The organism is Ruegeria conchae (assembly GCF_000192475.1).
Lineage (GTDB): Bacteria > Pseudomonadota > Alphaproteobacteria > Rhodobacterales > Rhodobacteraceae > Ruegeria > Ruegeria conchae.
Genome location: NZ_AEYW01000006.1, coordinates 283,164 through 340,834, shown reverse-complemented (window position 1 = coordinate 340,834; position 57,671 = coordinate 283,164). Strand labels below are relative to the sequence as shown.

The 57,671-nt window shown below is 56.5% G+C and carries 52 protein-coding genes (2 of these 52 cut by a window edge); 38 read left to right on the top strand and 14 right to left on the bottom strand.

All coding sequences use genetic code 11. The annotated features are described in order from the left end of the window. A protein-coding gene (locus tag G7G_RS0106150; RefSeq protein WP_010439601.1) for a shikimate kinase crosses the window boundary here: on the bottom strand, window positions 1–560 show its 5' portion. The gene continues 28 nt to the left of window position 1, outside the view; the window shows 560 of its 588 coding nt (coding positions 1–560); it begins with the start codon at window positions 558–560; the stop codon falls past the left edge of the window. A 79-nt stretch (window positions 561–639) separates the two neighbouring features. On the opposite strand from G7G_RS0106150, the gene G7G_RS24505 reads away from it, so the two are divergent. The 9 genes from G7G_RS24505 (at window position 640) to G7G_RS0106105 (ending at window position 12,196) form a co-directional block, all read left to right on the top strand. Then, the gene (locus G7G_RS24505) at window positions 640–789 is read left to right on the top strand and encodes a hypothetical protein (RefSeq protein ID WP_010439599.1); all 150 of its coding nucleotides are present in this window, start codon (window positions 640–642) and stop codon (window positions 787–789) included. Beyond that, window positions 779–2,305 (top strand): hypothetical protein, encoded by a 1,527-nt coding sequence (locus G7G_RS0106140; protein ID WP_010439598.1) that lies wholly within the window; start codon window positions 779–781, stop codon window positions 2,303–2,305. Before G7G_RS24505 ends, G7G_RS0106140 begins: the two co-directional genes overlap by 11 nt. A 2-nt stretch (window positions 2,306–2,307) precedes the next feature. Beyond that, window positions 2,308–3,264, top strand: a complete 957-nt coding sequence (locus tag G7G_RS0106135) for a tyrosine recombinase (RefSeq protein ID WP_010439597.1) — start codon at window positions 2,308–2,310, stop codon at window positions 3,262–3,264. A gap of 63 nt (window positions 3,265–3,327) precedes the next feature. Further along, window positions 3,328–4,635, top strand: coding sequence for an HlyC/CorC family transporter (locus tag G7G_RS0106130; protein ID WP_010439596.1), 1,308 nt, complete (start codon window positions 3,328–3,330; stop codon window positions 4,633–4,635). Window positions 4,636–4,740: 105 nt separating this feature from the next. Then, complete coding sequence (locus tag G7G_RS0106125; RefSeq protein WP_010439595.1) at window positions 4,741–7,158, top strand: GcvT family protein; 2,418 nt, start codon at window positions 4,741–4,743, stop codon at window positions 7,156–7,158. A 31-nt stretch (window positions 7,159–7,189) separates the two neighbouring features. Next, window positions 7,190–7,804 (top strand): nucleotidyltransferase family protein, encoded by a 615-nt coding sequence (locus G7G_RS0106120; protein WP_010439593.1) that lies wholly within the window; start codon window positions 7,190–7,192, stop codon window positions 7,802–7,804. Window positions 7,805–8,551: 747 nt separating this feature from the next. Continuing rightward, window positions 8,552–9,988 (top strand): Do family serine endopeptidase, encoded by a 1,437-nt coding sequence (locus G7G_RS0106115; RefSeq protein ID WP_010439591.1) that lies wholly within the window; start codon window positions 8,552–8,554, stop codon window positions 9,986–9,988. 164 nt (window positions 9,989–10,152) lie between these two features. Then, complete coding sequence (locus G7G_RS0106110) at window positions 10,153–10,833, top strand: response regulator transcription factor (RefSeq protein ID WP_010439589.1); 681 nt, start codon at window positions 10,153–10,155, stop codon at window positions 10,831–10,833. Further along, window positions 10,826–12,196 (top strand): sensor histidine kinase, encoded by a 1,371-nt coding sequence (locus tag G7G_RS0106105; protein ID WP_010439588.1) that lies wholly within the window; start codon window positions 10,826–10,828, stop codon window positions 12,194–12,196. The genes G7G_RS0106110 and G7G_RS0106105 overlap by 8 nt, the downstream gene beginning before the upstream one ends. 36 nt (window positions 12,197–12,232) lie before the next feature. Here G7G_RS0106105 and G7G_RS0106100 read toward each other — a convergent pair whose 3' ends face one another. Further along, window positions 12,233–13,456 (bottom strand): cytochrome P450, encoded by a 1,224-nt coding sequence (locus G7G_RS0106100; RefSeq protein ID WP_010439585.1) that lies wholly within the window; start codon window positions 13,454–13,456, stop codon window positions 12,233–12,235. A 91-nt stretch (window positions 13,457–13,547) separates the two neighbouring features. On the opposite strand from G7G_RS0106100, the gene G7G_RS0106095 reads away from it, so the two are divergent. Beyond that, on the top strand, window positions 13,548–13,895 hold the full coding sequence (locus G7G_RS0106095) for a TfoX/Sxy family protein (protein ID WP_010439582.1): 348 nt from the start codon (window positions 13,548–13,550) through the stop codon (window positions 13,893–13,895). A 59-nt stretch (window positions 13,896–13,954) separates the two neighbouring features. Here G7G_RS0106095 and ndk read toward each other — a convergent pair whose 3' ends face one another. Then, window positions 13,955–14,377, bottom strand: a complete 423-nt coding sequence (ndk, locus tag G7G_RS0106090; RefSeq protein WP_010439579.1) for a nucleoside-diphosphate kinase — start codon at window positions 14,375–14,377, stop codon at window positions 13,955–13,957. A gap of 104 nt (window positions 14,378–14,481) precedes the next feature. Further along, window positions 14,482–15,684, bottom strand: coding sequence for a multidrug effflux MFS transporter (locus tag G7G_RS0106085; RefSeq protein ID WP_010439577.1), 1,203 nt, complete (start codon window positions 15,682–15,684; stop codon window positions 14,482–14,484). 105 nt (window positions 15,685–15,789) lie between these two features. On the opposite strand from G7G_RS0106085, the gene G7G_RS0106080 reads away from it, so the two are divergent. The 10 genes from G7G_RS0106080 (at window position 15,790) to G7G_RS0106035 (ending at window position 29,148) form a co-directional block, all read left to right on the top strand. Beyond that, window positions 15,790–17,643 (top strand): ABC-F family ATP-binding cassette domain-containing protein, encoded by a 1,854-nt coding sequence (locus G7G_RS0106080; RefSeq protein WP_010439575.1) that lies wholly within the window; start codon window positions 15,790–15,792, stop codon window positions 17,641–17,643. After that, window positions 17,640–18,260 carry a MarC family protein gene (locus G7G_RS0106075; protein WP_010439573.1) on the top strand — a complete coding sequence of 207 codons (621 nt, stop codon included), beginning with the start codon at window positions 17,640–17,642 and terminating at the stop codon, window positions 18,258–18,260. Before G7G_RS0106080 ends, G7G_RS0106075 begins: the two co-directional genes overlap by 4 nt. Before the next feature lie 41 nt (window positions 18,261–18,301). Then, window positions 18,302–18,883, top strand: coding sequence for a retropepsin-like aspartic protease family protein (locus G7G_RS0106070; RefSeq protein ID WP_010439569.1), 582 nt, complete (start codon window positions 18,302–18,304; stop codon window positions 18,881–18,883). A 49-nt stretch (window positions 18,884–18,932) separates the two neighbouring features. After that, a complete protein-coding gene (locus G7G_RS0106065) occupies window positions 18,933–19,559 on the top strand; it encodes an ImuA family protein (RefSeq protein WP_037320815.1) in 627 nt (208 codons plus the stop codon). Between the two features lie 43 nt (window positions 19,560–19,602). After that, window positions 19,603–20,817, top strand: coding sequence for an MFS transporter (locus tag G7G_RS0106060; protein WP_010439563.1), 1,215 nt, complete (start codon window positions 19,603–19,605; stop codon window positions 20,815–20,817). Beyond that, complete coding sequence (locus G7G_RS0106055; RefSeq protein WP_010439561.1) at window positions 20,814–21,410, top strand: YceI family protein; 597 nt, start codon at window positions 20,814–20,816, stop codon at window positions 21,408–21,410. The genes G7G_RS0106060 and G7G_RS0106055 overlap by 4 nt, the downstream gene beginning before the upstream one ends. An 80-nt stretch (window positions 21,411–21,490) precedes the next feature. Beyond that, window positions 21,491–22,714 (top strand): MFS transporter, encoded by a 1,224-nt coding sequence (locus G7G_RS0106050; protein WP_010439558.1) that lies wholly within the window; start codon window positions 21,491–21,493, stop codon window positions 22,712–22,714. A gap of 102 nt (window positions 22,715–22,816) precedes the next feature. Then, complete coding sequence (gene metG, locus G7G_RS0106045; RefSeq protein WP_010439554.1) at window positions 22,817–24,535, top strand: methionine--tRNA ligase; 1,719 nt, start codon at window positions 22,817–22,819, stop codon at window positions 24,533–24,535. A 293-nt stretch (window positions 24,536–24,828) separates the two neighbouring features. After that, the gene (locus G7G_RS0106040; protein WP_010439551.1) at window positions 24,829–26,007 is read left to right on the top strand and encodes an efflux RND transporter periplasmic adaptor subunit; all 1,179 of its coding nucleotides are present in this window, start codon (window positions 24,829–24,831) and stop codon (window positions 26,005–26,007) included. A gap of 3 nt (window positions 26,008–26,010) precedes the next feature. Continuing rightward, entirely contained in the window at window positions 26,011–29,148 is a 3,138-nt protein-coding gene (locus G7G_RS0106035; protein ID WP_010439549.1) for an efflux RND transporter permease subunit, read from the top strand. Window positions 29,149–29,221: 73 nt separating this feature from the next. Here G7G_RS0106035 and glpD read toward each other — a convergent pair whose 3' ends face one another. Beyond that, window positions 29,222–30,790, bottom strand: coding sequence for a glycerol-3-phosphate dehydrogenase (gene glpD / locus G7G_RS0106030; protein WP_029621772.1), 1,569 nt, complete (start codon window positions 30,788–30,790; stop codon window positions 29,222–29,224). 192 nt (window positions 30,791–30,982) lie between these two features. Here glpD and G7G_RS0106025 point away from each other — a divergent pair, with 192 nt between their 5' ends. The 6 genes from G7G_RS0106025 (at window position 30,983) to G7G_RS0106000 (ending at window position 35,708) form a co-directional block, all read left to right on the top strand. Next, window positions 30,983–31,744, top strand: coding sequence for a DeoR/GlpR family DNA-binding transcription regulator (locus tag G7G_RS0106025; protein WP_010439544.1), 762 nt, complete (start codon window positions 30,983–30,985; stop codon window positions 31,742–31,744). A gap of 101 nt (window positions 31,745–31,845) precedes the next feature. Next, window positions 31,846–32,001, top strand: a complete 156-nt coding sequence (locus G7G_RS24140) for a DUF5993 family protein (RefSeq protein WP_010439542.1) — start codon at window positions 31,846–31,848, stop codon at window positions 31,999–32,001. Window positions 32,002–32,012: 11 nt separating this feature from the next. Next, window positions 32,013–32,582 (top strand): disulfide bond formation protein B, encoded by a 570-nt coding sequence (locus tag G7G_RS0106015; RefSeq protein WP_010439540.1) that lies wholly within the window; start codon window positions 32,013–32,015, stop codon window positions 32,580–32,582. A gap of 34 nt (window positions 32,583–32,616) precedes the next feature. Beyond that, complete coding sequence (locus tag G7G_RS0106010; protein WP_010439538.1) at window positions 32,617–32,979, top strand: DUF3302 domain-containing protein; 363 nt, start codon at window positions 32,617–32,619, stop codon at window positions 32,977–32,979. 21 nt (window positions 32,980–33,000) lie between these two features. After that, window positions 33,001–34,146 carry an HlyD family secretion protein gene (locus G7G_RS0106005; protein WP_010439535.1) on the top strand — a complete coding sequence of 382 codons (1,146 nt, stop codon included), beginning with the start codon at window positions 33,001–33,003 and terminating at the stop codon, window positions 34,144–34,146. Window positions 34,147–34,157: 11 nt separating this feature from the next. Then, on the top strand, window positions 34,158–35,708 hold the full coding sequence (locus G7G_RS0106000) for an efflux transporter outer membrane subunit (protein ID WP_010439533.1): 1,551 nt from the start codon (window positions 34,158–34,160) through the stop codon (window positions 35,706–35,708). Between the two features lie 3 nt (window positions 35,709–35,711). On the opposite strand, the gene mprF is transcribed toward G7G_RS0106000, so the two are convergent. Together mprF and G7G_RS0105990 are read right to left on the bottom strand one after the other, a co-directional pair. Then, window positions 35,712–38,318, bottom strand: a complete 2,607-nt coding sequence (gene mprF, locus G7G_RS0105995; protein ID WP_010439532.1) for a bifunctional lysylphosphatidylglycerol flippase/synthetase MprF — start codon at window positions 38,316–38,318, stop codon at window positions 35,712–35,714. Window positions 38,319–38,409: 91 nt separating this feature from the next. Further along, window positions 38,410–38,838 carry an Lrp/AsnC family transcriptional regulator gene (locus G7G_RS0105990; protein ID WP_010439529.1) on the bottom strand — a complete coding sequence of 143 codons (429 nt, stop codon included), beginning with the start codon at window positions 38,836–38,838 and terminating at the stop codon, window positions 38,410–38,412. An 86-nt stretch (window positions 38,839–38,924) separates the two neighbouring features. Between G7G_RS0105990 and rocF the strand changes: the two genes are divergently transcribed. From rocF to G7G_RS0105975, 3 genes are read left to right on the top strand one after another with little or no spacing between them, the layout of a single operon-like run. Next, window positions 38,925–39,845, top strand: coding sequence for an arginase (gene rocF / locus G7G_RS0105985; RefSeq protein WP_010439528.1), 921 nt, complete (start codon window positions 38,925–38,927; stop codon window positions 39,843–39,845). Further along, window positions 39,845–40,765, top strand: coding sequence for a citrulline utilization hydrolase CtlX (ctlX, locus tag G7G_RS0105980; protein ID WP_010439525.1), 921 nt, complete (start codon window positions 39,845–39,847; stop codon window positions 40,763–40,765). The genes rocF and ctlX overlap by 1 nt, the downstream gene beginning before the upstream one ends. A gap of 6 nt (window positions 40,766–40,771) precedes the next feature. Beyond that, on the top strand, window positions 40,772–41,815 hold the full coding sequence (locus G7G_RS0105975) for an ornithine cyclodeaminase (protein ID WP_029621767.1): 1,044 nt from the start codon (window positions 40,772–40,774) through the stop codon (window positions 41,813–41,815). 50 nt (window positions 41,816–41,865) lie between these two features. Here the strand turns inward: G7G_RS0105975 and G7G_RS0105970 are convergent, their stop codons facing one another. From G7G_RS0105970 to G7G_RS0105960, 3 genes are read right to left on the bottom strand one after another with little or no spacing between them, the layout of a single operon-like run. Beyond that, window positions 41,866–43,269 (bottom strand): TRAP transporter large permease, encoded by a 1,404-nt coding sequence (locus tag G7G_RS0105970; RefSeq protein ID WP_010439523.1) that lies wholly within the window; start codon window positions 43,267–43,269, stop codon window positions 41,866–41,868. A 3-nt stretch (window positions 43,270–43,272) separates the two neighbouring features. After that, window positions 43,273–43,902 carry a TRAP transporter small permease subunit gene (locus G7G_RS0105965; protein ID WP_010439520.1) on the bottom strand — a complete coding sequence of 210 codons (630 nt, stop codon included), beginning with the start codon at window positions 43,900–43,902 and terminating at the stop codon, window positions 43,273–43,275. Window positions 43,903–43,962: 60 nt separating this feature from the next. Further along, window positions 43,963–44,979, bottom strand: coding sequence for a C4-dicarboxylate TRAP transporter substrate-binding protein (locus G7G_RS0105960; RefSeq protein WP_010439518.1), 1,017 nt, complete (start codon window positions 44,977–44,979; stop codon window positions 43,963–43,965). A 408-nt stretch (window positions 44,980–45,387) separates the two neighbouring features. Here G7G_RS0105960 and acs point away from each other — a divergent pair, with 408 nt between their 5' ends. The 8 genes from acs to G7G_RS0105920 all read left to right on the top strand — a co-directional run bounded on the left by acs (window position 45,388) and on the right by G7G_RS0105920 (window position 54,780). Then, window positions 45,388–47,352: an acetate--CoA ligase gene (gene acs, locus G7G_RS0105955; protein ID WP_010439516.1), complete on the top strand. Its 1,965-nt coding sequence runs from the start codon at window positions 45,388–45,390 to the stop codon at window positions 47,350–47,352. Between the two features lie 7 nt (window positions 47,353–47,359). Continuing rightward, window positions 47,360–48,043: an adenylate kinase gene (locus G7G_RS0105950; RefSeq protein WP_010439514.1), complete on the top strand. Its 684-nt coding sequence runs from the start codon at window positions 47,360–47,362 to the stop codon at window positions 48,041–48,043. A gap of 182 nt (window positions 48,044–48,225) precedes the next feature. Further along, window positions 48,226–48,510, top strand: a complete 285-nt coding sequence (locus G7G_RS0105945) for a DUF4212 domain-containing protein (protein WP_010439512.1) — start codon at window positions 48,226–48,228, stop codon at window positions 48,508–48,510. 5 nt (window positions 48,511–48,515) lie between these two features. Beyond that, window positions 48,516–50,300 (top strand): sodium:solute symporter family protein, encoded by a 1,785-nt coding sequence (locus tag G7G_RS0105940; protein WP_010439509.1) that lies wholly within the window; start codon window positions 48,516–48,518, stop codon window positions 50,298–50,300. A gap of 107 nt (window positions 50,301–50,407) precedes the next feature. Continuing rightward, the gene (locus G7G_RS0105935) at window positions 50,408–52,231 is read left to right on the top strand and encodes a DUF294 nucleotidyltransferase-like domain-containing protein (RefSeq protein WP_010439507.1); all 1,824 of its coding nucleotides are present in this window, start codon (window positions 50,408–50,410) and stop codon (window positions 52,229–52,231) included. Between the two features lie 27 nt (window positions 52,232–52,258). Next, window positions 52,259–52,777 carry a hypothetical protein gene (locus G7G_RS0105930; RefSeq protein ID WP_010439504.1) on the top strand — a complete coding sequence of 173 codons (519 nt, stop codon included), beginning with the start codon at window positions 52,259–52,261 and terminating at the stop codon, window positions 52,775–52,777. A 2-nt stretch (window positions 52,778–52,779) separates the two neighbouring features. Further along, complete coding sequence (locus G7G_RS0105925; RefSeq protein WP_010439503.1) at window positions 52,780–54,192, top strand: 3'-5' exonuclease; 1,413 nt, start codon at window positions 52,780–52,782, stop codon at window positions 54,190–54,192. A gap of 87 nt (window positions 54,193–54,279) precedes the next feature. Next, complete coding sequence (locus G7G_RS0105920) at window positions 54,280–54,780, top strand: flavin reductase family protein (RefSeq protein ID WP_029621766.1); 501 nt, start codon at window positions 54,280–54,282, stop codon at window positions 54,778–54,780. Here G7G_RS0105920 and G7G_RS0105915 read toward each other — a convergent pair. From G7G_RS0105915 to G7G_RS24360, 4 genes are read right to left on the bottom strand one after another with little or no spacing between them, the layout of a single operon-like run. Next, window positions 54,777–55,256 (bottom strand): DUF6505 family protein, encoded by a 480-nt coding sequence (locus tag G7G_RS0105915; protein WP_010439498.1) that lies wholly within the window; start codon window positions 55,254–55,256, stop codon window positions 54,777–54,779. The two genes, G7G_RS0105920 and G7G_RS0105915, sit on opposite strands and share 4 nt — an antisense overlap. Next, window positions 55,256–55,951, bottom strand: coding sequence for a biotin/lipoate--protein ligase family protein (locus G7G_RS0105910; RefSeq protein WP_010439496.1), 696 nt, complete (start codon window positions 55,949–55,951; stop codon window positions 55,256–55,258). Before G7G_RS0105910 ends, G7G_RS0105915 begins: the two co-directional genes overlap by 1 nt. Then, on the bottom strand, window positions 55,948–57,009 hold the full coding sequence (locus G7G_RS0105905; protein WP_010439493.1) for an Mrp/NBP35 family ATP-binding protein: 1,062 nt from the start codon (window positions 57,007–57,009) through the stop codon (window positions 55,948–55,950). The genes G7G_RS0105910 and G7G_RS0105905 overlap by 4 nt, the downstream gene beginning before the upstream one ends. Continuing rightward, window positions 57,006–57,143, bottom strand: coding sequence for a hypothetical protein (locus G7G_RS24360; RefSeq protein WP_010439488.1), 138 nt, complete (start codon window positions 57,141–57,143; stop codon window positions 57,006–57,008). Before G7G_RS24360 ends, G7G_RS0105905 begins: the two co-directional genes overlap by 4 nt. Between G7G_RS24360 and G7G_RS0105895 the strand changes: the two genes are divergently transcribed. Then, a protein-coding gene (locus tag G7G_RS0105895; protein WP_010439485.1) for a cytochrome c family protein crosses the window boundary here: on the top strand, window positions 57,142–57,671 show its 5' portion. It continues 199 nt past the right edge of the window; only the first 530 of its 729 coding nucleotides appear in the window; it begins with the start codon at window positions 57,142–57,144; the stop codon falls past the right edge of the window. The two genes, G7G_RS24360 and G7G_RS0105895, sit on opposite strands and share 2 nt — an antisense overlap.

The following is a 57,671-nucleotide window of genomic DNA, read 5'->3' as shown; positions in this document are numbered from 1 at the left end:
GTCACCAAGGCGGCGATGACCCGATCCACCATATCTTCGATTGCGGTCTCACCATCCGAGTCCGCCACCAGATCAGATTGTTCATAGATCGGCACCCGCGCTTCATACAAGTCGCGCAGCGTCGCATAGGGGTCCGCTGTACGCAGCAGAGGCCGCGTATCCTTGTGTTTGACACGATTCCACAGCACATCCAAATCAGCCTTTAACCAAACCGAGGCACCACGATCCGAGATCATTTTGCGATTACCTTCGGCAAGAAACGCACCACCACCTGTCGACAGGATACCTCTTTCTTCGTCTAAAAGCCGCCCGATAATCTGACTTTCCTTGCTGCGAAAGAACGCTTCTCCATCCCGTGCGAAGATTTCAGGGATGGTCATGTTGGCTGCCGATTCGATTTCGGTATCGCTGTCAAGAAAAGGAACACCCAGCCGGGCAGCCAGCGCACGACCCACGGCTGTTTTGCCTGCCCCCATCATTCCAACCAAAACGACGGTTTTGTGCAGTCGAAACTGCGTCGCTGTGTCAGAAGGCACCGTGTTATGCTTAATTTCGCTCATTTCGTCGTGAATGACGTGATCTTAGGGAAAATGCTAGTTATAACTTGGCCAAAAGCAAAAATTGAGGCAGCGTTCACCCATGGGCCGTTTGATCAAGTTCCTGATATACATCATTTGCCTGTGTTTCATCGGGCTGGTTGGGTATGCCTATATCGGGCCGTATTTCGGCGCGGACTTCTCCGCCCCGAAAAATGAAATTCGCGAGCCGGTCATCCTGAATGCAGACTAAAGGCACCTTACTGGCGCTTTTTCTGGCCGGAACCGCACAGGCGCAAACGCAAGAGCCATTGTCAGTCATCGACTGGCTAACTGACCCGCCAGAAAACCTGCCGGGCACGGTGCTGATGGAACCCCCTGTGACGCAGACGGGACTGCAACCCGAGGTGCAGGTCACCCCGTTGGAGGCGCTGTCCCCTCCTCTGGGGTTGGTTGCGTCTTCAGTCACTGGTCTGCCGGTGGACCTGTGGCGCAGCAGCGATGCTGATCGGCTCGCGGATTTGATCTCGAAGGTACAGGTCAAGTCCAACCCAGCGATGCAACGATTGTTGTTTACGTTGCTCTTGTCCGAAGCCCGCGCCCCAGCGGGTGGGCAGGCGGAAGACACATTGCTGATGGCGCGACTCGAACGTCTTATGCAATTGGGCGCATCCGATCCGGTGCAATCCTTGGTTCAACTGGCCGGTCCGACCGATACGCAAGACCGCTTTAGACGTTGGTTCGATGCCACGTTGCTGACCGGTGACGAAGATCGAAGCTGCACAGCCCTTATCGCACAGCCGAATTTATCAAGGAACTACGCCGCTCAGATATTCTGTAAGGCGCGCCGAGGGGATTGGTCCTCGGCAGCGCTTACACTTGAAGCAGCACATGCGTTGCAGGTCTTGCCCGACGATCAGCTTGCCCTGCTCGATCGCTTTCTCAGCCCTGAATTGTTCGAAGGGGCCGAGTATCTTCCACAACCCGAAGATCCTGATCCTCTCACCTTCCGAATGTTCGAAGCCATTGGTGAACGCCTGCCCACGGCATCTCTGCCTCGGGCCTTTGCAAACGCTGATTTGCGGGACGTTGCGGGGTGGAAAGCTCAGATCGAAGCTGCCGAACGGTTGACGCGGATTGGTGCTCTGACGCCAAACCAGTTGCTTGGCCTTTATACCGAACGCTCCCCTGCAGCCTCAGGTGCGGTATGGGATCGTGTCTCAGCCATACAAAAGTTCGAAGCCGCGCTCGAAACTGGCAAGCCGGTGCCAGTTTCAAACGCGTTAACAGCTGTTTGGGCACAGATGAAATCGGTCGGCCTGGAAGTGCCCTTTGCCGAATTGTTTGCGCCGCGTCTGGCATCAATGAAGTTGCCCGATCAGACTGCAGAAAACCTCCGTTGGCGTATTCTGCTTTTGTCCGAGCTTTATGAAGACGCGGCACGCACGATGCCTGACGAGTCGGACGCCAACAAGTTTTTGTCCGCCCTTGCACAAGGCGATCCGCAGCGCGCGCCCTCTCCTACCCCACTCGCTGATGCCATTTCACAAGGTTTTGCCTGGTCTGCGCCTGTCCCTTCGGACATAAACGCCATGCTGCTCAATGATCAGTTGGGCGAGGCCATTCTGGAAACGATGCAGTTGTTCGCCCATGGCGCGCGCGGCAATCTGGTGGATCTGACGGCCGCGATTGCCACGTTCCGACGTGTCGGGCTCGAAGATACCGCGCGCCGAGCTGCATTACAGCTCATGATCCTGAACGGGGCCTGAGGATGACCGCACCCTCGTCTCAGGATCTGTGGGTTTCCACCTTCCTCGAAGCGCAAGCCGCCGAACTCGGGGCTGCAACCAATACCTTGCTTGCATACGGACGCGACCTTAAGGATTTCTCAGACTGGCTGACACGACGAAAGTCTGGCTTTGCCGAGGCTGACCGAGACGGGATCGAAGGCTACTTGATCGACTGCGATGCGCAGGGCCTGTCCCGCGCCACCCGCGCGCGGCGGTTGTCTGCGATCAAGCAGTTGTATCGATTTGCGTTCGAGGAGGGATGGCGTGACAGCAACCCCGCGATCCAGATCAAAGGCCCCGGACGTGCGAAACGACTGCCCAAAACGCTGGATGTGCCTGAGGTTGACCGCCTGCTTGCCGCAGCACGCCGAACGGGTCGGTCCGAAGCCGACAGAATACGCAACACCTGTTTGATGGAGCTTCTTTACGCAACAGGGATGCGGGTGACTGAACTTGTGTCGTTGCCGGTAAGCTCTGCCAGAGGCGACCCCCGGATGCTGTTAGTTCTAGGCAAAGGTGGCAAAGAGCGGATGGTCCCGCTATCCCCTCCCGCGCGCGAAGCGTTAAGCGGATGGCTCATGGTCCGCGATGCGGCTGAAGAGCAAGCGATAAAAAAAGGTGCACAGGCATCACGTTTTCTGTTTCCTTCGCGCGGGAAATCAGGGCATTTGACACGGCATCGCTTCTTCCTTCTGGTCAAGGAACTGGCCGTCGAGGGCGGCGTTTCACCCGAGAAGGTCACCCCGCACACACTGCGCCATGCGTTTGCGACGCATCTGCTGGCCAATGGTGCGGATTTACGCTCGATCCAGACACTTCTGGGCCATGCGGATGTCGCCACAACCGAGATTTATACCCATGTTCTGGATGAACGCTTGTCGGAACTGGTGCTGGAACACCACCCGCTTGCCAAGGATGACACCACAGATCAAGGCTAACCCCTTGATCGGACGTGGTCGCAGCCCCATAACGGATGCAGCAACAAGAATAACCTAGGACCGATGGAACCCACCTCTTCTTTGCTCGACAGTGCATTCTGGATCACGACAGGATCCATTCTTCTTCTCCTTGTGCTATCGGGCTTTTTCTCTGGCTCGGAAACCGCCCTGACTGCGTCATCACGCGGAAAGCTAAGGGCGCAGGCTGACAAAGGTTCACGCGGGGCGCAGATGGCGCTGGATATTACCGACGACAACGAACGCCTGATCGGCTCGGTCCTGTTGGGCAATAACCTTGTCAACATCCTTGCCGCTTCGCTGGCCACAGCACTGTTTACGCGGCTATTCGGCGAAAGCGGAGTGGCATTGGCGACGCTAGTGATGACCTTGCTGGTGTTGATCTTTGCCGAAGTGCTGCCCAAGACCTACGCTATTACAAACGCTGAAAAGGCTGCCGCATGGGTCGCGCCTGTTATCGGTGTTGTCGTGACGGTGTTTTCGCCCGTCGTAGCCGCCGTCCGGCTTCTCGTGCGCGGAGTGCTGCGCTTGTTTGGCGTAAAAATCGACCCTGACAGCAACATTCTCGCGGTGCGGGAAGAAATCGCTGGCGCGCTGCAACTGGGCCATTCCGAAGGAGTTGTCGAAAAGGAAGATCGCGACCGTATTCTGGGTGCGCTGGATCTTGGTGATCGCGCGGTGGAAGAGATCATGCTCCATCGCTCGAATATTGAGATGATTGATGCCGATGATGAACCCGAGGCGATCCTTAAACAATGCCTGGAAAGCCCCCACACCCGCCTGCCGGTTTTTCGGGAGGAACAGGAAAACATCGTGGGTGTGGTCCATGCCAAGGACTTGTTTCGCGCGATGTACGCCCAAGTCGGCGGTGCAGATGGCGATCCGGAGCGGCTTAAGAATTTCGACATCGCAAAGGTGGCTAACGATCCTTATTTCGTTCCTGAAACCACCACTCTGGACGACCAGATGCGCGAGTTTCTTAGGATGCATAGCCATTTCGCGCTTGTTGTGGATGAGTATGGATCGCTGCGCGGATTGATCACGCTCGAGGATATTCTGGAAGAAATCGTCGGTGAGATCGCCGACGAGTTCGACATCGACGAAGAAGTACCCGTCACCCGCACCGATGATGGCCAATTCCTCGTCGAAGGTGCAATGACCATCCGCGACGTCAATCGCGCCCTCGACTGGGCCCTGCCGGACGAAGAAGCCAACACTTTGGCTGGTCTTGTCATTCACGAAGCACAGATGATCCCGATCGTTGGGCAGGTGTTTTCATTTCACGGCTTTCGGTTCGAAGTCACCGCACGCGAGGGTAACCGGATCACGGCCCTCAAAGTGCGACCTCTTTAGGTTCGGCAGCGTTCGCAATTGACAAGCGACGCGCAGTGTCGCGAACGGAATAGTATTGCGCCAGAGCCCTCGGCAGGCTCGGCCAAAAGCCGAGGGAGATGCATCGTGAAAACCACCACCCGTGTTGTAGTGATTGGCGGGGGCGTCGTCGGATGTTCGGTCCTCTATCATCTGACCAAACTTGGATGGTCGGATGTGATGCTGCTGGAACGGTCCGAGCTGACGAGCGGGTCGACCTGGCACGCGGCAGGTGGTTTCCACACGCTGAACGGCGACACTAACATGGCCGCCCTGCAGGGCTATACCATACGGTTGTATAAAGAGCTGGAAGAGATCACGGGCATGTCTTGCGGCCTGCACCATGTGGGCGGCGTCACTCTGGCCGACAATCAGGACCGGTTCGACATGCTACTGGCCGAGCGCGCCAAGCACCGGTTCATGGGCCTTGAGACCGAGATTGTCGGGCCAGAAGAGATCAAGAAGATCGCTCCAATCACCAACACCGATGGTATACTTGGCGCGCTTTATGACCCCCTAGACGGGCATTTAGACCCTTCGGGCACCACCCATGCCTATGCCAAGGCCGCGCGTATGGGCGGCGCCACGATCGAAACCCATTGCATGGTGCGCGAGACCAACCAGCGCCCTGACGGCACATGGGATGTGGAGACCGACAAAGGCACTATCCATGCCGAACATATCGTCAATGCAGGCGGCCTTTGGGCACGCGAAGTCGGCGCGATGGCCGGTATCTATTTCCCGCTTCATCCGATGGAACACCAATATCTGGTTACTGACTCCATCCCTGATATCGAGGCCATTATCGACGCGGGTGGCGAGCACCCGCATGTGATGGATCCTGCTGGAGAAAGCTATCTGCGGCAGGAAGGGCGCGGGCTGTGCATCGGCTTCTATGAACAACCCTGTAAGCCCTGGGCTGTTGACGGAACCCCTTGGGAGTTTGGCCACGAGTTGCTGCCCGATGATTTCGACAAGATCACCGACAGTATCGAATTTGCATACCGACGCTTCCCTGTGCTGGCTGAGGTGGGGGTCAAATCGGTCATCCACGGACCGTTTACTTTTGCCCCCGATGGCAATCCCCTGGTCGGGCCTGTGCCCGGCGTGCGAAACTACTGGTCGGCCTGTGGTGTCATGGCCGGTTTCAGTCAGGGTGGTGGCGTAGGCCTGACTCTCGCACAATGGATGATCGAAGGCGAACCTGGACGCGATGTGTTTGCGATGGATGTGGCCCGGTTCGGCGACTGGATCAGCCCCGGTTACACGCGCCCCAAAGTGATTGAGAACTATCAGAAACGGTTCAGCGTCGCATATCCGAACGAAGAGCTGCCTGCCGCACGCCCAAACCGAACCACGCCGATGTATGACATCTTCAGCGATCTCGGTGCCGTATGGGGGCAGCAGTACGGGTTGGAGGTTCCGAACTACTTTGCCAAAGGGGATGAACCAGATTTCGAAACACCCTCCTTCCGCCGCTCCAACGCTTTTGAGGCCACTGGTCGAGAAGTCCGCGCCGTGCGCGAAGGTGTGGGGATCAACGAGGTTCACAATTTTGGCAAATACCGCATCACCGGTGCCGGTGCCCGCGCATGGCTGGATCGCATCATGGCTGGCCGAATTCCGAAACCGGGTCGTGTCTCGTTAACGCCCATGTTGTCGCCCAATGGCAAGTTAATCGGGGATTTCACCGTGTCCTGCCTGAACGAAAATGAGTTTCGCGTCACGGCCTCATATGGCAGCCAGGCGTTTCACATGCGCTGGTTCCTGCAAAATCAGGACGAAGGCGTAAACATCGAAAACATCAGTGACCGGTTGAACGGCTTTCAGATTGCTGGCCCCAAGGCCACCGAAGTCCTGTCGGCCTGTACCCGGGAAGATGTCAGTTCACTAAGGTTCCTTGACGTGCGTGAGATGACCATCGGAATGACCGACTGCATCGTTCAGCGTGTCAGCTATACCGGTGACTTGGGATATGAGATCTACTGTGATCCTGTGGCGCAGCGGCAGCTTTGGTGGACCTTATGGCAGGCCGGCCAACCTCATGGCATCGCACCATTTGGGATGCGTGCGATGATGAGCCTGCGTTTGGACAAGTTCTTTGGGTCGTGGATGCGCGAGTTTTCGCCGGATTATACTGCCGCGGAAACCGGTCTGGATCGGTTCATCTCATTCTCAAAGAACAGCAACTTCATTGGCCGCGCAGCTGCCGAGACCGAACGCGCTGCTGGCACCAATCGCCGTTTGGTTGCGTTCGAGGTCGATGCAGCCGATGCCGATGTTAACGCGTATGAACCGATATGGATTGATGGTTCAGTTGTCGGCTTCTGCACGTCAGGCGGGTATTCCCACTATGCACGCAAATCGATAGCAATGGGATTCCTGCCAACCGAACAAGCAACCGAAGGTTGCGAGGTTTCGATTGAGATACTGGGCAGGATGCGCGCGGCCCGTGTGATCACCACGCCTCTGTTTGATGCCGACGGTGCAAGAATGCGGGGATGACACAATCTGACCTTAGCGGCATGGTGGCGAGATGAAAGAGATTCCCATCATACTGCTCGCCGCTGGCCAATCCTGCCGTATGGGTGGGACCGATAAGCTGATGCAGCCAGTGGGTGGCGTGCCGCTGCTGCGCCGTGTCGCGCAAAGAGCGATTGCCGTTGGTCCTGTTTTCGTTGCCCTGCCCCCGATGCCTCATCCACGCTATACGGTGTTGAAAGATCTCGATGTGCTGCCGGTCGAAATCCCGGACGCACGGGAAGGTATCAATGCCAGTCTAAAGGGGGCGATGGCTGCAATCCCAGCCGATGCGAAGGCAGTGATGATCCTCTTGTCCGACTTGCCGGACCTTACGACTGCAGATCTACGCAATGTCCTGCAATCGGTCAAAACCCATCCTGCCAATCGAATTTGGCGCGGTGCGACCAACCAGGGCGTCCCTGGGCACCCGGTGATCTTTGATCGCTCTCTCTTTGCAGAACTGATAGACCTGACCGGTGACAGTGGCGCGCAATCTGTCGTACGGCGTCACAAGGATGCAGTTCACCTTCATCGCCTGCCCAGCCAAAATGCGCTGTTGGATCTAGATACACCAGAGGATTGGGCAGAGTGGGTAGCCCGCCAACCTTCTGGGCTTCACCCGAAATAAACACGGCCCGGTCGTTTTCGACCGGGCCGTATGCCCAAAAACAGGACTACCACTTTCACCAATCTCTAAAGCACTATCAGATCGCCAATCAGGCTGTCCGACTTTGAGCTGCAGAACCTAAACAAGACCCCCTCGTTAACATGCCGCTCAGCGCTGTGGAGACTGAGATGTGCCTTTGACACCCCCTAGTGTCTCAGGCCCCCTTCACTTGGGCATAACCAATGTCGCCGATCAGATGCGTTCAAACAATGTAAAATTGGAAGAAATGGTAAATTTGAGCGAAGACGGTTTGGCTTTTGCGCAACAATACAACGCTCAAGACTCTACCAGTGGTTGCAACTCCTTAACTCTATTCGGAGCAAATACAGCGTTAATAGTTCATCGATACGCCCATTGCGCCTATTTCATAGACACCTACACACGCACTCAAAGATTAGATCGATTGCGCGATACAACTTTAAGGGGAGAAATTCGACGGGCCGTCCACGTGCCGTTTCTTTGTTAACAAAAATGATTCAATTCAATACTTTTCCGAAATTATTGACTTCGTCGGCAACAATCCACCGATTCTCCCCGATTCTCCCAAGCTGATTCTCGCTGTTAAGCCCTTTCGAACAGAGTCATTAAAGCGGCGAAACGTGGCGAAATTAAGGTTTCTTAATTTTTCTCTCAGGATATCCCAAGGTTGCTGGGGCATCTCCTGTCTGAACGCGCGGGATCAACCGCCAAACACAGACAGGAGTCAAAATGAGCATCCGGAAATCCTCACTGCTTCTTCCAAGCACATCCAGCTGGATGGGGGCTGGCGCACTGGGCGCGGCAATGCTGGCCACAACCGTTCTGCCCGCAATGGCAGACGAGGCGCTGGCTGATCTGGTCGAAACGGTTTCACCCTCGGTGGTGACAATCATCGCCAAACAAGACGCAACGCCAAAACAGGCGCAGGGGCAGGACTTCAATTTCGAAGGTCACCCCTTTGGTGAATTCTTTGAACGCTTTGGAGGCCCGGAAGGGTTCAACATGCCGCAGCGCGGTCCAAGCCAGGGTTTGGGCTCTGGATTCGTGCTGGACGAGGCGGGTTACATCGTGACCAATCACCACGTTGTCGACAACGCAACCGAAGTGACCGTCCGCCTGAGCGATGACCGTACGTTCCAAGCTGAAGTCATAGGCACCGATCCGCTAACGGATATTGCCGTACTCAAGATCGATGCCGGAGAAGACTTGCAGGCCGTCGAAATGGGTGACAGCGATGTCATTCGCGTCGGCGAAGATGTGGTGGCCATCGGCAACCCGTTTGGTCTGAACGCGACTGTTACGACTGGCATCGTATCTGCGAAGGGCCGCAATATATCGGAAGGTCCTTACGCCGAGTTCATCCAGACTGATGCTGCCATCAACAAGGGTAACTCGGGTGGACCGCTGTTCAATATGGAAGGCGAAGTAATCGGGGTGAACTCGGCAATCTATTCGCCTAGCGGAGGCTCGGTAGGATTGGGTTTTGCGGTCACATCCAATATTGTCGACCACATCACTGCCGATTTGCTGGATGACGGTGAAGTCAGCCGCGGTTGGTTGGGTGTTTCGATTCAGAATGTGAGCCCCGAATTGGCGGCAGCAATGGGAGTTGATGTCGCTACCGGCGCCCTGGTATCCGATGTTGTCCCGGACAGCCCCGCCGATGGCGTGCTGCAGCAAGGCGACGTGATCCTGACTTTCAACGACGATGCCGTTGAATCCAGTAATGAACTCCCTGTTCTGGTTGGAACCACCAAGGTTGGCACCGACAGCACATTGACAGTTCTGCGCAACGGCAAGGAAGAACAGATCAAGCTGACGATCGGCCAACATCAGGCGGCATCGGCGGCTACTGACAGCGTGGCGGAAGACAAGTTCGAAGGCACCAAGCTTGGCGTTATCGTGGCTCCGCTGACTGAAAGCGCCCGTGCAGAAGTTGGCGTCGCGGAAACTGTAGATGGCGTTGTTGTCACCGATCTCCAGCCCGAAAGCCCTGCGGCCAAAGCTGGTTTGCAACGCGGCGATGTAATCGTCCGGCTGGGCAATCTGGATACGGTTTCGCCGGATGCGCTGAAGGAAGCACTGGAAAGCGAAAAGACCGATCCAGCGTTGGTTCTTATCAACCGTGGCGGCAACCAAATATTTGTCGCGGTCGAAATCGTCTGACCACACACCTAAGCGCGCCACATGATGGGGAAATCTGGTGCGCTTATTTCTGGCCGACGCGGATTGTCCACGCGCCGCCGGAACAGCCGGGTGCGGCATCGCACCCGGCATGTTTTTTTCAAACAGTATGTGTGTTTAAATCCCGATGTGAAGGAGCCCTGATTATGAGTAGACGCCTGTTAATCGTTGAAGATGACCAAGACACACGGGACTTCATTGCCAAAGGGTTTGGCGAAGAAGGGTACGTTGTCGAAGTTGCATCAGACGGCCGCGAAGGGTTGTACCACGCCACCGATGGCGGATTTGACGCAGTCGTGCTGGATCGAATGTTGCCAGGCTTGGACGGGTTGTCGCTGATCAAATCAATGCGTGCGGCCGGGGTAAAAACACCTGTGCTGATGCTAACCGCCATGAGCGCGGTCGACGAACGCGTCAAAGGCCTGCGTGCTGGTGCTGACGACTATTTGGTCAAACCATTTTCGTTCCAGGAGCTCCACGCTCGGATCGAGGCGCTGCTGCGCCGCCCACAAGAGTCAGAAGAAACCCCTTCCCTCGCCTGCCGCGATCTTGAGATGGATTTGTTGACCCGCAAAGTCACGCGCAGTGGCCGGGAAATCACTCTAACCCCGCGCGAATTTCAGATTCTGGAGTTCTTTCTGCGGCGCAAGAACCGAGTCGTCTCGCGCACCATGTTGCTAGAAGGGGTGTGGGACTATCACTTTGATCCGAACACCAATGTAGTCGACGTGCATATCTCGAAGCTTCGCCGCCAACTCGATGAAGACGGGGCCGACCCGATTATTGAAACGGTCCGAGGGGCCGGTTACATGGTTTCGGATGGATAACCTGCGCCTGTCGCTCAAAAATTCTCGTACGCGGCTGGTTCTGGCCAGTATGGTTCTCAGCACGTTGCTAACAGCGGCGGTGCTTGCGATGGTCTATGTGACTGCCAACCGCACGATTACGGGCGAAACGCGCTCGGTCGTGTCGGCTGAGCTCACCGGATTGGCGGATGAATATGAACGGCACGGCATGATCGGTTTGATCACTGCGATCGAGAGGCGATTGCCAACAGCGGCCGAGCGCGATGCGTTGTATCTGTTAACCGGTCGGCAGGGTACAAAGCTGGCAGGAAATTTATCTCATTGGCCCGAAGGAATCACGGCGGGCAGTGGGTGGGTCGACCTGCAGTTGCGCAAAGGGGATACCGATCAACACGTTCCGATTTCTGCTGCTTCCATCAGATTGCCGGGTGGCGAAAGATTGCTGGTTGGACGAGATGCGCTGGCCAGACAGCAATTTGATCGCGTTCTTCTCCGCTCGGTCGCCCTGGCACTGGTGACCGCACTTGCGCTAAGCCTGTTGACCGGTTGGCTGCTAACTCGGCTTGTGTTCTCGCGGCTAAAGGATATTGCCGACACCGCCGACAATATCGTATCAGGCGATCTGGCGCTGCGCATGCCCTTGCGCGGAACAGGTGACGAATTCGACCAAGTTGCAGGCACTTTGAACAATATGCTTGATCGCATCGAAGAGTTGATCAGCAACCTGCGCACAACTTCCAACTCAATCGCCCATGACCTGCGCTCGCCCCTGTCGCGACTTCGTCAGCGCGTCGAGTCTCTTGCCGAACCCGGAAAAAGCGAACAGGACCGTGATATCGACTTGGCCCGTGCGACTGGGGAAATTGATCATCTGCTGCGCGTCCTCAGCCAATTGACCGAGATCTCGCGGGCAGAAGCCGGTTTGGGGCGCGAGCAGTTCGAGCAGGTTAATTTGCTGCAACTGGTCGGGGATGTGGTTGAACTGTATGAACCTGTCGCTTCTGATCAGAACATCCGACTTGAAGTTGTTGGTAACGCCGAACCGATCCAGGGTCACCGCCCACTTCTCTCTCAGGCATTGTCAAACCTGCTCGAAAACGCGATGCGCTATGCGCCTCCCGGTACTGCGATCACCATCGAAATCCGGGAAGATGATGATTATGCATTGCTTAGCGTCCGAGATCGTGGCCCCGGTGTTCCGGAAAACGATCTGTCACGGTTGCAGATGCCCTTCGTCACACTTGATCCCGCACGGACTGAACGCAACGCGGGGCTAGGTCTCGCACTTGTAGCCGCCATCTCGCATATGCACGGGGGTAGCTTTCAGGCGCGTAACCGCAAGCCCGGACTGGAGACGACTCTGAGACTTTATCGCAAATCTTGATAATTCAAGAGCGGCCCGCAAGACGTTGTAATATAATCAAAGAACTGCAGGCAGAGAGGCGTACCCGTGAAAGCGAATGCGGCCACCTCGCACCCTAGGTCCCTGAACTTGGCAATCAGGAAACCGGTTCAGCAATCGCCCTAGCGCCACGCGACCTTCAAGCCGCGCAAGAGTCAGGCCAACGCAGACATGCGGACCGCCTGCGAACGCCAGATGCCGGTTCGGTTTGCGCGTGATGTCAAAACGCGTCGGGTCGGGAAAGACCTCAGGATCGCGGTTCGCCGCACCGATACAGAGGTGCAGGTTCGTTCCTTTGACGATCAGATGTCCCCCGATCTCAACCTCAGCCGTGGTTTCCCTGTTGCCAAACTGATTGGGGGACCGAAAGCGCAAGACCTCCTCGACTGTCGAAGCGATCAGGTCAGGATTATCCAGCAGGCGTTTGCGTTGTGCCGGGTGGTCGTTCAGCAATGCCAACCCATTGCCGATCAGATTGGTGGTGGTCTCATGGCCGGCGTTCAGGATGAAGATGCAATTCTGTAACAGCTCAATTTCGCTTAATTTTTCGTCTGCACCCTCACCTCGGATCAGGCGGGTCAAAACATCAATCTCAGGATCACCCGGTTTTGCACGGCGACGGGCAACGAGGTCCTGAAGGTAGGCTTTGAACTCACATACCGCGCTGTGGCCTATTTCCAGCTGAGTGTCCGTCAAAGCGGGTTCCAAAGCACCAAGAATAGCTAAAGACCAATCCCTTAGCGGTGCACGTTCATCCATAGGGACGTCCAGCAGATTACCAATGATCTGGATCGGAATCGTCGATGCAAAATCCTCAATCAGATCCACCTGTGCTTTGCCTTCCATGTCGTCGAGCAATACATCAACAGTTTCGATCAGACCCGGCTCCATCCGCGCAATTGCGCGCGGCGTCAGGGCCGAGGTCATGATTTTGCGCACCCGTGTGTGGAGCGGCGGGTCAGAGAACACCAGCGACGTTGTGTGATGCTCGAACAACGGCGAGCCAACTCCAAATTTCGGACCAAACGCTGCCTCTTTGTCCGAAGAATAGAGCGTCGTGTTGCGATAAATCGCATCCAGATCTGCATGACGAGACAACAGTACGGAACCATCTGGTTGACGCAGTATCGGTGCGTATTCGAGCAAAGCATCGTAAAAGGGAAATGGGTCATCGACAAACCCCTCAGGTGGGTTTGTCAGGTCCAGATTTTGCGCAAGATTCTTTAGGCTTATGTCGTTCATGCTTCGCCCCCCTGACGTTTGGGTAGCGGAATAGACTGCAGCAAACAACCTTGTCGGATGACAGGCCACGTCGGACCGGATAAGACAAGACATGTCTGACCCGATTTCATCAATCCGCAATCTTGGCCCAGCGTTCGAACAAGCCTGCACACAGGCGGGAATTATGACAGCTCAGGAGTTGCGCGATCTTGGTGCTGATGAGGCATATGCTCGCCTGTTGCAAGCTGGAACCCGCCCGCATTTCATCGGCTATTATGTCTTAGTCATGGGCTTGCAAGGGCGCCCATGGAATGACTGTAAAGGCGAGGAAAAGAAGGCATTGCGTGAACGGTTCGATGCGATCAAGGCCAGCACCAGTCGGGCGCCTGAAAGCCAGTTGATTTCAGATCTGGATGCCGTTGGCGTGCGTGTATCGGCAAGTGACCTCAAACCTGTCTAAGCAACAAAAAATGCCGCGCCCAACAAGGGCACGGCCAAAAACTTTGATCTGACGAAAGATTAGCCGACCAGCTCGATGCCCGAGAAGAAGTAGGCGATCTCAACCGCTGCAGTTTCCGGAGCGTCCGAACCGTGGACCGAGTTTTCGCCAACCGACTCGGCGAATTCGGCGCGGATGGTGCCGGGGGCAGCATCAGCGGGGTTGGTCGCACCCATAACTTCACGGTTCTTCGCAATTGCGCCTTCGCCTTCCAGAACCTGGACAACAACCGGTGCCGACGACATGAATTCGCACAGTTCGTCATAGAACGGACGCTCAGCATGGACGTCGTAGAACTTGCCTGCTTGGGATTTGGTCATGTGGATGCGCTTTTGCGCAACGATGCGCAGGCCAGCTTCTTCAAACTTGGCATTGATCTTGCCAGTCAGATTGCGGCGGGTTGCATCGGGCTTGATGATCGAGAATGTGCGTTCCAGTGCCATATTGGCCTCTCCTTGACTTAAGGGCGCAAAACCTGCGCCGAAATCCATCGCGCGCCGCCTAACACGGTATTTGTCTCATGAAAAGCGTTATGATCGTTTATCGCTCAGATCGCCTCAGGCAGTGGGTCGGTACGATCTAACCGTCGGACATAGAGCACTGCCAGCAAACCAACAAAGCTGCTGCCGCACATCATGCTCAGTACAAGATAAGGCCCGTTTTCGGGGCTCACAAAAGTCCCGGTCATCATGGTCAAGACTGCACCCAGTGCCACGATCAGTGCGCCTGACAGGCCGGCAGCACTGCCTGCCAGTTTCGGGCGTACCGACATCACCCCGGCCGAGGCATTTGCATTGGTCAGACCATTTCCGAAACCCACGCAAATAGCTGATCCGAAAAACACCCAGACCGAGCCCATGTTGCCGATGAACAGCAGCAATCCGCAGAACGGCCCAACCGACGCCACGATCCGACCGAACAGGATCATTGTGGTGAGTTGAGTGCGCTTTGCGATGCGCCCGGTGACAAAATTGCCGACCATAAAACCGCCCGTGATAATCCCGATCCCAAGGCCCAGCATTGCGGGGCTCAGATCGAACCAGGCCGCAGCGACTAGCGGTGCGCCGGTGATGAAACTGAAAAAACCACCGATGGAGAACGCAGCGCATAAGGCATAGCCCCAGAACCTGCGTGCGCGAAACAGATGCGGGTATTCGCGCATCTGCGCAGCGAAAGTCGACGAGCGATTGGTGTTGGTTTCACCCATGTCGAACCACAACAGCAGTAGTACCCCTGCCCCAAGCAGCGAATACATTACGAACCCGGCGCGCCAACCGAACAGCATGTCCAGCGCGCCGCCCAGCATCGGTCCAAGCATCGGTGCCAGAGCCATCGCCATCGCGACATAGCCCAGTTTGCTGGCTGCTTCATTTGGGGGATATCGGTCGCGGATCGAAGCGCTCGACAGAACCGGCCCGGCCACCACCGCCGCCTGAACCATCCGAAATGCAAGGAATGCCCAGATCGAGTCTGCCAACACGCACCCGATTGATGCGACAACAAATATTGTCATCGCGATCAGCAGAACCGGCCGACGCCCGTAACGATCTGAAAGCGGCCCGACGATCAACTGCAAGGCTGCCGAGACACATAGATACCCGGCCACAGATACGTTCATCAGGCCATAATCCACACCAAAATCTTCGCTCATATGCGCCAGCGACGGCAGGAACATGTTCAGTGTCAGAACCGAGAGTGCCGTTGCAAAGATCAGCGTTATCAGGGTCGGAGGTGATTGAGCCGGACGCATATCGAAACCGTTTGGAAGACGAACCGGAACAGCGCTAACACATTGCTTCTGGCTTGAACATGGTGACCTCTGGCGGCGTCTTTGATGCTCTGATAAGAGCGCCTCATGCTACGGATTGAGAATATAAATTATGCCGTTGAAGGCCGTCCCCTGTTCGACGGGGCCAGCGCGACCATTCCCGACGGCCACAAGGTCGGCCTTGTCGGGCGCAATGGTACCGGAAAGACGACGCTCTTCCGGTTGATCCGTGGTGAGCTGTCGCTGGAATCAGGCAATATCTCGTTACCGAAACGCGCGCGGATCGGCGGCGTGGCGCAGGAGGTGCCGTCGTCGGATGTCTCGCTGATCAACACCGTTCTGGCAGCGGATGTCGAACGAAGTTCATTGATGGCCGAAGCTGACAGCGCGACCGACCCGGATCGGATTGCCGAGATTCAAACACGTCTGACTGATATCGACGCTTGGTCGGCTGATGCGCGCGCGGCCTCGATCCTCAAAGGACTGGGCTTTGACGATGAAGATCAGCTGAAGCCCTGTTCTGATTTCTCGGGCGGCTGGCGGATGCGCGTGGCGCTGGCGGCAGTGCTGTTTTCACAGCCCGATCTGCTGCTGCTGGACGAACCGACCAACTATCTGGACCTCGAAGGTGCGCTGTGGCTGGAAAGCTATCTGGCGAAATACCCGCATACTGTCATCATCATCAGCCACGACCGTGGGCTTCTAAATCGTGCGGTGGGCTCAATTCTGCATCTCGAAGACCGCAAGCTGACATATTATGCGGTTCCCTACGACAAGTTTGCTGAACGCCGCGCCGAACGTCTGGCGCAGGCAGAATCCGAGAATGCCAAAGCCAAGGCGCGCATCGCACATTTGCAAAGTTTCGTGGATCGCTTCCGTTACAAAGCGTCAAAGGCGGTTCAGGCCCAATCCCGCCTCAAAATGATTGAGCGCATCCAGCTGGTCTCAACCCCACAAGAGGCAGCTTTGCGCGCCTTTTCCTTCCCCGAGCCGGAAGAGCTGTCGCCCCCGATCATCCAGCTTGAGGGCGGTGTGACTGGCTATGGCGAGACCGAGGTTCTGCGACGACTGAACCTACGCATTGATCAGGACGATCGCATCGCTTTGCTGGGCAAGAACGGTCAAGGCAAGTCGACCCTTTCGAAACTGCTGTCCGACCGACTGCCCCTGATGGCGGGAAAAATGACCCGCAGTTCCAAGCTGCGCATCGGCTATTTCGCACAGCATCAGGTGGATGAGCTGCATGTGGACGAAACGCCTTTGGATCACCTGCGCCGCCTGCGCCCGAATGAGGCACCCGGCAAGTGGCGCTCGCGCCTGGCGGGGTTCGGGTTGAATTCGGATCAGGCGGAAACGCTGGTCGGTCGCCTGTCGGGCGGACAAAAGGCGCGTTTGTCGCTGCTGCTCGCGACCATCGACGCGCCGCACATGTTGATCCTCGACGAACCGACCAACCACCTGGACATCGAAAGCCGTGAGGCGTTGGTTGAGGCGCTGACTGCCTATTCCGGCGCGGTTATCTTGGTCAGCCACGACATGCACCTGCTGTCGCTGGTCGCCGACCGGCTTTGGTTGGTCTCTGATGGCACCGTCAAACCGTTCGATGGCGACCTTGAGGCCTATCGCGCCCTTCTTTTGGCCCGCGAAAAACCGGTCAAAGTGAAACCACAGACCGCCAAACCCAAACGTGCATCACGCGAGACGGTATTGGCCCTACGCGCGGATCTGCGCAAATGTGAAGATCGGGTCAAGAAACTCACGGATATGCACGACAAGCTATCGGCCAAGCTGGCGGATCCGGAGCTCTATAAAGACGACCGGATCAACGATCTGGAAACCTGGAACCGCAAGTTCGCCGAGGTGGTCGAGGCCATGCAAAAAGCTGAGGCCCTTTGGGTTGCCGCCGCAGAACGCTTGGAACAGGCAGAGAGCGCAGCATGATCGACATGGCCTTTTTCGTAACTGCTTTCACCACGATGTTCGTGGTGATCGACCCGTTCGGCACTACGCCGGTCTTTGTTGCTTTGACACAGGACATGGATGCCGCAACGCGCCGTAAGATTGCCATTCGCAGTTGCTTGACCGCCGTTTTCATCCTGATCGCCTTTGCCGCGTTTGGTGAGGCGGTTCTGGGCTTTATTGGTATCTCGATGCCTGCGTTCAAAGTGGCCGGCGGCGCATTGTTGTTCCTGACAGCGCTCGACATGCTGTTCGAGCGGCGCAACAAGCGGCGTGAGAACCGTGCAGAAGAGGAAGAGCATCCTGACCCGTCGGTGTTCCCGTTGGCCATTCCGTTGATCGCAGGCCCCGGGTCGATTGCAACCATCATTCTATTGGCAGGACAAAACCCCGGCATTCAGGGGATCGCAGCCGCCTGTGCCGTCATGCTGGGCGTCATGCTGGTTGTTTTTGTGTTCTTTCTGGCCGGAGGTCTGATTGCTCGCATCTTGGGCAAAACCGGGTTGAACGTACTGACACGGCTGCTGGGTATGCTGCTGGCCGCACTATCGGTTCAGTTCATCCTGGATGGCCTCAAAGCCTTTGGTTTCGCCTCCTGAGGCACCATATTGGCATCAGACAACTGTATTCGGGTGATTGAATGGACGGCGAAGATTTTGGGCGATTGACCTATCTGGTTCTGCTGGGAGCCGCCCTGTTGATGTGGTTTTTCACTCAAAACCGCCAGTCATTGGGCAAAACCATGCAGCAGGTCGCGGCTTGGGTGTTCATCTTTATTGGCGTTATCGCCGTAGTCGGGCTGTGGGATGACATCCGTTCGACCGTCAGCCCTACCCCACAGCTGACCGTAACCGATCAGAGGATCGAAGTGCCCCGTTCGTATGATGGACACTACTATTTGCCGATGCTTGTAAATGGCAAAGCCGTGACCTTTCTGGTCGATACCGGGGCCAGCAATATCGTCATTAGTCCGAAAGATGCCGAACGAATTGGAATCGATACGGATCAATTGAACTATCTCGGCCGCGCCTCAACGGCCAATGGTATCGTGCGCACCGCGCCGGTTCGGTTGGACAGCTTGTCTCTGGGCCCGATTACTGATCGCAATATCCCGGCCTCGATCAATGAGGGCGATCTGGATCAATCGCTGCTGGGGATGGAATATCTGCATCGGTTCTCGAATATCCAGTTTGCTGACGGACGCCTGATTTTGTCGCGCTGATGGCAATCCTCAATTGAGAACAAAGTAAGAACATGCTAGTTTGATCAGCATGTCCACCCATCTTCTTGGCCGCAAGCCCGCGCGCACCCCGCCCGGGGTGGCCCTGCACCCACAGATCAGCCTACAACTGGCCCGTGTGCACGAGGCCTGCGGCCCTGCTCGACGCAGTTTTGCCCTGTGGGTGGCGGGGCAAACTCAGGGTCCGGTAATGTGGATTGCCCCGGCGTGGGAGGTCGTCCAGCTGCATCCCGAAGGCATGTTACCTTTTGCTGACCCGTCCCGGTTTCTGCTGATCCGCCCTGATAAACCCGAAGACCTATTGTGGTGCATGGAAGAAGCCTTGCGCAGTGGTGCTGCGCCCCTGGTTATCGGCGACCTGCCCGGCCCGCCGGGTCTGACCCCTGTTCGGCGGTTGCATCTGGCCGCCGAACAGGGTGGCACATCGGGTCAGGCCCCTCTGGGACTGTTGCTGACACCTGACGATGGCGGCGCGCAGGGGATCGAGACGCGCTGGCATATGGAGCCGACTTATCGGGACGAGGCCTGCAGTTGGCGCCTGACCCGCCGCCGCGCCCGCGCCCTGCCCCCGGCCAGTTGGCACGTGACGCGGACGGCCCCACATTTCGGCCTGCAGTTACAACAGATCAAAACCGAAGACGCACCCACGTTCACATAACTTGTGACTGGTCAAAGCAGAACATGCACCCTAGCGTGCCCGCATGACACATCCGATCCATGACAGCCGATACTCCTGGCTTCGCCTGCTGATCACTCTGGCGATCGCAACGGTGGTCAATGTGGGTATGTGGGCTGTAGTTGTCGTGATGCCCGCCATCGAGGCCGATTTTGGAGCAGGCAGAGCTGCCGCATCGATGCCCTATACGCTCACCATGATCGGTTTTGCCTTTGGAAACATGTGGCTTGGCAAGCTGGTGGATAATCTGGGCGTGACAAAGGCTCTGATCGGGGCCGCCCTATTAAGCGCATTAAGCTATTTGCTGGCCACGCTTGCACCGAACATTGCCCTCCTTTCAGTCGCGCATCTGTTGCTGGGTCTTGGAACATCGATCGGGTTTGGGCCACTGATCGCCGATATCTCGCATTGGTTCATGCGCAGGCGCGGGGTTGCTGTGGCGCTGGTGGCCAGTGGCAACTACCTTTCAGGTGCAATCTGGCCTACGCTGTTATCGGGCATTCTGCAGCGCGAAGGATGGCAACAGGTTTATCTGAGCCTCGCCCTCATCACATTGGTCGTTGTCATACCCCTGTCCCTGCTCCTACGTCGCCAAGTTCCGGTCGAAGCGCACAGCACCGCAGCTGCCGCAGCAGAGATCAAAGCACAAAGCGTCGGCTTTTCACCCCGCACCCTGCAATACATCCTCGGGCTGGCTGGTATCGGATGTTGCGTGGCCATGTCGATGCCGCAGGTCCATATAGTGTCTTATTGCGTCGGCCTTGGCTACGGTCCGGCGGTCGGAGCTGAAATGTTATCATTGATGCTGCTGGGAGGCGTTGTCAGCCGGGTGATTTCAGGGCTGGTCGCGGACCAATTGGGAGGGCTTACCACCCTTTTGATCGGCTCGATCCTTCAGTGCATCGCTCTGTTCCTGTTCCTGCCTTACGACGGTATGGTGTCCCTGTACGTTGTCAGCATGCTGTTTGGATTGGCGCAGGGTGGTATCGTTCCAAGCTATGCTTTGGTTGTGCGCGAATACATGCCGCCACAAGAGGCCGGAGCGCGTGTGGGTTTTGTCATGATGATGACCATTCTGGGCATGGCGCTGGGCGGCTGGATGTCCGGCTGGATCTACGATGTAACCGGCAACTATCAACTCGCCTTTATCAACGGCATCGTTTGGAATGGCATGAACATCGCCATCCTGCTGATGCTCTTGAAACGCTCAAGGCCACGCGGCGACACAGCAATGGCATGACCGATCACACGCGCCGCACACTCATCGCTGGCCTTGCGGCTCTACCGTTCGCGCGCGACGCTCATGCAGCACTCACCCCGTACGTTCTGGCAACGGAGCGCCGCTCGGTCGAATTTACCTACACTCTGTCTGGCACAGCACAAACAGGTACGATGCCAGTTCAGTCGGCGCAGATTTTAATCGACACGAGACGCCTTCAAAACAGTAGGGTCGATGTTGCGATGGACGTGGCCCGAGCTCGTACGAAATTACCCTTTGCGCGCGGCCCGATGTTAGGCAGCAGCGTGTTGAACGCCGCCCGATATCCAACCATTCGGTTCGTCACGACCAAAATTCAACTTGGACCCACTGGTCGCATCTCGGAAGGCGCGACAGTAACGGGTGACCTGACAGTGCGTGATGTAACTCGTCCCGTAACGCTGAAGGCCGATCTTTATCGAAGACCGGGCAGCGCAGTGGATGATCTGGACACCCTATTCATAAGGCTGGTGGGCGCGCTTAATCGGCACGAATTTGGTGCGTCAGGCTATCCTGATCTGGTACAGCCAATGATTGGTTTAAACATCCGAGCCGAAATCATTCGACAGGATTAGCCAAGGAACGCCAAAAAACGACGCTAAGGTGTCGAATAGACACGCGCAATTCGTGACAATAAAGACAAGCTGCCCCCATCATGCGTACGATCATTTCATTTGCCGCACTTTTTCTTTCGGTCATACTATTGCAATTGTCGACCGGCGGTGTCGGGCCATTGGATGCGATCTCGGGCCTGACACTGAACTTTTCGACAGAACAGATCGGTCTGTTGGGGTCTTCGCATTTCCTTGGCTTTTTCATTGGCTGCTGGTGGGCACCGCGCCTGATGGGAAGCGTCGGACACTCGCGCGCATTTGCCGTTTGCACCGCCTTGGGTGCCATGGGGCTGTTGGGACACACGCTGACTGAGAACCCCTATGTCTGGGCCATCCTACGGATCGCGTCGGGCACTTGCGTTGCCGGGTGCTACACGGTGATTGAGGCGTGGCTAAATGCAAAGGTCACAAATGAATCACGTGGACGTGTGATGGGAAGCTATCGCATCGCAGATCTGGGCGCCTCGCTTTGCGCGCAGTTGATCATCGCGGTTCTGCCTCCGGCATCCTATGTTTCATATAATCTTCTGGCCATCTTATGCTGCGCATCGCTACTGCCTTTGACGCTAACACGCGCGAGCCAACCCAAAACCCCGGACGCACCACGCTTACGGCCCCGGCTGGCGTGGCAAAACTCACCGCTTGCAGTGGCCGGGGTGATCGTCGCGGCCCTAAGCTCGGCCTCATTTCGAATGGTCGGCCCGGTTTACGGTCAGGAGGTGGGGCTGGCTGTAGATCAGATTGCGTTCTTTCTGGCCTCATTCGTTCTGGGCGGCGCACTTGCGCAGTACCCGCTGGGCTGGCTGGCCGACAAATATGACCGACGCTGGGTCTTGATCTGGTTATCGGCAGCAGCGGTCTTAAGTTGCGGCATCACAATGTTGGCCAGCGGAACCGGCACTGTCGGCGTCATGCTGACAGCCGGTTTTTTCGGCCTGACCACATTCCCGATCTTCTCGGTTTCATCAGCCCATGCGAATGACTTTGCCACTACCGAACAACGCGTAGAACTGGCCGCAGCACTGATGTTCTGGTACGCACTGGGCGCGATTGCCTCACCATACATCTCATCCACGTTGATCCAGCAGTTCGGCCCTGGCGCCCTATTTGCCTTCGTGGCTCTGGGTCATGCATTCCTGATCGTGTTTGGCCTTGCCCGCATGCGCTCGCGCCCAACGCCCGACGAACGGACAAATTACGTCTATGCGCCGCGTACTTCGTTTACGATTGGCAGATTGCTGAAAGGTTCGCGTGAGAAGCACTAAGCGCGATTTCAGTGTGAATTACACAGAGTCGCAAAACCCGGCCTTTTGCTAACCGCCGACATACTGTAGACGGGCGCGCAGACAGTTATCTGGAAACGCAAAATGGCTCGGATTCTCATCACCTCGGCGATCCCTTATATCAACGGGATCAAACACCTCGGCAATCTGATCGGCTCGCAGTTGCCCGCCGATCTTTACGCGCGCTATCTGCGTGGTCGGGGGAATGAGGTCATGTTCCTGTGCGCGACCGACGAACACGGCACCCCTGCGGAACTGGCTGCGGCGAAAGCGGGCAAACCCGTCGCGGAATACTGCGCCGATATGTATGCGGTGCAGGCAGACATCGCCAAACGCTTTGGTCTGAGTTTTGACCACTTTGGCCGTTCATCCAGCGATCAGAACCGTAACCTGACCCAGCACTTCGCAGGCAAACTGGATGAGGCCGGGCTGATCCGCGAGGTCAGCGAGAAGCAGGTTTATTCAAACGCCGACGGCAGATTTCTACCTGACCGTTATATCGAGGGTACATGCCCCAATTGCGGCTATGATCGCGCGCGTGGTGATCAGTGCGAGAATTGCACCAAGCAGTTGGACCCGACCGACCTGATCGAGCCCCGCTCAGCGATTTCCGGTTCGACGGATTTAGAGGTGCGCGAGACCAAACATCTCTATCTGCGCCAATCCGCTATGAAGGATCAGTTGGATGCGTGGATTGACAGCAAGTCAGACTGGCCAATCCTGACCACCTCGATTGCCAAGAAATGGTTGCATGATGGCGACGGTCTGCAGGACCGCGGGATCACCCGCGATTTGGATTGGGGTGTTCCGGTTAAGAAAGGCGATCAGGACTGGCCTGGAATGGAAGGCAAGGTCTTCTACGTCTGGTTCGACGCGCCCATCGAATACATCGCCTGCGCAAAGGAATGGGCGGATGCCAACGGTAAGTCCGATGCCGAGTGGGAGCGATGGTGGCGCACCGACAAAGGCGCGGATGACGTGCGGTACGTCCAGTTCATGGGCAAAGACAATGTGCCGTTCCACACGCTCAGCTTCCCTGCTACCATTCTGGGATCGGGCGAGCCGTGGAAGATGGTCGATCACCTGAAATCTTTCAACTATCTGAACTATGACGGCGGCCAGTTCTCGACCTCACAAGGGCGCGGCGTGTTCATGGATCAGGCGCTGGAGCTTCTGCCTGCCGACTACTGGCGCTGGTGGCTTTTGAGCCATGCGCCGGAAAGCAGCGACAGCGAATTCACCTGGGAAAACTTCCAGCAATCGGTCAACAAGGACCTCGCTGACGTTCTGGGCAACTTTGTCAGCCGGATCACCAAGTTCTGCCGCTCCAAGTTCGGTGAGGCCGTTCCGGGTGATGGTGAATATGGTGAGCATGAGCAAACGCTTATCGCAGAACTGACCCGACGCATCCGCGCCTATGAAGGCCATATGGAAGCAATGGAAGTGCGTAAATCTGCGCAGGAGTTGCGGGCGATCTGGGTCGCAGGCAACGAATACCTGCAGGCCGCGGCCCCCTGGTCAACTTTCAAGGAAGACCCGGCGCTGGCTGCGGTTCAAGTCAGGCTGGGGCTGAACTTGATCCGACTCTATGCGGTTCTGAGCGCGCCGTTTATTCCTGAAACTTCGGCAAAAATGCTTAGCGCGATGAACACGCTGGACACCAGCTGGCCTGATGACGTCGACGCCGCACTGCGTGCCCTACCCGCAGGCCACGACTTCACGGTTCCCGATGTGCTGTTCGCCAAGGTGACCGATGAGCAACGTGAAGACTGGCAGAATCGCTTCGCCGGGACGCGTAAGTAACAACAAATCTTCATCTGTGAATGAAGCGGCAGAGGGCTGAGCAATCCTCTGTCGTGTTTTATTCAGGGGACCCACCGGCCCTAAAAAGATGCCCTTTCCTCTGCAAATCTGCTGTTGACGCAAGCTAAGTCCGCCAATTGGAAAGAAATTTTTTACCATCTGAACTTCGCAGGAAGTCTCAACATGCTTGAGAAACTGCGCCAAACCCGCCATCCTGCCTGAAACATCACTCGACTCGTCCGCGCATATCTGATGCCCGGGCGCATTATCTTTAGTTTGAACGAGGCGCCATCATGTCCTTTGCATTTAAAAAGCCCACATACCGCCGCCGCGGATATTTCAGGACAATAGGCGCATCTCTCGGTGTAATCGCATGGTCCATCCTTCCGCACTCAGTTATGGCACAGGATCAGTCAGACGCCCCCGCGCCAAAGGTCTCGATCGCGGCGGCCTATACAGAAGAGATTACTGATCAGGCGACGTTTATTGGGCGGGCCGAGGCCATCGACAAGGTCGACATCGTCGCGCGCGTCAGCGGATTTCTGGACAGTCAGAACGTAGATGACGGCGCCCCCGTGTCTAAAGATGACCTGCTGTTCACGATCGAACCAGACCTTTACCAAGCAACTCTGGAGGCGCGCAAAGCTGATCTTGACCGCGCTCAGGCCAACCTTGAACTGGCCAAAGTCGATCTGGCGCGAAAAGAAGAACTGTACAAGCGAGACGCCACACCCGAGTCCGAACGTGATATCGCACGTGCCAACGAATTGGTTGCGGAAGCCGAAGTAAAAGCTGCGAATGCGGCCATCCAGCAGGCCGAGCTTGATCTCAGCTACACCCAGATTCACGCGCCATTTTCTGGTCGGATCGGTCGGGTCGAAATTAGTGTTGGCGACGTCGTCGGCCCCAATAATCCGCCCCTCGTCACGCTAGTCAGCGAAGCCCCCATCTACGTGAATTTTTCATTGAACGAGAAACAGTTCACCTCGGTTCTTGAACAAATTGGTGAAGATCCAGCGACCCTGGCAGAAAGCAACAAAAGTCCAAACGTCCATGTGACCTTGCCGAACGGAACCGTACTGGATGAGACAGGCGAAATCATTTTTGTAGATAACCGCATTGACCCGTTGACCGGTGCGATCACCCTCACAGCTCAGTTCGAAAATGCCAAACGTCTGCTTGTCGATGGCGCGTTCGTAAACGTCCAGATCGAAGCGTTGGAGCCAACGCTGCAGGTCTTAATCCCTCAAGCAGCCCTGCAACGTGACCAACGCGGGGAATTCGTATTGGTCGTCAATGACAAACAGATGGTCGAGCAGCGCTACATCACAACCGGAGACCCCGTCGACTCGGCCATTATCGTAACGGATGGTCTGCGTGAGGGCGAAAGTGTGATCGTCGAAGGCCTGCAGCGCGTTCGTCCCGGCGTCGCCGTCGATGCCGTTGTCGCCTCTGAGCAGCCAGGAGAATAACAGATGTTCTCTGCCCTGTTCATCAGCCGGCCCAAGCTGGCGCTTGTAATTTCGCTGGTCCTGACCATCTTGGGCGGGATCGGTTATATGGTTCTGCCGGTTGCGCAATTCCCTGATATCACGCCTCCGGTTGTCAGTGTAACCGCCACCTATACCGGCGCGAATGCCGAAACTGTCGAGAACACTGTAGCCGCGCCAATCGAGGCGCAGGTCAACGGCGTGGACGACATGATCTATATGACGTCAACTTCGTCAGATAACGGTTCTTATTCTCTGAATGTAACGTTTGAAGTTGGCACCGATCCCGATATTGCATCGGTCAATGTGCAGAACCGCGTCGCGCAGGCCATGGCCTCGTTGCCGAGCGAAGTGACCTCATCGGGCGTGGTAACCCAAAAAGCGTCAACAAACATGCTGCTGCTGGTCACGCTGACCTCGCCCAATGGCACGTATGACAGCGTGTTTCTTTCGAACTATGCCTCGATCAACCTGAAAGACGCGCTGGCACGCGTTCAGGGCGTAGGTAAGGCGGATGTTCTGACCAATCTGGAATACGCGATGCGGATATGGATGGATCCGGATAAGATGGCCGCGCTGTCGATCACTCCGGGTGATGTCATAAACGCAATCCGCGAGCAGAATATCGAAGTATCGGCTGGATCGATTGGATCACCGCCTGTTCCAGAAGGGCAAACCTTTCAATACACGATCAAGACCAAAGGCCGCCTGACCTCTGCTGATGAGTTCGGAGATATCGTTATCCGCACCGGGGATGCAGGCGCGATTGTACGTGTCAAAGACATCGCTCGCACAGAGCTTGGTGCGCAGTTTTATTCAGCTTCGGGTTATTTTCAAAGCGTTCCGGCAACGGTTATCGGTATCTATCAGGCCCCCGGCGCGAACGCGCTTGCGGTTTCCGAACGTGTTGAAGCCGAGCTAGACCGTCTGTCCCGAGCCTTTCCGTCGGATGTAGAATATGCCGTTCCGTTCAACACGACAGACTTTGTGGAACAATCGCTCAATGACGTGGTGTCAACACTGATCCTGACATTCATACTCGTGATTACGGTCGTGTTCATATTCCTTGGCAGTTGGCGCGCGACTATTATTCCCGCGGTGGCAATTCCCGTCTCACTGATTGGAACATTCGCATTCCTTCTGGCATTCGGCATGTCGCTCAACACGATCTCACTATTTGCGCTGGTGCTAGCCATCGGCATCGTGGTGGATGACGCCATTGTCGTAGTTGAAAATGTCGAGCGTATCATCGCGGATGAGGGGCTGCTTCCTGCCGAAGCGACACGCAAAGCGATGGGCCAAATCACCGGTCCGGTGATTGCGACAACCCTGGTTTTGCTGGCAGTGTTCGTACCCGTCACCTTTATGCCTGGTATTTCAGGGCGGCTTTATTCTCAGTTCGCGGTCACGATCTCGACCGCTGTCGTGATCTCATCGATCAACGCCCTGACATTGTCTCCGGCCTTGTGTGGATTGGTTCTGAAGGCACGCTCTGGTCCCCCAACCGGGTTGCTGGCTATGTTCGAAGGGTTCATCGGTTCGATGCGCAACGGATATACCGCAATCGTACGAAAATTGCTGATCCTGCCGGTGATTTCACTGGGCATCATCGCGGCCTTCGCTGCCGGTACAGGGTCCATCATGGGTGTCACCTCGAAAGGGTTTATTCCGCTTGAGGATAATGGCTATCTGTTTGTCGACATCCAACTGCCCGACGCCGCAACGCTGGAACGCACCGAAACTGTCTCGGCACGTCTGGATGCGCAGATTCAAGAGATCCCCGGTGTCGCGAGCACCGTACTGGTAAACGGGTTCTCGCTGCTGAACGGCACGACGACAAACGGAGCGGCCATTTTCGTCAACCTTACCAACTGGGAGGAGCGGCAAGAACCTGATCTGAGCGCCGATGCCATTCTGGGCAAGGTTATGGCGATTGCAAACCAGGAATCTGCAGCGTCGATTGTGGCCTTCAACCCGCCGCCCATTCAGGGCTTGGGCATGTCCGCTGGCGTGGAAATGGAGGTACAGCAAACCGGAGGCGGATCGCCGCAGGATCTGGCGTCAGCAGTGGGCTCATATGTCTATGCCGCGAACCAGAGGCCTGAAATCGCACAGGCCTACACCACTTTCCGCGCAAACGTCCCGCAGCTTTTCGTTGATCTAGACCGGGAAAAAGCCAAGACGCTGCAGGTCTCGGTAGCCGAGATCTTCCAGACCATGCAGGCGCAGCTTGGTTCATATTACGTAAACGACTTTAACCTGTTTGGTCGTGTTTACCGCGTAATGATCCAGGCCGAAGGCTCGTACCGGAACAAGGTCGAGGATATCTCGGACCTCTATGTACGCTCCACCAAAGGCGAGATGGTGCCGTTGGGCACATTGATCGACGTCGAGAACGTACTGGGCCCGGTTCTGCTGAAACGGCACAATCTGTTCCGTTCTGCGACTGTGACCGCAGTTCCAGCGGCCGGACTGTCAACCGGTGACGCCATCACCGCTATGACCGAAGAATCGGCGACCGCCCTGCCCCCCGGTTACGCCTTTGAATGGACAGGGACCGCGCAGCAGCAGCTGGCGTCGGGCAACTTGGTTGTCGTGATCCTCGGGCTGGCGATCTTGTTCGGATACCTGTTCCTTGTCGGCCAATATGAAAGTTGGACGATGCCCGTTTCGATCCTGATGTCGGTGACCGTTGCCTTGTTCGGTGCCGTCGCAGCGGTGGCAATCGTGGGCAGCGACATCAACCTCTACACGCAGATCGGGATGATCATGCTGGTCGGGCTTGCGTCAAAGAACGGGATTCTCATCGTCGAATTTGCGATGGAACAAAGGGCCAAGGGGCTGTCCGTTAAAGACGCCGCGGTCGAAGCTGCCTTCCAGCGTTTCCGCGCCGTGATGATGACCGCGTTGTCCTTCCTGCTGGGCGTGGTTCCATTGCTGGCGGCAAATGGTGCCGGGGCGGCAAGTCAGAAGGCCATTGGTGTGGCCGTATTTGGCGGTATGCTTGCTGCGACACTGTTCGGCGTCATTCTGGTTCCCGTCCTCTATGCCGTTATGCAAAGCATGCGAGAGTGGATCAAAGGGAGCAAGAATGATCCAGGACCGTCAGAGGAAACCGCGTAAAAACGGCAATAAAACGAATACGCCCCGCAGAACAGCGGGGCGTTTTTTTCGTGTGAAGCGACTGGTTGTTGCGTTACCGATTTGTCATCCAGTCATCGAGCCGATCAATCTGCTCGGGGCTTAGTCGTAGACCCAATTTGTTGCGGCGCCATATAACGTCCTCGGCGGTGCGCGCGTATTCCTTGTCCATCAACCAGACAAGTTCGGTCTCGGTCAGGGTCGCCCCAAAATCCTCGCCCAAATCGGTCTGATCTTTGGCCGCCCCCAGAATGTCCCAAGCTTCGGTGCCGTACGCTCGGACCAGCCGATGCGCCCAAGCTTCGGTGAGGAAAGGATAATCCGTCTGCACCTGCCGGATTAAATCTGGCGCACCATCAACGGGGAAATCTCCTCCGGGCAGCGCTACCCCGGCCGTCCAAGGCCCTGCAAGATCTGGGAAGTACTCTCCGATCTTCTCCAACGCGCTTTCCGCGAGGCGCCGGTATGTGGTGATTTTGCCGCCAAAGACATTCAGAACCGGAGCGCCGCCTGTGGCATCAACCTTCAGCGTATAGTCTCGGGTCGCTGCGGTGGCGCTGCTTGCGCCGTCATCATAAAGTGGACGCACGCCGGAATAGGTCCAGACGATATCAGCACGTGTCACCGGTTTCTTAAAATACTTCGTGGCAAATGCGCATAAGTACTCCTGCTCGGCCTCGGTGCAAACTGGCCGCTCCGATGGATCAGAATGATCCTGATCTGTGGTGCCAATCAGGGTGAAATCCTGCTCGTAAGGAATGGCAAAGATGATGCGCCCATCCTCACCCTGAAAGAAGTAGCATTTGTCGTGATCAAACAGTTTGGGCGTCACGATATGACTGCCCCGTACCAACCGGACCCCTTCGCGTGAATTTATGTGGATCTTGGTCTGAATGATATCGCCCACCCACGGGCCACCTGCATTGATCAACATCTTTGCCAGAATTGTCTCAGTCTCACCGCTCTGCTGATCACGGATCGTGATATGCCACATGTCATCAACACGCCTGGCCGCAAGAACTTCGGTCCGAACCCTGATCTTCGCGCCCCTTGCCTCAGCGTCACGGGCGTTCAGAACCACCAGCCGAGAATCTTCGACCCAGCAATCCGAGTATTCGTAGGCTGTTTCGAACTTGTCTTGCAAAGGCGCGCCCTCAGGCACAGAGCGCAGGTTCAACGCGCGCGTTCCCGGCAGGATTTTGCGGCCGCCAAGATTATCGTACAAAAACAAACCCAACCGGATCAGCCAGGCCGGGCGTCGCCCACGCATCCATGGCATCACCGTACTCAGCAATCGCGAGGTTGGCGTCTCAGAATCAAAACGCATATCGGCGTGATACGGTAACACGAAACGCATCGGCCAACTGATATGCGGCATCGCGCGCAGCAGCGTTTCCCGCTCTATCAGAGCTTCGCGGACCAAACGGAACTCAAAAAATTCCAAATACCTTAGCCCACCATGGAACAGTTTGGTCGACGCCGAGGAGGTGGCAGACGCCAGATCGTTCATCTCTGCCAAAGTGACAGACAATCCCCGCCCCGCAGCGTCCCTTGCAATTCCGCACCCGTTGATGCCGCCACCGATTATGAAAAGATCGGTTACCTGACTGCTGTCTGATGACATATCCAAACGATTCCCCAAAAGTGGCAGTTTCGATGGCATTAGCATCACAACACTTCGTATCGTCAACATAACTTTTCGTAAATGTTCGCTTGCGATCAAAATTCTCGAAATTTTTGCAATAACTGCACAATAAGTCTTGTCAGTTTCAAAAAATAGAACAAAAACGAACTATCCCAAGCGCAGAGCTGATCTATGTCACTATCCTTCCGTCAATCAGACATTGTTGAAATCGCCAATGTAGAAGGTCGCGTTACCGTCGACGGACTGGCCGAACGCTTTCAGGTGACGGTTCAGACCATCCGCCGCGACCTGTCCGAGCTATCAGATGCAGGAAAACTGGACAGGGTGCACGGAGGGGCCGTTCTGCGTTCGGGCGTGTCCAATATTGGTTACGAAGACCGGCGTGCCCTGAACCATGAGGCCAAGATTCGCATCGCCGAACGCTGCGCAGCTGATATTCCGGAAGGCAGCTCGATCTTTATGAATATCGGCACCTCGACCGAGGCCGTCGCACGACAATTGCTCGACCACAAGAACCTGATGGTCGTAACCAACAACATGAACGTGGCCAATATCCTTGTAGAGAACCCGGATTGTCAGATTGTCGTTGCAGGTGGTGTTCTGCGCCGATCGGATAGCGGGCTGGTAGGCAATCTGGCAGTTTCAACCATCCGACAATTCAAATTTGATCACGCCATAATTGGGTGCTCGGCCTTGGATTTGGACGGAGATTTGATGGATTTTGACCTACAGGAAGTACTGGTCAGCCAAACAATCATTGAACAGGCACGGCAGATCAGCCTCGTCGCTGACAATTCCAAGTTCCGCAGAACCGCACCTGCGCGCATAGCGTCGCTGGCGGATATTGATACGGTTTATACAGATTCTGACTTTCCTGAAACGCTGGCCCGGAAATGCAATGACTGGCAAACGCAAATTATGGAATGCAAATAGCCCTCCACTGCGCCTTTCGGTTGTCTTTGCTTGCCAGACCACAATCCAGATGACAAAGTCGTGATCAATTGCAATTGGCGCAAGGGGGGCGGCAGCGGACCATGATCGCGCTTTTATTTTCGTTACTTACAGTCACAATGGGATTAAATTACTTTGGCCGGACAAACGCCGGAATGGCCCTGTTTCTGATCACTCTGGCGTTGAGCGTCTATTGGCTGAAATTCCATGCCACCAGCACGCTGACCATTCAGTTGTAGGGAGCGATTCAATGACACCTGAACTGTCTCGTACCCTGAATGCCGTTGGCGCATTTGCTGTCAGCCTTGTACTGGTATTGGCCTACGCCTATCAGTTTTCGCTGAACGAGTTGCCCTGCCCGCTTTGTTTGTTGCAGAGGGTCGGCTTTGTCGCCGTCGGCGTTGGACTTGGGCTGAACCTGCTCTACCGAGCGCGCGCGCGTCACTATGCGCTGATGCTGCTTGCCGCACTTTACGGAGGCAGCGTTTCGATCCGTCAAATCCTGCTGCATATCGTACCAGGCACGGGCCACTATGGCTCTCCCGTTCTAGGACTGCACTACTACACCTGGGCCGCCATCTGCTTTTTTCTAGTCCTTCTGGGAACGGCGATCATGCTGATGTTTGACAGGCAATATGTCAGTGACGCGCAACAAGGCCCGCGTTTCGGAGGAAGCGGGTTGGCCAAGGCTGCCTTTTTCACATTGTTGGTTCTGGCAGGGCTAAACGCGATCTCGACCCTGATCGAATGTGGCCCAACCATTTGTGCGGACCCGCCGACCAGTTACAAATTGATTGACGAACTGGGCAACAACAACTGAGGATGGCACAACCTTCCCAACAGGAGGCGCGAGCATGGGACTTTTGGGGCAGCCGCTAGGCTACTATGACTATTTGACATTCGTGGCGCTTATTCTGCTGTTGGCAGCGGTGATGGCGTTGTTTCTGTTCCTCATGGGCCTGCCCGGACGGATTGCGATCAAACGCAACCACCCGCACGCCGAAGCCGTCAAGATCATGGGATGGATGGGTTTTTTGGCTATAGTCCCGTGGGTGCATGCCTTTATCTGGGCGTTCCATGACGGGGTGACAGTCGACATGCGCCGTGGTCCTGATGAAGAACGCAAAGCGATCCGGGATGAGATCAAGCGTCTTGGCGGCACCATCAAACCAGAATACCAGGACCCGCTGGACACCGACGAAACCAAGCAAGCCTAAAGCCAAAGGAATTCAGCACTCATGTTTGTCGCCCTTGGCATCACGCTGTTCTACATCATTTTTGTCTGGTTCATCTTCTTCAAGATGGAGTGGCTGAAATTCAACATCATGTGGGGGATCGTCTCGTTCTGGGTCGGCGCGCATCTGCTGCTGATCTTTTTGGTCGCGCTGCGGTTCTTTCAGCCCTTCTCAGTCGACAGTCACGTCGTGCGGTCCACCATCCAGATCGTACCGCGCCTGACACAGCCCACAATCCTGTCCGAGGTTCTGGTAGAGCCCAACACATGGGTCACGAAGGGCGATCCGCTGTATAAGTTCGACGACACGGTGTTTTCGCTGGCCGTGGACAAGGCAAATGCGCAACTGGTGGCGGCGCAGCAAAACGCGAAAATTCTCGAACAGGACGTCATAGCTGCAAGCGAGGCGGTTGAGCGTGCAAATGCGCAATTGGCGTATGCCCAAACGGAACAGGCGCGATACGAAAACCTTGTTCCGGCTGGTGGGGCACGTCAGGACGAACTAGATCGCTGGAACGAACAGGTCGCGGAAGATCAGGCGAAAATCAAAGAGGCTCAGGCCAATCTGGAAAAGGCCAACCTCGCGTTGGATTCACAGATCGACGGGGTGAATACCGGCATTCTGGAAGCTGAGGCCCAACTGGCCGAAGCAGAGTACTTTCTTGAAAACACAACGATCTACGCCCCTGAAAATGGCATGATCGTTTCGCAACAGGCCCGCCCGGGGATGGTTGTGGGGGAAATTCGTCTGGGTGCCATTGCCAGCTTTGTCACCGAAGAAGACCCCTATATTCTGGCCACCTTCCGACAGCAAAACCTCAAATTCGTAGAAGTCGGCCAACCGGTTGAAGTTGCGCTGGACCTGTACCCCGGAGAAATTCTGACCGGCAAGGTCGAAGCCGTCTGGTGGGCCACACGTCAAGGCCAATACCTGCCCTCAGGCCGCCTGCCCGGCTTTGAGCTGCCAAAACTGCCCGGTCGGATCGCTGTTCAGATCTCGGTCGATGTGCCTGAGGGGCATACTTTTCCTGCAGGTGGCCACGCTGCGGTGGCGATTTACACAGGCATGGGAAAAAGCTTTGAATTTCTGAGGCGCATCAATATCCGCCTCTATTCCTTCGCCAACTTCATCCGGCCACTGGATATCTGAGGATGCGTACGATGACACTCCGCCGGTTGTTGGGCACCGCCCTTTGCGCTGCCACCCTCGCCGCCTGTACGCCGGTTGGGCCAGATTTCGTACGCCCAAACTCACCGGTCGTGAAGCAATGGATGGAGGTCAACAACCCCAGCGCGGGTCAAAGCGGCCTGACCTCGCGCAGCGCCCCCGTTGTGCGCTGGTGGGAGACATTCAACGATCCGACGCTGAACAAACTAATCGCCGAAGCCTATGCGCAAAACCTGACCTTGCAGGTCGCCGGTGCCCGCGTACTGCAGGCCCGCGCGCAGCTTGGCATCGCATTTGGTGAGCTTTACCCGCAATCACAAGCCGTGGGCGGCTCGCTGCAACGCCGACAGATCAGCGACAACCTTGGGCCGATTTCGGATATCCGGCGTATCATCCCTTTGGACACCGAATTCTCAACCTCGCAAGTGGGTTTTGATGCGCAATGGGAGCTAGACGTTTGGGGCCAACAACGTCGCGGCGTACAGGCCGCACGGTCTAACCTTGCACTACAGGTCGCCAATTATGACGACGCTCTAGTCACGCTTACCGGGGACGTTGCAGCGCTCTATATCAACATCCGCTCCTTGCAGGAGGCTCTGCGCATCGCGCGGGAGAACATCACGATCCAGCAGGAATCGGCAGACCTCACCCAGTTACGCTTTAACAACGGCGTGACGACCGAGCTGGATGTGCAGGAATCAACCGCACTGCTCAACAACACCAAAGCGCTGGTGCCCGAGTTGGAAAGCGATATCCAACAGGCCAAGAACGCGCTTGCGGTTCTGTTGGGAAAAACGCCGTCTCAGATGGCGGGCTTGATCGGAAACTCGGGTCGCATTCCAACAGGACGCAGCAACGTAGCTGTGGGAGTCCCCGCCGAATTGCTACGGCGGCGGCCCGACGTCCGCGCCGCCGAACTTGCGGCAGCCACGCAGTCGGCGCAGGTGGGGATCGCTTTGGCTGATCTCTATCCGCAATTCATCCTGTCTGGGTCGATCGGGTTACAAGCCTCGGGCGGGCGCGATCTGTTCAGTACCAATAGTGCCGCAGGATTGGCCAGTGCGGGCGTTGTCTGGAATGTCCTGAACTATGGCCGCATCAAGAACAACGTCCGCGCTCAGGATGCGGCTTATCAAGCGCTGATCGCAAATTACCAGAACACCGTGCTGACCGCTTTTTCCGAGGTCGAAAGCGCGATGGTCGCTTATGCACAGGCGCGCAAACAGGTCACCTTTTATCAGCGCAGCGTCGATGCCTCGCGCAAAGCCGCTGATATTGCCGTTGACCAGTATCGCGACGGTATCGCCAGCTACTCCCGTATCTTGAATACACAGACTGCCCTGCTACGGTCGCAGGCCAATCTGATCGAGGTGCGGCAAGAAGTCTCGTCCAATCTGGTCGCGATCTACAAAGGTTTGGGTGGCGGCTGGCAGATCCGTCAGAATCAGGAGTTCCTACCCGAGACTGTTCTGACCGAAATGGCCTATCGCACTGATTGGGGTGATCTGTTGGAGAAAACGCCAACACGCGCCAGCTTGAATTAAGCCCTATTTCGTCAAACCGCGCAGGCCACCCGAGATCAGGATGTTAACTTCGTAGAGGATACGCGGTGCCGCCAATCCGCCAGGGCTGGCCAGATAGTTGGGGCTCCATTCCGGATCGAATTTCTGCTTGAAGGCGCGCAGGCCTTCGAAGTGGTAGAACTGCTCACCATGTTCATAAACGAACCCACCGATCCGATTCCAAAGCGAGGCCAACTGCCGGTTCTCAATCCCTGAAAATGGTGCAGCGCCCAGCGAGAACCGGTGGAAACCCTGCTCGGACCCCCAAACCATCATCTCGGCGAACAGTGCGTCCATGACAAAGCTGGGGCTGTCGGGTTCGTAACGCATCAGGTCCAGAGACAATTCGGATTTGTTTCCGCCTTGAAACAGGTTGGCGAAAGCCATGATCTTGCCTGTCTCATCCCGCAGAACGGCGTGGTCAAAATAAGACAAATAGTCATCGTCGAACCCACCCAAGGCAAAGCCCTTTTCTTCACCTGCCTTCTGCGCCAACCAGTGGTCCGAGATCTTCCGAAGTTCGGGTAGCACCGGTGCAAGCTGTTCCTTGGGGATGATTTCGAACTTGTACCCTTCACGCTCGGCCCGGTTCTTGGCCTGACGAAACCGTTTGCGCGATTTTCCATCCAGAGAGAAATCCTGCAGCGGCACGCGGGCCACTTCTCCGATCTTGAGAATCGACAGACCGAGGTCCAGGAACGTCGGCAGATACGTGGTCGAGACACTGTAAAAGGCACAAAGCTTACCCTCCCGGTCGGCCATTTCTCGCAATTGCCAGATCAGTTGTTGCCCTGCCTTTTCATCTCCCACCGGCTCACCCTTGGTGATAAGCGCGTTGCCAGTATCGGCATAAGCGAGGAATGCGGTTTCGTCGGGTGAAATCAGGAATTGTTTGTCGCCCGTCAGCGAAATCTGCGACTCGGTGTCTTCACATTCCATCACAAGCCGTTCAACGACTTCGGGAATTTCAGTACGGACCGGAGCCGGAATTTCTCTCCCAAACAGAGAGTTCACCGCCACAATGCCAAGGATCACAGCGACAACAAGGCTCGAGCGTAAGAAACGTGAGGCATCGCCGCTCCAGGCAAAATCCCACCACAAGGCGTTCTCGTATTCAACATGGGAATAAGCGAACAACCCGATCCAGAAAATTACCGCCAGCAATGCGACTACACTGACCAGCCATGGGATATTCAGCCGAAAGATCGACGCACCACTAACCCGGTAGAAAGCCCCCCGGAACATCGCCAGAAGGCCAATCGTAAACAGCAAGGACAGGGCTTCGTGTGTATCCAGCCCCTTGGCGAGCGAGGCAAAGAAACCAGCCGCCATCAACAACATGGCCACCACCCATGCGCGATAGAGTTTGCGGAATAGTCCACGCGATACCAACAGCAGCAAAACGCCCACTGCGCTGCCTGCGAGGTGTGAGGCCTCGACAAACGACAAGGGCAGCACCGCACGCAGTACGCCAAGGTTTTGGGAACTGGAGGGTAAGGCACCCGAGACCAGCAAGATCACCCCGGCCACTGCCGCAACACCCGCGGCCACCATCGGGACAATGGGGCGGATTGCGCGATAAACCCAAGTCATCGCGCCCCCGATGCGTTGGCGCTGAGTCAATGCCGATGCGACCGCAATCGACAGGCTGGCAATGGCAAATGGCAAAAAAGTATAGATCAGCCGGTACAGCAGAAGTGCAGCAATGACATCAGACCGGCCCGAAGCCCCGAGGCCTGCAATCAGGGTCGCTTCGAACACGCCTATCCCGCCCGGTGCATGGCTGAGGATACCCACCGCGATCGCACCGATATAGACCGCGAAGAAATATGGATAGCCAACACCCAAATCGTCAGGCATCAATACCCAAAGCGCCATGGACGCGCCGAACAGATCGCCAACTGCGGCGACTGTCAGCAAGCTTGCCAGCTTACCACCCGGCAGGTTGAACCCAAAGCCGCCATACGCCAATCGCCGCCCACCGCTTGAAAGCCAAACAAACAGAACAATCAGCCCCGCAAGCATGCAGAGGCCTATCACAGTTTCCATTGTCTCACTGATGGGCAGGACCTTGGAAATACCGTCAGGATGGATGGTAAGCAGCAGGCCCAGAAGCAGAACCAGCCCCATCCAGAACGCCACCCACGAGGTCGCGATCACTCCCGCAACGCGCCCCAAATCCAGCCCGAGCGAGGCATAGATCCGATATCGGATCGCTGTGCCGGTGATGTAAGAGAATCCAAGGCAATTCGATACTGCGTAACCGCTCGCCCCAGCCATACCGGCAACGGGCAAAGGCACCTTTCCACCAGCCACGCTCTGCACGGCAAGGACATCATAGAATGAAAGAGACAGAAAACTGAACGCCGTCCAACACAGCGCGAAGAACATGAACTTCCCAGGCTTTGCCGCGATATCACTTTGGATATCTGACCATTTCACATGTGCAGACAGGTCGTGCAGAACCGCGAGTGCTATTCCGGTGATCAGCAGCGGAACCGCAATCTTGACCAATGGCTTTTCCAACAACCCTGTTACGCGCTCGGCTAAATTTGCCACGCGCGTCTCATTGGTGCTCGCCTTTGTGGTCATACCGTACGTCCCTGCCCTATGATCTTCAGATCAGTGTTAATTCAAAGCTTTGCACGATTCTCGAATCCGTCAAAGTGGCTTGAACAGCCTGTCACGAACGGCCCTTGCGCGTAGAAAGCAACAGGTTTGTCTCGGACCGCGTGATGCCTTCCATCCGCCTGATCTGGAACAACACTTCGTCAAGCTCGTCCAGAGTATCTGTGCCGATCTCGGCTATCAGATCCCAACTGCCATTGGTCGAGTGTACTGCCCGAACTTGCCGCATCGCAGCCAGCCGGGATCGGATCCGCTCGGTCCCGCGACCTTCGATTCCAAGCATCATCAATCCACGTACGGGGCTTTCCGACACACCCTGCCGGGTCACCACAGTGAACCCCACGATTTCGCCAGATTGTTTGAGACGCTGCAATCGGCTGCGCACAGTCGTTCGGGTTACGCCAAGCAATTCGGCCAACTCTGACAGCGATGCGCGTGCGTCCCTATGCAGGGCATTCAGCAATCTATTATCCAGTTCGTCCATACTTAATTACCAAATAGAATTTTGTTGATCCAGTTTGATCAATTTGCCCTCTTCTCTCAACTCATATCGTATCGATAGATAGACTTATGAGCAAACAGAACATCATTCTCGCCGGGATTCCGATGGATGCTGGCAAACATCGTCAGGGCTGCCGAATGGGGCCCGACGCCTACCGTGTTGCCGGGCTTGAACAAGCGCTGTCTGACCTGGGACATACCGTGACCGACATCGGCGATACTCACCCGGATCAGGTAGATGTGCCAGAAGACGCCCATCTGTTCTCGCTTCCGGAATGCGTGGGCTGGACACAGGCGTTGAGCCGGACTGCGAATGAAGTCGCAGAGCAGGGTTTGCCGATCTTCATGGGCGGCGATCACGCGCTTTCGATGGGTACGGTGACAGGGATGGCGGCACATGCGGATGAGATCGGGCGCCCGCTCTTTGTTCTTTGGTTGGATGCACACAGTGATTTTCATACACCGAGCAGTACAGATAGCGGCAATTTACATGGAACACCCGTCGCCTATTTCACCGGTCAACCGGGGTTTGAGCCCTTTCCTCCTGTAACCACTCCAATCCCAACCAATCGCGTTGGGATGATAGGATTGCGCTCGGTTGATCCAGCCGAACGCGCGGCGCTGGAAAAGGATGACGCGATGCTGGCCGATATGCGCAGCATCGATGAACACGGCATCAAGACCCCACTTCTGGCCTTTCTCGACAAAGTACGCGAGGCCAACGGCATCCTGCATGTCTCGTTGGATGTGGATTTCCTTGACCCCTCGATCGCACCAGCCGTCGGCACCACAGTCCCCGGAGGCGCGACCGAGCGTGAGGCGCATCTGGTCATGGAATTCCTGCACGAAAGCGGCCTCGTTTGTTCGCTGGACCTCGTCGAGTTGAATCCGTTCCTTGATGAGCGCGGCCGGACCGCAAAACTGATGGTCGATCTTGCGGCCTCGCTTATGGGTCGTCGCATCTTCGATCGCCCGACCCGGAGTTTCTGATGATATCTCTTCAATCTCCTTCGGCTGTAGTGATGGTGCGCCCCCATGCATTCGCGTCGAATCCAGAAACCCGAGACGACAATGCGTTTCAAACGCTGGCAAATCGATCTGCCGCAGCGACTTCAGCGGCTGCGCGGGATGAGCATGACAAAGCAGTAGAACAGCTTCACGCTGCTGGTGTGACCGTTCATGTGTTTGACGATGAAGGTGAGCGCGATACACCCGACAGCGTGTTCCCAAACAACTGGTTTTCGACTCATCCCGGCGGTCATGTCGCCGTATATCCGATGTTCGTACCATCGCGCCGGCGCGAGAGACGCGCAGATGTGATCGAGTTGCTGAAGCGTGAATATCGAGTGCAAGACGTCATCGACTATTCCGGCCTCGAACACGACGACCTCGCGCTTGAGGGAACGGGCGCAATGGTTCTGGATCACGTTGGGCGTATCGCTTACACCGTTCGGTCCAACCGCGCCGATCCGGTGTTGTTGGAGCGCTTCTGTACGCATTTCAACTATGAGCCGATCGCGTTCGATGCAAAGGATGCCGAAGGACGCGATGTCTATCACACCAATGTTCTGTTGGGGATCGGGACGCACTACGCGCTGATCTGTTTGGACATGATTTCCGACCCAGAACGTCGGGCAACAGTTCGGGCACGGCTCGAGGAGTCTGGTCGTACTGTCATCGATCTGTCTCATGAACAGATCGCAGATTTTGCAGGAAACGCGATTGAGCTTAGCGGCAACGATGGTCTTGTTTTGGCGCTGTCCAGCCGTGCGCTAATGGCTCTTACGCCCGCTCAAGTCGCGGTTATCGAAGCCAGCGCAACTCCGCTGCCGCTCTCGGTTCCCACAATTGAAACAGCCGGTGGATCCGTACGTTGTATGATCGCTGGTATCCATCTTTCCCGCCGATAGGAGTCTTTGATGCAACCCTCTGATAAGGCCCTCGTGCCGTTTGTATCCGTCGACAACATGATGCGTCTGGTTCACCACGTCGGGGTCGAACAGATGATCAAACAGATTGCTGCGCAGATCGAAGCTGATTTCAAACGCTGGGAGAGTTTTGATAAAACGCCCCGCATCCCGGCTCACTCACCGCACGGCGTAATTGAACTGATGCCAACCTCGGATGGTGAGGCTTACGGGTTCAAATACGTAAACGGTCACCCCAAGAACACGTCTGAGGGCCTGCAAACCGTTACAGCGTTTGGCCTGCTGGCTGATGTTTATACCGGCTACCCGACATTATTGACCGAAATGACTATGCTGACCGCACTGCGGACGGCGGCAACCTCGGCGCTGGTTGGCAAATACCTCGCGCCCAAATCCGCGACGACGATGGCCATGATCGGAAACGGAGCGCAATCCGAGTTCCAGTGCCTCGCATTCAAGGCCATGTGCGGGATCGATACTGTCCGGCTTTATGACACCGATGCGAACGCGACTGCGAAATGCGCGGCCAACCTCAAGGGCAAGGGGCTGACGGTTGCGCCCTGCAAGACGCCAGAGGACGCGATCGAAGGCGCTCAGATCATAACGACCTGCACCGCAGACAAGAAATACGCCACCATCCTGACAGACAATATGGTCGGCCCCGGCGTCCACATCAACGCGATTGGCGGCGATTGCCCCGGCAAAACCGAACTGCACCGCGATATCCTTCTGCGCTCAAAAATCTTTGTAGAATACCCCGAGCAAACGCGGATCGAAGGTGAAATACAGGCTCTGGAGGATGATTACCCGGTCACCGAGATGTGGGAAGTGATGACCGGACAGGCCAAAGGCCGCACCGACGATCGACAGATCACGTTGTTTGACAGTGTAGGTTTCGCAATCGAAGATTTTTCAGCACTACGATACATTAAAAGTGCAATTGAAGGCACTGATTTCTATGAAGCATTGGATATGCTAGCAGACCCTGACGACCCAAGGGACCTGTTTGGGATGTTGATGCGGGCAGGATAAAGAACCCGCACATCAATAACTGTGCCCCGGCCTTTGGCCGGGGCTTTTTCTTATCCGGCCAGCGATGGCAAGTATAGAACGATCCCCGGAAAAGCCACTAGCAGCGCGATGGTCAGAGCATCTGCAATGAAGAAAGGTGTCACACCCTTGAACACATCCTGAACGCTGAGATCAGGCCGCACCCCGGCAACGACAAAACAATTCAGGCCGATGGGTGGTGTGATCAGGCAGAACTCGGCCATTTTCACCACCAGGATACCAAACCAGATCGCACACATCGGCCCGGACATGCCAAAAGCGCTGTCTGCGGCGCTGACGGCCTCTCCCCCATTCAGGGCCATAACGGCGGGATACACGACAGGCAGTGTCAAAAGCAGCATGCCGATCGCATCCATGAACATGCCCAGCACAGCATAGGCCAGCAAGATGCAGATCAGGATCAGCATCGGCGACATCTCGAGCGAGGTGATCCAGTCGGAAAACGCTCCGGGCAGATCAGCGAACCCTAGAAAGCGGACATAAATCAGAACGCCCCAGATGATCGCAAAGATCATGGCGGTCAGTTTGGCGGTTTCAAGCAAGGCCGACTTGAACTCTGGCCAGCGCATCCCGTGGATCAGGGCAAAGCAGAACACGATGAAGGCACCGATGGCTCCGCCCTCGGTCGGGGTGCCCCAGGCCTTGTCGCCGAAAGGGTTGTAAACAAAGCAGATTATGATGAGGATCACCGCCACGATGGGCAATGCGCCCGGAAGCGCCGCAAATCGTTGTTTCCAGGTAAATCCTGTCACAGGCGGCCCGACGGATTTGAAAATCACGGCGATGCCAACGATCAACAACCCATAAATCACCGCCGAGAACGCACCGGGAATAAAACCCGCAAGCAACAGTTTTCCCACGTCCTGCTCGACAATTATGGCGTAGATCACAAGGATCGCAGACGGCGGAATAAGAGAAGCCAAGGTCCCACCAGCGGCGACCACCCCGGCGGCGAAACGTTTGTTATACCCTACGGACAGCATCTCGGGGATGGCGATGCGCGCAAAGACAGCTGATGTGGCGACCGAGGCACCTGAGACCGCTGCAAAACCGGCGGTCGCAAAGATTGTTGAAACGGCCAAACCGCCAGGCACCCAAGCCACCCAGCGTTTTGCCGCCTCAAACAAGGCGCGGGTCAGGCCAGCGTAATAAGCAAGATAGCCAATCAGTATGAATGTTGGGATCAGGCTGAGTGTATGCGATGCCACCTTAGAGTGCGGCACCTGCCCGGCTGTTTTGACTGCGACCGTCAGCGCTTTGCCAAATCGCCCAGGATCATACCCAAACTTGGCCCAGAATATCCAAATAAGGCCAATCAAGCCTGCCAAACCAGCGGCGAATGCCACCCGCATGCCCGTGACGACCAGGATCAGCAGACCGGCAGTGACCCAAAGGCCGATATCAATCGTATCCATGGGTCAGTTACGTCCTTCGAATTGTTCGGCCTCGGCTGCAGCCTGCGCAGCGGCATCCTGTATCAGCGGTACGGCCACCGGGGAATCGAGCCCTAGCAAGAAGGCGCGTCCATAGCCCCAGACCTGCAAGATCAGCCGGGCACAAAGAACCGAAAAAGCAACGGGTGCCAACAGCTTGGCTGGCCAAATAGGTATCCCGATATCGATTGAGCTGTCGCGGCTCCACATCGGGGCGCCAAAATCAAAGGAGCGGTCGAAATGGGACCAACTGCCCCAAACCAGTGCCAGCATCAGCAGCAGGATCAACAGAACCGAGATCAGTTCAAACAACCACAGCGCCCGCCCTTTCAGGCGCGAGATCGCGATATCCATACGGATGTGCCCGCCATCGCGTTGCACAAACGAAATGCCCAGAAATGCGATCAGGGGCATCGCCTGTTCGATCCAGTCAACATAGCCGGGCAACGGCGCGTTCAAGGCGTTTCGGCCGCTGACTGACACAACAGCCAGCACCATCAGTCCGAAGACCGCAAATCCACTGATCAGCGCCATAAAGCGCTCCAATCGCAACAATCGATGATCCAGCCGACTTAGAAGACTGCCATCCTCAAGCACCGTGGCATGTCCTGCCATCTCAGCAATCCTTTGATTGTAGGAAAGGCCGGGTGCCCAATGACACCCGGCGAAGGGCGATTAATTACCGCCGCGTTGCTGTTGCAGTGTTGCCTGCACTAGATCGTACAGGTCCTGCGCTGGCAAACCCTGAGCCGTCATGTCTTCAATCCATTTTGCGCGGATTGGATCGGCGGCCTTAGCGCGGAACTCTTCAAGAACTGCGCCGTCAATCTCGACCTTTTCAACGCCCTTTTCTTCCAGAACGCCGTCCCACTTTTCAAGCAGTCCACCGTAGTTGGCCAGATAATGTGCGATCGCCTCATCAATCGAGCTATCAAGCGCCTCACGGTGTTCCGCTGGCAGGGCTTCATAGGCGTCTATATTCACCACAACTGGGCAATTCACGGTTCCCGGATTGAGGTTCGCCGTCCACCAGTCGGCTTCGTTGATGGTTCCAAACGACAGATGTGCATGCTGAGCGAAAGCAACAGTGTCGACAACGCCAGATTCCATCGCGTTGTAAGCCTCGGTCGCTGGCACCGAAGTCGGAACGCCACCAACCGCTTCGAATGCCTGCCCTAACCCGCCGGTGGCGCGGACGCGCATTCCGTCGAAATCGGCAAGTTCATCACGAGGGTCACCGGTGCCAACAAGGTTATATTGAGGCATCGGCGAGGTCATGATGATACGCGCGTTCCATTGCGCCATCTCATCCTTGACCGCCGGGTGATCATAAACCGCGTGGCTGACGGCCACTTCTTCATCCAGTGTGTTCACACCCAGGAAGGGCAGTTCCAGAACAGTGATCGCGCGGTTCTTGTCGCGGTGGTAGCCCGCGCAGAACTGCGCCATCTCAAACGCACCAATCTCGATCCCGTCCAGATTTTCCTTGGGCTTCGACAGGCCACCATAGCTGACATTGATGGTGAAATCGCCGCCGGTTTTCTCGTTCACCAGTTCAGCCAGTTTTTCAACATGTTCGGTAAAAGCACGACGTTTACCCCAGACCGAGGCATTCCATTCGGTCGCGGCTGCCTCGGTGACAAACGCCACGCTCAGGGCGGCAAAGGCCGCACCACTCAGTATCTTATTCATTGTGATCTCTCCCATAGATGCGCCCCCTATCGAGGCGCTTGAAAGAGAAGCTAGCGCCTAGTCTGGAATCTGCCAACCCCTGCTTGGATAAGCGGTGTTACCGCAATCAATTCAGCTCAACAAAATGGGGCTATACACTAATATTCCAGAACCGATCCGTTGAGCTTTATATATGTTACAGTTATATTATTGTTATTATTACATAATTACTAATAATTTCATATTTGTTTACAAGTAACGCGATTATTCTGAAACTTATTTACAAAGAAGTTCAAGGATTATCGCAATTTATTTATTTCTTTTCTGATCTCCGTATTATTCGACTCGGGGAGGAAATGGATCGACATTGTCTGATCGGCTGGCAATATCGGTCACATGCAATCCAGTCTAGAGGGAGGAGCCTCAAAAATGACCACCGCTGCCCAGGCAGATGCCAAGACATATCCGCCATCCGCAGAAACCGTCGCCCGCGCGCATGTCGACGCCTACAAATACGCAGATATGTATGCTGCGTCGATCAACAAGCCTGAAGCGTTTTGGGATGAGCAAGGCAAGCGCGTTGACTGGATCAAGCCCTATACTCAGGTCAAAGACGTCAGCTATGAATTTGGTTCGGTTGGCATAAATTGGTATGCGGACGGTACGCTTAACGTCTCAGCCAACTGCTTGGACCGTCATTTGAAGACGCGTGGCGATCAGACGGCCATTATCTGGGAGCCAGATGATCCAAACGACACGGCTCAGTATATTACTTATGCCGAACTGCATCGCCGCACTTGCCGGATGGCCAACATCCTTGAGTCGATGGGTGTACGCAAAGGCGACCGTGTTGTCATCTATCTGCCAATGATCCCCGAAGCTGCTTACGCGATGCTGGCTTGTGCACGGATCGGAGCGATTCATTCGATTGTATTTGCCGGATTTTCACCCGACGCGTTGGCGGCACGTATCAACGGTTGCGACGCCAAAGTCGTCATCACTGCCGATGAGGCGCCCCGTGGTGGCCGCAAGACCCCGCTGAAGTCGAACGCAGACGCTGCACTGCTGCACTGTAAGGACACAGTAAAATGCTTGGTCGTTAAACGCACTGGCGGGCAAACCACGTGGATCGACGGTCGTGACTACGATTACAACGAAATGGCGCTTGAGGCGGACGACTATTGTGCACCCGCTGAGATGAACGCGGAAGACCCGCTGTTCATCCTCTATACCTCCGGTTCGACAGGTCAGCCCAAGGGCGTTGTTCATACGACCGGCGGCTATTTGGTCTATGCGGCCATGACGCATGAGATCACGTTCGATTATCACGAAGGCGACATTTACTGGTGCACGGCGGATGTGGGCTGGGTCACCGGCCACAGCTATATCGTCTATGGCCCGCTGGCCAACGGTGCGACCACGCTGATGTTCGAAGGTGTGCCTACCTATCCGGATGCCTCGCGCTTCTGGCAGGTGTGTGAAAAGCACAAGGTGAACCAGTTCTATACCGCCCCAACTGCGCTGCGCGCTCTGATGGGGCAAGGCAACGAGTGGGTCGAGAAGTGCGACCTGAGCGACCTACGCACGTTGGGCACGGTCGGCGAGCCTATCAATCCGGAGGCCTGGAACTGGTATAACGAAGTGGTTGGCAGTGGACGTTGTCCGATCGTTGACACCTGGTGGCAGACCGAAACTGGCGGTCACTTGATGACCCCCCTGCCCGGTGCTCACGCGATGAAGCCCGGCTCGGCGATGAAGCCCTTCTTTGGCATTCAGCCCGTGGTTCTCGACCCTCAGTCCGGTGTTGAGATCGAAGGCAATGGTGTCGAAGGCGTTCTGTGCATCAAGGACAGCTGGCCCGGTCAGATGCGCACCGTTTGGGGCGATCATGAGCGGTTCGAAAAGACCTATTTCTCGGATTACAAAGGCTACTACTTCACAGGCGACGGCTGCCGTCGGGATGAGGATGGCGATTACTGGATCACCGGCCGCGTCGATGATGTGATCAACGTCTCGGGTCACCGGATGGGTACTGCCGAAGTGGAAAGTGCGCTGGTGGCACATGCCGCCGTGGCCGAGGCCGCCGTTGTCGGATATCCACATGAAATCAAAGGACAAGGCATCTATTGCTATGTCACGTTGATGAATGATCGCGAGCCTTCGGATGATCTACTGAAGGAGTTGCGCACTTGGGTCCGGACCGAGATCGGCCCGATCGCCAGCCCGGATGTGATCCAGTGGGCTCCTGGCCTGCCCAAGACACGCTCGGGCAAGATCATGCGCCGCATCCTGCGCAAGATTGCCGAGAACGACTTTGGCTCGCTTGGGGATACTTCCACACTGGCCGATCCTTCGGTGGTCGAAGACCTGATCGTAAACCGCGCGAACAAGTGAGGATGTGATGGACGCTGCCACGACCATATCCCCCGCCGTTCTGATCCTTCTCGGCCCTCCGGGCGCCGGGAAGGGCACGCAGGCCCGTATGTTGGAAGAGAAGTTCGGGCTTGTACAACTCAGCACCGGTGATCTGCTGCGCGACGCGGTTGCCGCAGGCACTGATGCCGGTAATGCGGCCAAAGCGGTAATGGAGGCCGGTGATCTTGTCAGCGACGGGATCGTCATCGCTATCCTGCGCGACCGCATGGCGGAACCGGACTGCTCCAAGGGCGTCATTCTTGATGGGTTCCCGCGCACTACGGTTCAGGCCGAAGCGCTGGATGGATTGCTTGCGTCTTCAGATCAGAAGATCAACGCGGCCATCAGCCTTGAGGTTGAAGACGCCGAGATGGTAACCCGGATTTCAGGCCGTTACACCTGTGCCGGATGTGGCGAAGGCTATCACGACACGTACAAGCAGCCTATCGAAGATGGCAAATGCGATAAGTGCGGCCACACCGAGTTCAAGCGCCGTGCTGATGACAATGCCGAGACTGTAGCCTCGCGGCTGGCGGCCTATCACGCGCAGACCGCGCCGCTGATTGACTACTATCAGGCCCATGGCGTGCTGAAAGGCATCGATGCCATGGGTCAGATCGACGACATCGCGCAAGACCTTCAAGGGATTGTTAGCGAAGTCATGAATTAAGGGGAGGAGACAAGCCCTAGGGCTTTGATCCTAAATCAGAATACTTCGATGGACCCGCCTTGGCGGACCAGAGAAGTTATGCCTGACGTCACGGGGCGTTTGGCACAACCGAGAAGCGGCCCACCGCACTGGAGGAGTTGGGCAATGGGCCGCCAATGAGGGAAGCGAAGGAGGAACCCGCGATGGCGGATCATTCAACAAACTCCGCGCAGACTGCCGAAGCCGACAAGGGCTATTGGCAGGCCAACCTGCGCCTCATCTACATCAGCCTCGCGATTTGGGCGCTGGTGTCGTTTGGATTCGGCATTCTGCTGCGTCCGCTGCTGTCTGGCATCGCCGTTGGCGGTACAGATCTGGGCTTTTGGTTCGCTCAGCAAGGATCGATCCTGGTCTTTCTGGTGCTGATCTTCAACTACGCCTGGCGCATGAACAAGCTCGACGCTGAACACGGCGTGGACGAGGAGTAAGAGCCATGGATCAGTTTACCATCAACCTGCTGTTTGTGGGCGCGTCCTTTGCGCTTTACATCGGCATCGCGATCTGGGCCCGTGCGGGTTCCACATCGGAATTCTATGCCGCCGGTCGCGGCATTCACCCGGTCACCAACGGTATGGCGACAGCGGCAGACTGGATGTCTGCGGCCTCGTTCATCTCGATGGCGGGTCTGATTGCTTTTACCGGCTATGACAACTCAACCTTTCTGATGGGTTGGACCGGTGGCTACGTGCTGCTGGCTCTGCTGCTTGCGCCTTATCTGCGTAAGTTCGGCAAATACACCGTGTCGGAATTCATCGGCGACCGCTTCTACAGCCAGACAGCTCGCATCGTTGCCGTGATTTGCCTGATCGTTGCCTCGGTGACCTATGTGATTGGTCAGATGACTGGCGTGGGCGTGGCCTTCGGCCGCTTCCTCGAAGTGTCCAACACCTCGGGTCTGCTAATCGGTGCCGCTGTTGTGTTTGCCTACGCGGTGTTTGGCGGGATGAAGGGCGTGACCTACACTCAGGTCGCTCAGTACTGCGTGCTGATCACCGCCTATACTATCCCGGCCATCTTCATCTCGTTGCAGCTGACCGGTACGCCGGTTCCGGCGCTGGGTCTGTTTGGTGACACCGCAAGCGGTGAACCGTTGCTGACCAAGCTGGACGCCATCGTGACCGAGCTGGGCTTCAACGAATACACAGCACACCACTCGAACACGCTGAACATGGTGCTGTTCACCCTATCGCTGATGATCGGTACAGCGGGTCTGCCGCACGTCATCATGCGCTTCTTCACCGTTCCTAAGGTATCTGACGCACGTTGGTCGGCTGGCTGGGCGCTGGTCTTCATCGCGCTGCTGTACCTGACCGCCCCTGCGGTTGGTGCCATGGCGCGTCTGAACATCAGTGACATGATGTGGCCCAATGGCGGCATCGAAGGTGGCGCTGTCTCGGTCGAAGATATAGACAACGATCCGCGCTATGATTGGATGGCTACTTGGCAGAAAACCGGTCTGTTGGATTGGGAAGACAAGAACGGCGACGGCAAGATTCAGTACTACAACGACAAGAATGCCGACATGCAGGCGCTTGCCGAAGAAAAAGGCTGGGTCGGAAACGAGCTAACCAAGTTCAACCGCGACATCCTGGTTCTGGCCAACCCCGAGATTGCCAACCTGCCTGGTTGGGTAATCGGTCTGGTCGCAGCCGGTGGTCTTGCGGCTGCTCTGTCTACCGCTGCGGGTCTACTGCTGGCAATTTCGTCGGCCGTGTCCCACGACCTTGTCAAAGGTGCAATCAACCCGTCGATCTCTGAAAAGGGTGAACTTCTAGCGGCGCGGATTGCCATGGCTGTAGCCATCGTTGTTGCAACCTATCTGGGTCTCAACCCTCCGGGCTTTGCGGCGCAGACGGTTGCATTGGCCTTCGGTCTGGCGGCTGCCTCGATCTTCCCGGCGCTGATGATGGGGATCTTCTCGACCCGCATCAACAACACCGGTGCGGTCGCAGGTATGCTGGCTGGTCTGACCGTAACCCTGGTCTACATCTTCCTGCATAAGGGCTGGCTGTTCATTCCGGGCACCAACTCGTTCACCGATGCTGACCCACTTCTGGGTCCGATCAAGTCGACCTCGTTCGGCGCCATCGGTGCGATGATCAACTTTGCGGTCGCCTACTTTGTCGCGGGCGCTACCAAAGAGACTCCGCAGGAGATCAAAGATATGGTCGAAAGCATTCGCATTCCCCGTGGTGCGGGCGCAGCTCAGGATCACTGAGTGTGATGCGGTCGGCGGCTCTTGTCTTCGATCGCGTCTTTCGACTTACTGTTCCCGCCCGGCACACCACCGGGCGGGATTTTTATTCGGAACTCCGGAGAGCGTAAATGCCCCTGTCTCATGACGAAATCACCCGGTTTCTGAAATCTGTGCACCCCTATGACGCCTTGCCCCAAGATGCTTTGGACGAGTTGGTCCAGCAGATCGAAGTGCGCGAGGTCGATGCCGATGGCAGCATTTACCAGTTGGGCAAAGCTCTGCCCGGCGTCTTTGTTATCTACGAAGGACAGGTGGAGATTACAGATGAAAACGGCGCTGTCGTTTCGCATCTCGGTTTGCGCAATTCCTTCGGTGAGCGCGGATTGCTGAAGGATGGCAAGGCCGCAACCCATGCGCGCGCGCATACACCGTCGGTGCTGATCGTGCTGCCACCAGATCTGGTGAAAAACCTGATCGACGGGCACGATGTGGTGTCCAAATTTTTCGACCGCACGCGCGGTGGGCGCAGTGGGCCACAAAGCCTGGCCACAAGTGCAATTGACATTTTGATGGCGCGCGACCCTGCCACCTGCCCGCCTGATACTCCGGTTCAAGACGCCGCGCAGATCATGCGCGACCGACATATCTCATCCCTCTGCGTGACTGAGGATGAAAAGTTGCTGGGCATCGCGACCCTGCGCGATATCTCGGGTAAATTCGTCGCCGAGTCGATGCCAGCAGACACTGCGGTTTCAGCCATCATGACCACCAACCCGATCACGCTGTCCCCCACCGATATCGGCTCGGACGTGCTGCATGTGATGATGGAGCGTGGCATTGGGCATATCCCGATTTCCGAGGCCGGGCGGTTGGTTGGCATCGTCACTCAAACCGACCTCACCCGTTATCAGGCGGTCAATTCTGCCGAGTTGGTGGGCCGGATCGCCCGCGCCAATACTGCCGATGAGATGGCTACAGTCACTGCCGAGATACCCCAACTGCTGGTTCAACTCGTTGCAGGCGGCAACCGGCACGAGATCGTGACACGACTGATCACCGACATTGCTGACACCGCAACACGGCGCTTGCTGGCACTGGCCGAGGCCGAGCTTGGGGCACCTCCGGTGCCATACCTGTGGCTGGCCTGCGGCTCGCAAGGACGGCAGGAGCAGACCGGTGTTTCGGATCAGGACAATTGCCTGATGCTGGATGACAGCGTAACCGAAAACGACATGGCGTACTTCGCCGAGCTGGCGAAATTTGTGTCGGACGGGCTGGACACCTGCGGGTATTTCTATTGCCCCGGCGACATGATGGCGACAAACCCACGTTGGTGCCAACCAGTCAGGGTCTGGCGCGATTACTTCAAAGGATGGATCGACCGGCCGAACCCTGAGGCACAGATGCTGGCCTCAGTCATGTTCGATCTACGCCCGATCGGGGGCAATTTCGACCTGTTCACTGATCTGCAGTCCGAGACTTTGGCCAATGCCAGCGCAAACTCGATCTTCGTGGCGCACATGATCTCGAATTCGCTGAAACACACGCCACCATTGGGGCTGCTGCGCGGTTTTGCAACGATCCGGTCGGGTGAGCACCGCAATACGCTGGACCTCAAGCACAATGGCGTCGTGCCTGTGGTTGATCTGGCACGCATCTACAGCCTTCAGGGTCAGTTAACCGAGGCCAACACACGCGCGCGGCTCAGCGCTGCTGAGGCTGCTGGTGTCCTAAGCGCTACTGGAGCACGCGATCTTTTGGACGCCTATGACCTCATCGCTGAAACCCGGCTTGAACATCAGGCACGTCTGGTCAAGGTCGGTGATGCGCCCGACAACTACCTTCCCCCGGCTGACCTGTCCGACTTTGAGCGAAGTCATCTCCGCAACGCCTTTGTCGTGATAAAAACGATGCAATCGGCGGTTGGACACGGCAAGGGAATGCTGGGGTAAGCAACTGGAAATGAACGGAGAAACCTTATGTTTCTGGAACTGATCGGCACAATCTTTGCGGGCTTTGCTTTTGCGGGTGTTGTGATGGTTGTGAACAAGCTGACCGGGGGACGCCTACCCAAATGGGCCGCGCCGGTTGCAGCGGGTATCGGGATGATCGCGATGACGATCACCAGCGAATACTCGTGGTACGATCGAACACGTGACCAACTGCCCGACAGTTTGACTGTGGTACAAGAAGTCGAGAGCCGTGCCTTTTATCGTCCCTGGACCTACGCGGTACCGTTTGTAGACCGCTTTGCCGCAATCGATTCTGCCTCGGTCCGTACCAATGGCAGCGTGCCCGACGAACGTTTGGTCGATCTGTATTTCTTCGGTCGCTGGGCACCAGTGTCGAAGATGCCCGTTGCGGTCAATTGCGCTGATAACAGCCGGGCCAATCTGGCTGACGGGGCAGAATTCGCTGATGACGGACGTTTGCTGAACGCCAGTTGGATCAAGATTGACGCCGATGATCCGGTGATCGAGGCAACTTGCGGGGTCTGAAGATGTTGAATCACCTTAGCTTGCGCCTGCGGGTCTTTCTATTCTTCCTACTGCTGGCGGCAGGCGGGCTGGTTATCAGCGCTTTGGCTTTGTGGGTCGGCTATCAAAGGGCACGTGATCCCGGACTGTTGGACGCGTTCATCTTTGCAGAGATTCTGATTGCGTTTGGGATGTTGGCGTTGGTTGCCGGAGTTTGGCTTCTGTTCGATGACAATGTTGCAAAACCAATCGAACGGCTTTCGGCACAATTGCGCGCGCGCGCTCATGCCGGGGTCAGCGCTGATCTGGACCTTCAGGCCGCACGCTATTTGGGTGATCTGGCCCCCGCCGCCGCCGGGCTGGCCGAACAATTGGCCGCAAACGCCATGAACACGGCAGAGGCTGTGGCGGCAGAGACCGCTCATTTGGCTTCGGAAAAACAGCGCCTCACCGCGCTGCTGACCGAAATCCCGGTCGCCATGCTGCTGGCGGGACCCAAGCATCAGATTGTCTTGTATGACGCTCAGGCAGCCGAGGTTCTGGCGCAAATCGCGCATCCCCGTTTGAACGCCTCGCTGTTTGATTACCTCGAAGCAACTGGCCTGACCGACGCTTATGCCAAGCTGATCAAGACCGGAAAAGACGTACATTGCACACTGACCAGCGTTGACGGGCGGCAAACCTATTCGGCCCGAATAAAACCCTTGGGCGATGCACCCGGGTATATGCTGGTTTTCGACGACAGCGCTGCACAGATCGAACCGGACGAGGCGCGCCCACTGGTCTATGATTTCGAGCTTCTTGAAACGCCCGGCGACGACGCGTTTGAAGAAAGGCCGTTACTGGATCTTTGCTTTGTGGTGTTTGACACCGAAACCACGGGGCTTCTACCGCATAAGGACGAAATCGTTCAGATCGGCGCGGTGCGCGTCGTGAAGGGCAAAATTGTCGAGGGCGAGCGGTTGGACACGCTGGTCAATCCCGGCATCCCGATCCCGCCAGCCTCGACCAAGGTACACAAGGTCAGTGACAGGATGGTCCAGGGCGCACCCGATATTGCCCAGGCTGGCCGCAGCTTTCATCAATTCGCCCGTGACGCGGTGATTGTTGCGCATAACGCACCGTTCGACATGGCATTTCTGCACCGCCACGCTGAGCGTATGCAGGTAGAGTGGACCCATCCCATTCTGGATACCGTCTTGCTGTCGGCGGTGCTGTTCGGGGCAAGCGAAACGCACACGCTGGATTCGGTTTGCGAACGGCTGGGTATCACAATCCCCGAAGCCTTGCGTCACACGGCATTGGGCGATGCGGTCGCCACGGCAGAAGTGCTGGTTCTGATGCTGCCAATGCTCAACGCGCGCGGCATGACAACCTTTGGCGACGTCATTGCGGAAACCCGCAAACACGGCCGGTTGCTGGAGGATCTGAACTAGCCGGAAAATCCACAATTCACCGCAGCTTTTCGTGGACAATCCCTGCGCCACATGGCACCTGAGACAGGCCCCTTGAACGAGCGCGTGATGACGGAAAAAACATTCATTCCTGGCCCTGAGGACAATTTTGCCTTTCGCGAGGCGTTGGGCTGTTTCGGCACCGGGGTCACCGTTGTCACCACCAGCACCGCTGAAGGACCCGCCGCAATCACGGTGAACTCGTTCGCATCCGTGTCTTTGGACCCACCATTGGTTTTATGGTGTCTCGACCGGAACTCGAACCGGTATGACGCCTTCAGCGCCTGCGAACATTACGCGATCCATGTGATGGCGCAGGACCAGCATGATCAGGCGCTGCAATTTGCGCGCAACGGGTTCGATTTTTCCCATGCAGATTGGCAGGAAGATGATGCCGGGCGTCCCCGTCTTGCTGAATGTCTGGCCCGCTTCGACTGTCGCTTGTCGGCGCGACACACGGCAGGTGATCACCTGATTCTTGTTGGCCATGTCGAGAAAGTCATGCACCGCCCCGGTCAAGGATTGATCTTTAAACGCGGCCAGTTTGGTGGTTTCGCAGATTTGATCTAGTCGTCCAGCGATCCGTGGACGGCCAATGCTTCAAGCTGCGTTTCTTGCGGCGTGATCACACGAAACGCCTCGTGCACCCCTGCCCCTGTCAATTCCCGGGCCACAGTCAGCAACGTGTTCGGGGCATGATCCTCGCACATCTCGGTCATGTGCGCGATTTCGGTCTGCGCGACATCCATCGCCGCCTCGACCGATGGTGCGCCGTATAACTGCACAAAATGCTCAGCCAGATTCTTTGTCAGTTGGTCAATTTCAGCCTGCTCAATTTGCGTAACCGCAACGAATGTCACGCGCCCAAACGTCTCAAGCCCCAGCCAACCGTTGGCAAAGGCCTGACGTGCCTTGCCTTCCAAGTCGGCCTCTCCCCAATTCGAAAACTCGAAACCACCCGGGATGCACCACTCACCGGTTCGTGCAGGTGAATGGAACACGTTCATGTCGCTTTCATCAAAATGGATTGCGCGGGCGAGATTCATCAGACGGTCTCCAACAGTTCTGTCAGCGGGCGTATTTGGGTCTCTGCGCCCTCGCGGATCAGCATGCCAAACCGTTCGTCGGTGCCGAGAAATACACCGGAGTCCGCGATGGGTTCGCCAACCCCGCGCAGCAGCCCCATCCATTCGGCATGGAGCGGCGCGTTGCCCTCTTCTTGCCAGCGGTTGAGCCATGTCAGCATGTGGCGCGACCAGCTTTCGACCAGTTGCGTCGCCGAAACGTCAGCACAACCTTCATCATAAAGCGCAGTTACATCCGGCGTTTCCCCGGGGGCGTCGCTGGTCGGCAGCAATGCAAGCTCCCAACCGACGACAAGCCAATCAGGAATCTCGCCAGCCTCGGCAGACGAGGCTGCAACCTTCATCGTCCCGCATTTTGCGCCATTCACGCAGATCACTCCGTCCCAGCCTAGATGCACAGCAACTTCTGGAGGAGCCAATGCGCCCAGGGCGTTCTGGAAACCGACGGCACATAGCGGCAACATTGCTATTGCATCCTGCAGCGGCACCTCGGGGGCAAAGACGATGGCAACGCGCAAACGATCCGCCTGAATACTATAGACCACGGTTCCCCCATCACAGCCTAGCGCCGCCATGGCCTGAGCCTTTTCGAACGGATCCTCTCCGGCCTTGGCAGGATGCCCGCTGAGCAATGGGGGAAAGACCGGGTGGCTCATGCATTCCCCTTGGCAATCATGTCGCGAGCGATCTTGCGGAAGGCTTCTGCCTGTGGGCTGTCGGGTTTGCTGACCACGATCGGAGCACCCCCGTCTGCTGCCACGCGGATATCCAGATGCAGTGGTATCTCACCCAGCAGCGGCACGCCCAATGCCTCGGCTTCTGACGCCACACCGCCATGACCGAACACGTGTTCTTCGTGTCCACAATTCGAACAGATATGTGTCGACATATTTTCAATCATCCCAAAGATGGGTGTTTTGAGCTGATTAAACATGTCGATCCCCTTGCGAGCATCGATCAAAGCCACGTCTTGTGGGGTTGAAACAACGATGGCGCCATCCACCTGAAACTTTTGGCTCAACGTAAGTTGCACATCACCCGTGCCAGGAGGCAGGTCAACGATCAGCACATCCAGCGCGCCCCATTGCACCTGCCCCATCATCTGCTGCAATGCGCCCATCAGCATCGGGCCACGCCAGACAACCGCCTGTCCTTCGTTGGTCATCAGTCCCATCGACATCATGGTAACACCGTGATTGCGCAAAGGCAGAATCGTCTTGCCATCAGGGCTGGCCGGACGGCCCGAGACGCCCAGCATCCGGGGTTGCGACGGACCGTAGACATCTGCATCCAAAAGACCCACGCGGCGCCCTTCTGCGGCTAGCGCGCAGGCAAGGTTGGCCGACACAGTGGACTTGCCGACGCCCCCTTTACCAGACGCCACCGCGATGATCCGGTCCACACCCGGAACCGCCTGCGGACCGGTTTGCGAAGGCTTAGGCTTGGGCTTCAAATCGGGTGGGACCTTGTCTGAATGCGCGGTCATCATGGCCGAGACGTTGGACACGCCGTCCACCATCTGCGCCGCTTTCTCGGCTGTGGCGCGCACGGGCTCCATTTTCTCGGCCTGTTTGGGATCAATCTCAAGTACAAAGCGTACCGTATCCCCCTCGACATTCAGCGCGCGCACAATACCTGCGCTGACGATATCCTGTCCGGAAACAGGATCAGTGATCTTCTTAAGGTTCGCCAGTACGGCGTCACGGATGCTCATGCGATCACCTCCGTTGCCCGCCCTTCGATTAGGGTCTTGCGTGTCGACTGATTGCGGTCGCCGCTCATTGCATGATACTCCGTCTCATTTCGTTCATTTGACGCAATTGGCCTGACACCGTTAGGTTTGGCCATGCGCTTTGTCCTGTTGTGCCTGAGCCTGACGCTCACCGCCACCCCCTCTTGGTCACAAGAGGCAATTGGACTCGCAGCGCCAGATGAGATTTCAAACTCGGGTCTTCTGCAACATATCCTTCCGCGCTTCTCTCTCAAGACTGGGGTTCGCGTTGTCGCAGACGATAATGGTGTAATGGCTCTTGCTCCGGCACCTCCTGGCGATCCGGTTTTTGCCCGTGACGAAACAGTCTATCACCTGCGCATTAATGCCAGCGCAAAGGAAATCAAGTTCCGAGACTGGCTGTTGTCCGACATTGGGAAACGTACGGTCGAAAGCTTTGTTCCCGCTGAAGGTGGGCCCTTTAGCGCGAACTTCGAAATCGCAGATGTTGTCGAAGACGCTAAAATCGACGGAGATGCTGCTTTGGGTCAGGATTTGTCGTTTACTCACTGTGGTCGGTGCCATGTGATCGGGCCGCAAAATCGCATGAACGGATTGGGTTCCACGCCGTCTTTCGCCGTCCTGCGCGCGATGCCTGATTGGTC

Excerpts from the sequence above, each read along its gene's own strand:
- G7G_RS0106130 (WP_010439596.1), top strand. The coding sequence starts at position 3,328 with ATGGAACCCACCTCTTCTTTGCTCGACAGTGCATTCTGGATCACGACA.
- G7G_RS0106100 (WP_010439585.1), bottom strand. The coding sequence starts at position 13,456 with ATGAACGACATAAGCCTAAAGAATCTTGCGCAAAATCTGGACCTGACA.
- glpD (WP_029621772.1), bottom strand. The coding sequence starts at position 30,790 with ATGTCATCAGACAGCAGTCAGGTAACCGATCTTTTCATAATCGGTGGC.
- G7G_RS0106005 (WP_010439535.1), top strand. The coding sequence starts at position 33,001 with ATGTTTGTCGCCCTTGGCATCACGCTGTTCTACATCATTTTTGTCTGG.
- ndk (WP_010439579.1), bottom strand. The coding sequence starts at position 14,377 with ATGGCACTGGAACGCACATTCTCGATCATCAAGCCCGATGCAACCCGC.
- G7G_RS0105905 (WP_010439493.1), bottom strand. The coding sequence starts at position 57,009 with ATGAGCATCCGTGACGCCGTACTGGCGAACCTTAAGAAGATCACTGAT.
- rocF (WP_010439528.1), top strand. The coding sequence starts at position 38,925 with ATGAGCAAACAGAACATCATTCTCGCCGGGATTCCGATGGATGCTGGC.
- G7G_RS0105945 (WP_010439512.1), top strand. The coding sequence starts at position 48,226 with ATGGCGGATCATTCAACAAACTCCGCGCAGACTGCCGAAGCCGACAAG.
- G7G_RS0106070 (WP_010439569.1), top strand. The coding sequence starts at position 18,302 with ATGGACGGCGAAGATTTTGGGCGATTGACCTATCTGGTTCTGCTGGGA.
- G7G_RS24140 (WP_010439542.1), top strand. The coding sequence starts at position 31,846 with ATGATCGCGCTTTTATTTTCGTTACTTACAGTCACAATGGGATTAAAT.
- G7G_RS0105960 (WP_010439518.1), bottom strand. The coding sequence starts at position 44,979 with ATGAATAAGATACTGAGTGGTGCGGCCTTTGCCGCCCTGAGCGTGGCG.
- G7G_RS0105940 (WP_010439509.1), top strand. The coding sequence starts at position 48,516 with ATGGATCAGTTTACCATCAACCTGCTGTTTGTGGGCGCGTCCTTTGCG.
- G7G_RS0106000 (WP_010439533.1), top strand. The coding sequence starts at position 34,158 with ATGACACTCCGCCGGTTGTTGGGCACCGCCCTTTGCGCTGCCACCCTC.
- acs (WP_010439516.1), top strand. The coding sequence starts at position 45,388 with ATGACCACCGCTGCCCAGGCAGATGCCAAGACATATCCGCCATCCGCA.
- G7G_RS0105930 (WP_010439504.1), top strand. The coding sequence starts at position 52,259 with ATGTTTCTGGAACTGATCGGCACAATCTTTGCGGGCTTTGCTTTTGCG.
- G7G_RS24360 (WP_010439488.1), bottom strand. The coding sequence starts at position 57,143 with ATGGCCAAACCTAACGGTGTCAGGCCAATTGCGTCAAATGAACGAAAT.
- mprF (WP_010439532.1), bottom strand. The coding sequence starts at position 38,318 with ATGACCACAAAGGCGAGCACCAATGAGACGCGCGTGGCAAATTTAGCC.
- G7G_RS0106025 (WP_010439544.1), top strand. The coding sequence starts at position 30,983 with ATGTCACTATCCTTCCGTCAATCAGACATTGTTGAAATCGCCAATGTA.
- G7G_RS0106110 (WP_010439589.1), top strand. The coding sequence starts at position 10,153 with ATGAGTAGACGCCTGTTAATCGTTGAAGATGACCAAGACACACGGGAC.
- G7G_RS0105935 (WP_010439507.1), top strand. The coding sequence starts at position 50,408 with ATGCCCCTGTCTCATGACGAAATCACCCGGTTTCTGAAATCTGTGCAC.
- G7G_RS0106065 (WP_037320815.1), top strand. The coding sequence starts at position 18,933 with ATGTCCACCCATCTTCTTGGCCGCAAGCCCGCGCGCACCCCGCCCGGG.
- G7G_RS0106010 (WP_010439538.1), top strand. The coding sequence starts at position 32,617 with ATGGGACTTTTGGGGCAGCCGCTAGGCTACTATGACTATTTGACATTC.
- G7G_RS0106035 (WP_010439549.1), top strand. The coding sequence starts at position 26,011 with ATGTTCTCTGCCCTGTTCATCAGCCGGCCCAAGCTGGCGCTTGTAATT.
- G7G_RS0106135 (WP_010439597.1), top strand. The coding sequence starts at position 2,308 with ATGACCGCACCCTCGTCTCAGGATCTGTGGGTTTCCACCTTCCTCGAA.
- G7G_RS0106080 (WP_010439575.1), top strand. The coding sequence starts at position 15,790 with ATGCTACGGATTGAGAATATAAATTATGCCGTTGAAGGCCGTCCCCTG.
- G7G_RS24505 (WP_010439599.1), top strand. The coding sequence starts at position 640 with ATGGGCCGTTTGATCAAGTTCCTGATATACATCATTTGCCTGTGTTTC.
- G7G_RS0105950 (WP_010439514.1), top strand. The coding sequence starts at position 47,360 with ATGGACGCTGCCACGACCATATCCCCCGCCGTTCTGATCCTTCTCGGC.
- G7G_RS0105910 (WP_010439496.1), bottom strand. The coding sequence starts at position 55,951 with ATGAGCCACCCGGTCTTTCCCCCATTGCTCAGCGGGCATCCTGCCAAG.
- G7G_RS0106140 (WP_010439598.1), top strand. The coding sequence starts at position 779 with ATGCAGACTAAAGGCACCTTACTGGCGCTTTTTCTGGCCGGAACCGCA.
- G7G_RS0106055 (WP_010439561.1), top strand. The coding sequence starts at position 20,814 with ATGACCGATCACACGCGCCGCACACTCATCGCTGGCCTTGCGGCTCTA.
- ctlX (WP_010439525.1), top strand. The coding sequence starts at position 39,845 with ATGATATCTCTTCAATCTCCTTCGGCTGTAGTGATGGTGCGCCCCCAT.
- G7G_RS0105920 (WP_029621766.1), top strand. The coding sequence starts at position 54,280 with ATGACGGAAAAAACATTCATTCCTGGCCCTGAGGACAATTTTGCCTTT.
- G7G_RS0106095 (WP_010439582.1), top strand. The coding sequence starts at position 13,548 with ATGTCTGACCCGATTTCATCAATCCGCAATCTTGGCCCAGCGTTCGAA.
- G7G_RS0106015 (WP_010439540.1), top strand. The coding sequence starts at position 32,013 with ATGACACCTGAACTGTCTCGTACCCTGAATGCCGTTGGCGCATTTGCT.
- G7G_RS0106120 (WP_010439593.1), top strand. The coding sequence starts at position 7,190 with ATGAAAGAGATTCCCATCATACTGCTCGCCGCTGGCCAATCCTGCCGT.
- G7G_RS0105915 (WP_010439498.1), bottom strand. The coding sequence starts at position 55,256 with ATGAATCTCGCCCGCGCAATCCATTTTGATGAAAGCGACATGAACGTG.
- G7G_RS0106060 (WP_010439563.1), top strand. The coding sequence starts at position 19,603 with ATGACACATCCGATCCATGACAGCCGATACTCCTGGCTTCGCCTGCTG.
- G7G_RS0106040 (WP_010439551.1), top strand. The coding sequence starts at position 24,829 with ATGTCCTTTGCATTTAAAAAGCCCACATACCGCCGCCGCGGATATTTC.
- G7G_RS0105990 (WP_010439529.1), bottom strand. The coding sequence starts at position 38,838 with ATGGACGAACTGGATAATAGATTGCTGAATGCCCTGCATAGGGACGCA.
- G7G_RS0105965 (WP_010439520.1), bottom strand. The coding sequence starts at position 43,902 with ATGGCAGGACATGCCACGGTGCTTGAGGATGGCAGTCTTCTAAGTCGG.
- G7G_RS0106115 (WP_010439591.1), top strand. The coding sequence starts at position 8,552 with ATGAGCATCCGGAAATCCTCACTGCTTCTTCCAAGCACATCCAGCTGG.
- G7G_RS0105970 (WP_010439523.1), bottom strand. The coding sequence starts at position 43,269 with ATGGATACGATTGATATCGGCCTTTGGGTCACTGCCGGTCTGCTGATC.
- G7G_RS0106085 (WP_010439577.1), bottom strand. The coding sequence starts at position 15,684 with ATGCGTCCGGCTCAATCACCTCCGACCCTGATAACGCTGATCTTTGCA.
- G7G_RS0106075 (WP_010439573.1), top strand. The coding sequence starts at position 17,640 with ATGATCGACATGGCCTTTTTCGTAACTGCTTTCACCACGATGTTCGTG.
- metG (WP_010439554.1), top strand. The coding sequence starts at position 22,817 with ATGGCTCGGATTCTCATCACCTCGGCGATCCCTTATATCAACGGGATC.
- G7G_RS0106105 (WP_010439588.1), top strand. The coding sequence starts at position 10,826 with ATGGATAACCTGCGCCTGTCGCTCAAAAATTCTCGTACGCGGCTGGTT.
- G7G_RS0106050 (WP_010439558.1), top strand. The coding sequence starts at position 21,491 with ATGCGTACGATCATTTCATTTGCCGCACTTTTTCTTTCGGTCATACTA.
- G7G_RS0105925 (WP_010439503.1), top strand. The coding sequence starts at position 52,780 with ATGTTGAATCACCTTAGCTTGCGCCTGCGGGTCTTTCTATTCTTCCTA.